This window comes from Pseudomonas bharatica, assembly GCF_048586865.1.
In the GTDB taxonomy this organism is placed as follows: domain Bacteria; phylum Pseudomonadota; class Gammaproteobacteria; order Pseudomonadales; family Pseudomonadaceae; genus Aquipseudomonas; species Aquipseudomonas bharatica.
This window is the reverse complement of sequence record NZ_JBMAWR010000001.1, coordinates 511,042-559,943: the sequence shown is the minus strand read 5'-3', so window position 1 is coordinate 559,943 and position 48,902 is coordinate 511,042. Positions and strand designations below refer to the sequence as shown.

Genomic DNA, 48,902 nt, shown 5'->3' with positions numbered 1-48,902 from the left:
GGCTCCCACAGGGTCCGTGCCGTACTCGGGGCAGTTTTGCCACCAGCAGAAGCCCGCCGTGCTTACTCCCCACGCCGCAACAAGGTATGCGGCGCTACGCCGAAGGCCTTGCGGAACGCGTGGCTGAAATGGGAGAAATCGGAGAACCCGAATTCCAGCGCGGCCTGCGAGACACTCTTCACCTGCCCACGTTCGATCGCTGCGCGGCTGGCATTGAGCCGTTCCTTCCAGATTTCGGCGACCGGGGATTTCTGGTGCCGGGCAAACGCCCGGGTCACCGTGCGCGTCGAGACGTGGTGGGCCACGGCAATCGATTCGATCGACAGTTCCGGTTCGGTCAGGTGCCGCTGGATGTAGTTCATGATCCGCCCGTAAAGGTCCAGCTCTTGGTGGGTGGTCTTGAGGTCCTGCAGCTCCAGGCTGAGCACCAGCAGGTCGATGATGGTGCTGGAGTAGCGCCGGGCGATGCTTTCGTTCTGCAGCAACGCGGCGGAACTGGCGGCCTGGCCGATCATCTGCCGCAGCGGGATCACCCCGGGGCGGGACTCGTCCAGCACCAGGGCGGTGAGGTCGGCGATGCCCGGCAAGCGCTGCGCCAGCAGCGGTCGGGGGATGCGGATCAGGTGGTTTTCGGTACCACCCAGGCTGAAGCGGAACGGTTGGGTTGCGTCGTAAAGAAACACACTGCCGGTCGTCAGGCTGGCCTTGCGCGTGTGTTGTTCGATTTCGCCATAACCGTCGAGGGTGAAACCCAGCCAGATATCTTCGGCGGGGTCGCCGCGCAGGTGCTGCTCGGAACGCATCCAGTGGTGCAGTGGCGAAGACAGGGTGGTGATGTCCAGGGGGCCAATTCCGTTGACCTTTAACGCACCCTCGAAATTGCTCTGCAACGAGGATTTGCTGTCTGCCGACAGGCAATGCCGGCAGACCACTTCCCGCCAGTAGTCGAAGCGACGGGCTGGCGAAACGGCGAGGGTGGAATAGTGATTGGTCTCAGCCATGATGGCGCTCACCTTGATGCTACTACTTGAGGAAACGAAGCACTGTTACCGAGGTTCCGACAGGCAATATCCACGCCAGCGCGCTTCGCCGGCACGGGCCGTGGCCAACCCGGCCTGCGGCTTGAGTGCAGCGGCGGGGTCCATCGCAAAAGCACCTCTTGCGCCTGCCCATTCCGGGGCAAAAACCCTTTTTCTCCCTGTGCGTTGCACCATCGCGGTTCGTGTCCGGGCAGGTGTTTCAGCGCTGTCTTTACCAACCAAACGGTTGTCCTGACCAACAAAGCGACGCTGTTGTGGCGTGCCTAACGTTCACCTCACGGCATTTCCAGCAACCTGCGCCGATGAGGTGAGCCCATGCGAGTTCAACAACAACAGCGAATGGCCGACGAGTTCAGGTGGCTGCATATGCGCGACCTGGCGCCCGAAGAATTTTTGTCGTGGCTGATCGAGTGGGGAGCGTGCGCGTTGCGTGCCCGTGGTAATGCCGAGCGTGTGTCCGAAGCCAAAATAACAAGGAGCCTGTGATGGAGTCCGCAATCGACAAACACCTCAAGTGCCCGCGCACCTTATCGCGCCGGGTGCCTGACGATTACCAGCCGCCGTTCCCGATGTGGGTCGGTCGCGCTGACGAGCAGTTGACCCAGGTGGTGATGGCCTATCTGGGTGTGCAGTACCAGGGCGATGGCCAGCGCGAGCGGGCCTTGCAGGCGCTGCGCGAGATCGTCGCCAGCTTCAGCCTGGCCGACGGCCCGCTGACCCACGACCTGACGCACCATGTCGATAGCAGCGGCTACGACAACCTGATGGTGGTGGGCTACTGGAAAGACGCCAGGGCGTATTGCCGCTGGATGCGCTCGGCCGAGGTGGATGGCTGGTGGAATTCGCCGCAACGCTTGCACGATGGCCTGGGTTACTACCGCGAGATCAGTGCGCCGCGGGCCGAGCAGTTCGAGACCTTGTATGCGTTCCAGAACGATCTGCCCGGGGTCGGGGCGGTCATGGACGGCATCAGCGGCGAGATCGAGGAGCACGGTTACTGGGGCTCGATGCGCGACCGCTTCCCGGTGTCGCAAACCGACTGGATGAACCCGGACGGCGAGCTGCGCGTGGTGTCCGGCGATCCGGCCAAGGGCGGGCGGGTGGTGGTGGTCGGCCACGACAATATCGCCTTGATTCGCTCGGGCCAGGACTGGGCGGCGGCTGAACAGGCCGAGCGCTCGCTGTACCTGGACGAGATCCTGCCGACCTTGCAGGACGGCATGGATTTCCTGCGCGATAACGGCCAGGCGCTGGGCTGCTATAGCAACCGCTTCGTGCGCAATATCGATGCGGACGGCAACCCGCTCGACAAGAGCTACAACATCGGTCACTGGCGTTCGGTGGAAAAACTCGAACGTTGGGCGGAATCCCACCCGACCCATCTGCGCATCTTCGTCACCTTCTTCCGGGTGGCGGCGGGGCTGCAGAAGTTGCGGCTCTACCACGAAGTGTCGGTGTCGGATGCGAGCAGCCAGGTGTTCGAATACATCAACTGCCACCCGCACACCGGCATGTTGCGCGACGCCCAAGCAAGCGCCAACTAACCAACGAACTCCACGTTTAGCCCTGCACCTGTCGTTGTTACGGCAGCGGGGCTCCTTTTGCTCGCGTTTTGCCAACAAGAAGGACTTGGTCCATGAAGCAACTCCGTTACCTGATGCTTGCGGCGGCCGCGCCGTGCCTGTCTGCGCAGGCAGTTGAAGTTTCGCCGGGGGATTACGAAGTGCTGCCGGTGGGTAAAACCATCGGTGTGGTCTATTACCAGCACTCCACTACCGACAGTGCCTACGCCCAGGGCCACAAGGTCAGCTCCGACTTCAACCTGACCTCCAATGTCGGCATCCTGCGTTTGCTGCATGTCTATAAATTGACCGACCGGCTGACCATCGAGCCGCAGTTCCTGCTGCCGTTCGGCCATGTTTCCAGCGGCGGTGACGCCTCGGCCCTGGGCAGCGCCAGCGGCATCGGCGACCTGATCCTGACCGCGCCGCTCAAGTACCGCCTCAACGAGGCCAACGACACCGTCGGCGCCACGGTCTACCTGGTCGCACCGACCGGCAACTACGACCGCAAGGACGCGCTGAACCTGGGCGAGAACCGCTGGAAGGTGGACCTTCAGGCCGCGTACATCAAGCACTTCGGCGAGAAGTGGGCGGTCGACCTGGTCGGTGATGCGATCTGGTATGGCGACAACGACGACTTCGGCGCCAACTCGGTACGCCGCGAACAGGATACCTCCTACGCCGCGCAGCTGATGGGGCGTTACATCATCGACCCGGGTACGTCCCTGGCAGTCGGTCTTGGCCACACCTGGGGCGGGGAAAGCCGGGTAGACGGCACCTCCCAGGACGACCGCGGCAAAACCACCAACTTCCGCCTCACCGCCACCAAGTTCTTTACCGCCCAGGACCAGTTGCAGATGCAACTGGGGCGTGACCTCGCGGTAGAAAACGGCCCGAAGGAAAACTTCCGACTGAACCTCAGGTACGTCCGGGTCTTTTAACCGCCTGCACATTCCCAGCTGAAACGGAGCATTCGAACATGACTGAACAAAACGCTTCCACCGAGCAACAACCTTCGCTGTATACCCGCCTGGGTGGCTACGACGCCATTTACCAGTTCGCCGGCGCGGTATTGCGCAAGACCATGGCTCACCCGGCGATCGGCCATATCTGGGCGCATATGTCCGAGTCGACCTTCCAGAAGGAACACATCAACTTCGTCGATTTCCTCGCGCAACATTGGGGTGGCAGCGCCAAGTACCGCGGCCGGGACATGGTCACCGCACACCGCGGCATGGGGCTGACCGAGGTGCACTGGCAAGCCACGCTGGATTGCCTGGAGGCGTGCTACGACGACTACAACCTGGCGCCGGAGCTGCGCAAGGAGGTCAACGACTTCCTGGTCAAGTTCAAGCCCGCCGTGATCGGCAGCCCGTCCTACCGCGACGTGGTGCTGGCCAACCCGACGATGGACCCGGCCAAGGGCATGAAAAGCGTCGGCGTGGTCTGGCCCGCACGCGGCGATGCGGCCGGGCAGGCCGGGGTGCCCAAGCTGGAGCAGTAAGCCTGCTACCCGGCGCAACGCAGTCCTGCTCAACACAGCGACTGTCCTGCTCAACCAAGTGGGCTCGCCGCGCTGGCGCTAGGTTAGTACCAGGCCCAACCGCGGCGAGCCGCACGAACAGCTAATTGCCGGCCCCTGGCCCGGCACCGGAAAGGAAAAAGGACACCCCATGGCCATCACCCGCCCGACGCTCGAACAACTGCAGGCGCTCGCCAGCCGCCTGCACCTGCAACTGACGCCCGAGCAAGCCAGCGAATACCTGGCGCTCATGCAAGGCAGCCTCGATGCCTACGACCTGGTCGACGAACTGCCGGACTTCACGCCGCTGGTGCGCTACGAGCGCACGGCGGGTTATCGCCCCTCCAGCGTGGAGAACCCGCTGAACGCTTGGTACTACCGCACCGAGGTGATGGGCGCCAGCAGCGGCAAACTGCTCGGCAGGACGGTCGCGCTCAAGGACAACATCTCGCTGGCGGGCGTGCCGATGATGAACGGCGCCTCGCCACTGGCCGGTTTCGTGCCGTCGTTCGACGCCACCGTGGTGACGCGTCTGCTCGACGCCGGGGTGACCATCCTCGGCAAGGCCACCTGCGAACACTATTGCCTGTCCGGCGCCAGCCACACCTCGGACCCTGCGCCCGTGCACAACCCGTTGCGCCACGGTTTCAGTACCGGCGGCTCGTCGTCGGGCAGCGCGGCGCTGGTCGCGGCGGGCGAGGTTGACCTGGCGGTGGGTGGCGACCAGGGCGGGTCGGCGCGTATTCCCGCGGCCTGGTGTGGCATCTACGGCATGAAGCCGACCTTCGGGCTGGTGCCCTATACCGGGGTGATGGCCATCGAGGCCACCTTCGACCATGTCGGCCCGATGACCCGCAGCGTGCGCGACAACGCGCTGATGCTCGAAGTGATGGCCGGTACCGACGGGCTTGACCCACGCCAGAGCGCGCCGGAGGTCGATAGCTACAGCGACTACCTTGGGCGCGGTGTCGGCGGGCTGCGTATCGGCATCCTCCAGGAAGGTTTCCAGCTCGCCAACCTGGATCCGCGGGTGGCCGAAACGGTACGCAGCGCCATCGCCCGGCTCGAGGCGTTGGGTGCCGTGGTCGAGGAGGTGTCGGTGCCCGAGCACACGCTGGCGGGCTCGTTGTGGAACCCGATCGGCTGCGAAGGCCTGACCATGCAGATGATGCACGGCAACGGCGCGGGCTTTAACTGGAAGGGCCTGTACGACGTCGGCCTGCTCGACAAGCAGGCCGGCTGGCGGACCCAGGCCGACGCCCTGTCGCCTTCGCTCAAGCTGTGCATGCTGGTTGGCCAGTTCGGCCTCGAGCACTACCACGGCCGTTACTACGCCAAGGCCCAGAACCTCGCGCGCTTTGCCCGTGCCGGCTACGACAAGGCACTGCAGCGCTACGACCTGCTGGTGATGCCGACCGTGCCCATCGTCGCCCAGCCGCTGCCGGCGCCGGATTGCTCGATCACCGAGAACGTCTCGCGGGCACTGGAGATGCTCGGCAACACCGCCGCACAGGACATTACCGGCCACCCGGCCATGTCCATCCCCTGTGGCCTGGTCGACGGCCTGCCGGTCGGGCTGATGCTGGTCGGCAAGCATTACGCCGAAGGCACGATCTACCAGGCCGCGGCAGCCTTCGAAAACGCAGTGGACTGGCGCACGCTGTAGGCGCTGCGCCTCTGCAAACAACAACCAGAACAGCAACACCACCAACAACCGTGTCGAACGAGAGGAGTAATCCCATGACGGCAACCTCAACCCCTGGCGAGCGCGCGCGGGCACTGTTTGCAGTGCTCAAGAACAAGGACCTCATCCCCGAGGGCTACATCGAACAGCTCACCGAACTCATGGAACATGGCTGGAGCCCGGAGAACGGCGCGCGCATCGTCGCCAGGGCCTGGGTCGACCCGCAGTTCCGCGAACTGCTGCTCAAGGACGGTACCGCCGCCTGCGCCCAGTTCGGTTTCACCGGCCCGCAGGGCGAATACATCGTCGCCCTGGAAGATACCCCGCAGGTCAAGAACGTGATCGTCTGCAGCCTGTGCTCTTGCACCAACTGGCCGGTGCTGGGCCTGCCGCCGGAGTGGTACAAGGGCTTCGAGTTCCGTGCGCGGCTGGTCCGGGAGGGGCGTACGGTACTGCGCGAGCTGGGCACCGAGTTGCCCGACGACGTGCTGGTGAAGGTATGGGACACCAGCGCCGAAAGCCGTTACCTGGTGCTGCCGCAACGGCCCGCGGGCTCTGAGGACATGAGCGAAGAGCAGTTGCGGCAACTGGTCACCAAGGACGTGCTCATCGGTGTCGCCGTGCCCCGGGTTGGCTGAGCCGGTCCACCCACCTCATTTACCTTCCGGAGTATTCAATATGGATGGCTTCCACGATCTCGGCGGTTTCCAGGGCTTTGGCAAAGTGCCCCATCGCATCAACAGCCTGAGCTACAAGCAGGTATTCAAGCAGGACTGGGAACACCTGGCCTACAGCCTGATGTTCATCGGCGCCGATCACATGAAGAAGTTCAGCGTCGACGAAATACGTCACGCGGTCGAACGCATCGATGTGCGCCAGCATATCGGTACCGAGTACTACGAGCGTTATGTGATCGCCACCGCCACGTTGCTGGTCGAGACCGGCGTCATCACCCAGGCCGAACTGGATGAGGCGCTGGGCTCGCACTTCAAGCTGGCCAACCCCGCCCATGCGAAAGGGCGTGCGGCAATCACCGGGCGAGCGCCTTTCGAAGTGGGCGACCGGGTCATCGTGCGCGATGAATACGTGGCCGGGCATGTGCGCATGCCGGGCTATGTGCGCGGCAAGCAAGGCGTGGTGCTGCACCGGACCACCGAACAGTGGCCGTTCCCGGATGCGATCGGGCATGGCGACCAGAGCGCTGCGCACCAACCGACCTACCATGTCGAGTTTCGCGTGCGCGACCTGTGGGGCGATGCCGCAGACGATGGGCTGGTGGTGGTAGACCTGTTCGAAAGCTACCTGGACAAGGTCGAAGGTTCGGGAGCAGCGCGCCCATGAGCAATAGCGCCCAGGCGGGCCGACTGCCGGTGACGGTCCTTTCGGGCTTCCTCGGCGCAGGCAAGACGACCTTGCTCAACCATATCCTGCGCAACCGCCAGGGCCTGAAGGTGGCGGTTATCGTCAACGACATGAGCGAGGTCAACATCGATGCCTCCGAGGTGCAGCGCGAGGTTGCGCTGCACCGTGGCGAGGATGAATTGATCGAGATGAGCAACGGCTGTATCTGCTGCACCCTGCGTGCCGACCTGCTCGAGCAGATCAGCGCGTTGGCGCGCCAGCAGCGCTTCGATTACCTGTTGATCGAGTCCACCGGGATTTCCGAGCCGATGCCGGTCGCCGAGACCTTTGCCTTTCTCGACACCAACGGCTTCAGCCTTAGCGAACTGGCGCGCCTGGATACCCTGGTGACGGTGGTCGATGCCAGCCAGTTCATGGCCTTGCTCGATTCAGCCGAAACCGTCGCCCGTGCCGATGCCACCGGTGACATCCCCAGGCGTCCGCTGGCCGACCTGCTGATCGAGCAGGTCGAGTACGCCAACGTGATCCTGGTCAACAAGTGCGACCTGGTCGATGAGGCCGGCTACCAGGCGCTGCGGGCGACTCTGGCCGGACTCAATCCGGGGGCGCAGATCCTGCCGATGGTCGCCGGCAACGTAGCGCTGTCGAGCATCCTTGGCACCGGGCTGTTCGATCTGCCCCGCCTTGCTGCAGCGCCCGGGTGGATGAAGCAGATGGACGCGCACGACACACCGGCTGCCGAGTCGGACACCTATGGTGTGGTGTCGTGGGTGTATCGCGAGCGCGCCCCGTTCCATCCGCAACGCTTGCTCGAATTTCTTGTCCGCCCCTGGCGCAATGGTCGGTTGCTGCGCAGCAAAGGCTATTTCTGGCTCGCCAGCCGCCACCGCGAAACCGCGTTGCTGGTGCACAGCGGCAAGCAATTCCAGTGGGACTACGTGGGGCATTGGTGGCGCTTCATCGAACCGTCGCAATGGCCGCAAGACCACTATCGCCTGCAGGGCATCACCGCCAAGTGGGACAGCATCGTCGGCGACTGCCGCCAGGAACTGGTGTTCATCGGCCAGGACCTGGACATCCAGGCGCTGCAACGCGAGCTCGACCACTGTCTGCTGAGCCCGGACGAAATCGCCAGCGGCCCGTCGGCCTGGCCAGCGCTGCCGGGGGCGGCCGACTTCGACAGCCAGGCCGTGTCGGTCCGGCAGGCGCAGGCATCGCCGGCTGATGCCGCCATGCAAGCGGAGGTGTCGCATGCTGTTGTTTAATCGCACCAGCCGCTGGGTTTTAGCCCCGCTGGCCGACCGCCTGGCTGAGCGCGATGCATTCGTGCAACCAACCTGCTGGCCTTGAATGCGGCGATCGAGGCTGCACGGGCAGGTGAGGCCGGGTAACGTTCTGCCGGCCTTTACGCCAACCTGTCCTGGTCCCAGAATCTCCCTCCCAGCCAATAGAAATCCCATTGCCATGCCTCCAGGCTTTCCCGCCTTGCCGTCACTCAACGCCCTGCGCATGTTCGAAGTGGTTGCGCGGCATCTGAACTTTCGCCTCGCCGCCGAGGAACTGGGCCTGACCCAGGCCGCCGTGGCCCAGCAGATCCGTGGCCTGGAGGCGAGCCTCGGGGTTCGCCTGTTCGAGCGCCTGCCCCGGGGCCTTGGCCTGACCGACGCCGGTCGTGGCTACAGCGCCAGCATCCGCAGCGCCCTGGCGATGATCGACGAGGCGACCCGCCTGCTGCGTCCGCAGTCCGAACAATTGACCATCAGCGTGACCCCGTCGTTTGCCTCCCGCTGGCTGATGCCGCGCCTGGGTGATTTCGCCGAGCGCTATCCGCAGATCGACCTGCGCCTGCTGGCCACCGATCGGCTGTCGCATTTCCACACCGAGGGCGTCGATATCGCCGTGCGCTACGGCCAGCCGCCCTTCGGTGGCGGCCTGAACACCGAGTTGCTGATGGAGCAACGGGTAGTGGCCGTGGCGAGTCCGGCGTTATTGGCGCAAAAGGGCACCCCGCAAACCTTCGAGGCGCTGCAGGGCTTTGTCGCATTGCATGACGCCCACCATTACTGGCCGCTGTTCGTCGCCGCGCTGTTCCCCGGCCATCCTTCGCCGAGCGCCAGAAACCTGCGCTTCAACCAGACGTCCCTGGCCATCGAGGCGGCCATCGGCGGGCAGGGCATCGCGCTGGCCAGCCATGCCTTCGTCAAGGAGGATATCGGCGCCGGCCGCCTGACCCAGGTGTTCACCCAGGAGCTGCGCCTGGACAAGGCGTTCTACCTGGTCTGGCCGCGCAAGACCCGGCAGTCGCCGCTGTTGCAGGTTGTCAAGGAGTGGCTGAAGGAACAGGCAGCCGATAGCTGAGCTACTGGCTTGGCATGCTCTTCCTGTCTCCCTGGTCCTTGAATCGGCTGCTAGGGTGTAGGGACTCGAAACATCAAGAGTCCGAACCCCAGGAGGCAACATGGCAGTCGAAAAAACAGCGATCATCACCGCCGCCGGCAGCGGCATGGGCGCAGCCACGGCGCGGCGGCTGGCGGCCGACGGGTACAAGGTTGGGATCCTCTCGTCGTCCGGCAAGGGCGAGGCGCTGGCCCGGGAACTGGGTGGCGTCGGGGTGACCGGCAGCAACCAGTCGGTGGAAGACCTGCAACGCCTGGTGGATGCGGTGATGGAGAAATGGGGCCGGGTCGATGTGCTGGTCAACAGCGCCGGCCATGGCCCGCGGGCGCCGATCCTCGAGATCAGCGACGAAGACTGGCACAAGGGCATGGACACCTACCTGCTCAACGTGATCCGCCCGACCCGGCTGGTAGCGCCGATCATGCAGCGCCAGCAGGGCGGGGTGGTGATCAATATTTCCACCGCCTGGGCGTTCGAACCGGTGGACCTGTTCCCGACCTCGGCGGTGTTTCGCGCCGGGCTCGCGGCCTTTACCAAGATCTTTGCCGATACCTATGCCGGCGATAACCTGCGCATGAACAACGTATTGCCCGGATGGATCGACAGCCTGCCGGCCACCGACCAGCGCCGCGACAGCGTGCCGCTCAAGCGCTATGGAACCAGCGAGGAGATCGCGGCGACCATTGCCTTCCTGGCCAGCGATGGCGCCGCTTACATCACCGGGCAGAACCTCAAGGTGGATGGTGGGGTGACCCGCAGTATCTGAGGGTGTTGCTGCTGGCCCTATCGCTGGCAGCAACCCATTTTTTCCAACTCCCACAGAGCCACCGTCTAGCGAACACACGGCCCTCCATCGTTTTTGCTAAGCTCGCCGCCTGCAATCATTAGCGCTGGAAGACCCCGTGGCACGAAAATCCAGAAGAGAACTGGCCAGCGCCGAACAAGGCGCGATCCCGGTCACCGTGATCGATGTAGCCCGGGTCGCGGGCGTGTCGCCAATCACTGTTTCGCGAGCCCTGCACCGCCCCGAACGGGTCAGCGAAGCCACCCGCGAACGGGTGCTGGAAGTGGTCCGCGAGATGGGCTACGTGCCGAATTTGCTGGCCGGTAGCCTGGCCAGCAGCAAGAGCCGCCTGGTGGCGATCCTCCTGCCAACCCTGGCCAATTCGATCTTCGCTACCTTGGTCCAGTCCGTCATGGAGCGCCTGACCGAGGCGGGCTATCACTCGCTGCTCGGCCCGACCGGCTATTCGCCTGAAAAGGAAGAGGCGTTGCTGGAGGCGATCCTTGGGCGCCGTCCGGATGCCATCGTGCTGACCGGCACCTTGCATACCGATGGCAGCCGGGCGCGCCTGGCTTCGGCGGGGATCCCGGTGGTCGAGGCTTGGGATCTTGGCGAGCACGCTCTGGATATGCAGGTCGGTTTCTCCCATGAAGAGGTAGGACAACTGGTTGCCGAGCATTTCCATGGCAAGGGCTACCAGCGTTTCTCCGTGATCACGGTGGATGATCCCCGTGGCATCCGCCGCTGCGAAGGGCTGACCCGGCGCCTGGCCCAGCTCGGCATCGAGGATGTGCCGGTCGAAGTGCTGCCGCTGCCCTCTACCTGGTCGGTCGGCAGGGAAGGGCTGCGTCGCCTGCTGCAGCGCGATCCACGCCCGCAACTGGTGTTCTGCAGCTCCGACAGCGTGGCCCTCGGCGCCCTTGCAGAGGCCGCCGCACAAGGGCTGCGCGTTCCCGAAGAGATCGCCGTGCTCGGCTTCGGCGACACCGTCGACAGCCAGCATGCGCACCCGGCGCTGTCCACCATCAGTGTCAATTCCGCCGTCATGGGCCGCACGGTCGCCGAGGCGCTGTTGCGCCGTCTGGCCGGTGGCAAGGCAGTCGAACGGCACGATACAGGGTTCCATCTCGTCGAACGCGCCAGCACCTGAACTCCCCCTTGCCCGACAGAAAGTCCTTGCGGCTACTTGAATGATAACGTTATCCACTCCATGATGATCGCCAGGTTGTACGATGACCTCCATCTTCGCTGGATCATCCGCAGGCCCGTTCAATTCCGCCTAGAACAAAAGCACAAGGAAACCTCGATGAATGCACTGAGCCAAGCCACCCAAGCCACCCAAGCCACACCGCTGATCACCGAATTGCAGGTGGTGCCGGTGGCCGGCCACGACAGCATGCTGCTCAACCTCAGCGGCGCCCATGGCCCGTACTTCACCCGCAATGTGCTGATTCTCAAGGACAATGCCGGGCGTACCGGTGTCGGCGAGGTGCCGGGCGGCGAGGCGATTCGCAAGACCCTCGAAGACGCCCGCGACCTGCTGGTCGGCCAGTCCATCGGCAACTACCAGGGTCTGCTGAACAAGGTGCGCCATGCCTTTGCCGATCGAGATTCGGGTGGGCGGGGCCTGCAGACCTTCGACCTGCGCATCACCGTGCACGCCGTTACCGCACTGGAGTCGGCCTTGCTCGACCTGCTTGGCCAGCACCTTGAAGTGCCGGTAGCGGCGTTGTTGGGGGAAGGGCAGCAGCGCGATGCCGTCGAGATGCTCGGCTACCTGTTCTATGTCGGCGACCGCCAGCGCACCGACCTGCCGTACCGCAGCGAAGACGATGCCGATGACGCCTGGTTCCGCGTGCGCAACGAAGAAGCCCTGACCCCGGAGCGGGTGGTACGCCTGGCCGAGGCCGCTTACCAGCGCTATGGCTTCAAGGACTTCAAGCTCAAGGGCGGCGTGCTGCGCGGTGGCGAGGAGATCGAAGCGGTAACGGCCCTGGCCGAGCGCTTCCCTGACGCACGCATCACCCTTGACCCGAATGGTGCCTGGTCGCTGAAGGAAGCCATCGCCCTGTGCCGCGACCAGCATCACGTGCTGGCCTATGCCGAAGACCCTTGTGGTGCCGAGAATGGCTATAGCGGTCGCGAGGTGATGGCCGAGTTCCGCCGCGCCACGGGGCTGCGCACTGCCACCAACATGATCGCCACCGACTGGCGGCAAATGGGCCATGCGATCCAGTTGCAGTCGGTGGACATTCCCCTGGCGGACCCGCATTTCTGGACCATGCAGGGTTCGGTGCGGGTGGCGCAGATGTGCAATGACTGGGGGCTGACCTGGGGCTCGCACTCCAACAACCACTTCGATATCTCGCTGGCGATGTTCACCCATGTCGCAGCGGCGGCGCCGGGCAACGTCACGGCCATCGATACCCACTGGATCTGGCAGGACGGCCAGCGCCTGACCCGCGAGCCGCTGAAGATCGAGGGTGGCCTGGTGCAGGTGCCGACGAAGCCGGGGCTGGGGATCGAGCTGGACTGGGATGCCTTGATGCAGGCCCATGAGACCTACCGCAATATGGGCCTGGGCGCCCGGGACGACGCGGTGGCGATGCAGTACCTGGTGTCGGGATGGACCTTCGATAACAAGCGGCCTTGCCTGGTGCGCTGAGTACCTTCGAGCGCTTGACACCTACCCTGTGGGAGCTGGCTTGCCAGCGATTTGGCCCGACCTGGCAACCTCTTTGCCTTTGCCGGCCTCATCGCTGGCAAGCCAGCTCCCACAGGTGCTGCACAATGCTCAGGATCTGCGCTGACCTTGTAGGAGCTGGCTTGCCAGCTCCACAGGGCAACCTTGGTGCCGCTCAGTCCGGCTCAGGATGTTCGCTGGACACCGAGTTGTTGGCATCCACATCGGGCATCGCTTCCTCGAGCGATGCCTTTTCGGCCTCGGCCTCGGATTGCACATCCGGGGCCTGGTCCTCGTCGGGTCGATTTTCGTCTGCCATGTGCACCTCTTATTCCTGATCGATCAGGCTATCGGTCCTTGCCGTGCCATTGTCCCGCTCCAGTTGTGCATCCTGGTCCGAGCCGGGATTGCCAGGGGGCGGGTTCCAGTCTTCCGGGCGTTCGTCGTTTCCTTGCCTGGGCTCGGAGGGGCTTTGCTCGAGCCCGGAGCCATGCCCGTGGTTTTCCGGCGCTTCGCCGGGGCCGGGGTAGGGCGCATCCGGGCCGTTATGGTCGATTGGCATGCGTGTTCTCCTGTTCCAGGCGCGGACATCGCGCCCCTACGGTTGGGAGGGCCAGGGACGGGTGGAAGTGTCCGTGGTTCGACGAATGACATTCACCAGGCGCAGCGAAATTTCATGTCGTGGGGAATTTATCCTGGCGTACAACAGTCTTTCCCTGCGTAATGGCAATCGGATATCGTTTCCGTGCAAAGTTTCCGTGCAAAGTTCGACACGTCGCCGCGAGGTCAGGCATGAATTCAGAACCCACCGCGTCCGATGCCGGCGACGCCCGCGAGCGCCTGCAACTGGCCCTGGACGCCGGCGCCATCACCGGCAGTTGGGTTTGGGACATCCCCAACAACAGCGTTACCGCCGACCAGCGTTTTTCCCGGGCGTTCGGCCTGCCCCTGGACAAGTGCAGGGCCGGGATGCCGATCGAGGAAGCCTTCACCTCGATCCATCCGCAGGATGTCGAGCGGGTCGCCGCCGATATCCAGCGCACCATGCAACAGGGCGGGGCGTTCCGCTGCGAGTACCGGGTTCGCCAGGAAGACGGCTGCTACCGCTGGATCGAAGCCAGCGGGCACTGTGAACTGGACAGCCAGGGCCAGGCCGTGCGCTTCCCCGGGGTGCTGATCGATATCGAGTCGCGGCGGGCGGCGGAAGCCGAGCGGGACCGGGTTTCGGCGCTGCTGCGCACCTTCGCCGCCGCGGTGCCCGGGGTCGTCTACGCCAAGGACCTGGACGGGCGGATGCTGGTGGCCAACCACGGCACCACCGAACTGATCGGCAAGCCTCCGTCGTTCTATATCGGCAAGACCGACCTGGAGTTCCTCGAAGACAAGGACCAGGCCCGGCAGGTCATGGAAACCGACCGGCGCATCATGCAGGGCGGCAAGGCCGAGCAGATCGAGGAACGTGTCGATATGGCCGACGGCACCGCCGCCATCTGGCTATCGATGAAGGCGCCATTGCGCGACGACACGGGGGCGGTGATCGGGCTGATCGGCTCTTCCATCGACGTCACGGCCAAGAAGGCTGCCGAACAGGCCCTGCTGGATCTTAACCGGACCCTGGAAACCCGGATCAGCGAAGCCGTCGCCGAAAACGAGGCGGCCCAGGCAGCCTTGCGCCAGGCGCAGAAGATGGAGGCCGTCGGCCAGCTCACCGGTGGCATCGCCCACGACTTCAATAACCTGCTGGCGGGCATCACCGGCAGCCTTGACCTGATCAAGCTGCGCCTGAGCCAGGGGCGCACCGCCGACCTGGAGCGTTATGTCGCGGTGGCCCAGGGCGCGGCACAACGGGCGGCGGCCTTGACCCATCGCTTGCTGGCCTTTTCCCGGCAGCAGACGCTGCAGCCGGTGCCTACCGATATCAACGCCCTTGTCGGCGGCATGGAGGAACTGATCCAGCGCACCGTCGGCCCGACCATCGAGGTCTCGGTGCAGCTCGAGTCGGCGCTCAAGACCTGCCTGGTCGATCCGGCCCAGGTCGAGAATGCCCTGCTGAACCTGTGCATCAATGCCCGCGATGCCCTGCGCGGAGGGGGCGACCTGCGCATCCGCACCTTCGACCAGCGCGGTGGCGAACAGGACCTGCCGCCTGGCGACTACCTGACCATCGCCGTCGAGGACAACGGTTGCGGGATGAGCCCGGAAGTCCTGGCCAAGGTCTTCGAACCCTTCTTTACCACCAAGGCGGTTGGTGCCGGCTCCGGGCTGGGGCTGCCGATGATCTATGGCTTCGCCCGGCAGTCCGGCGGTCAGGTGCGGATCGAGTCCGAGGAGGGCGGCGGAACGCGGGTGTTCCTGTCGTTGCCGGCCCGGGCGTTGCCGGTCGCCACGCCGGCCATGGCCGGGGCCGGTGAAGAGATCCCCGGTGCAGCCCGCGGAGCCACGGTACTGGTGGTGGAAGATGAGGCCTCGGTGCGTGCCTTCGTCAGCGAAACCCTCGCCGGGCAGGGCTATGCGGTGATCGAGGCAGCGGACAGCAAGGCCGGGCTGCGCCTGCTGCGTTCGGATATCTGCATCGATGCGCTGGTGACCGACATCGGCCTGCCTGGCGGCATGGACGGGCATCGCATGGTACTCGAGAGCCGCGCCGCCAGGCCCGGGCTGCCGGTGCTGTTCATGACCGGCTATGCCCGGCCGGAGGTGCTGGAGAACTCGCCACTGGAGCCGGCAGGGCTGGTACTGACCAAGCCGTTCGCGCTGGAGGCGTTGCTCAGGGGTGTGGAAGCGCTGCTCAAGCGCTGAGGGGCTTCAGCATTGATAGCTGATTGATATCGGTCGGTCGCCACCTAATATTCACATTACTGTCATAAAGTTTCGGCAAAGTGCCTCGGCCATCACACGGAGCACTTTCTAGATGAAACGCCTGATGAAGTCCGCTGCACTCGCCGTTTCGGTTTCCCTGTTCGCCACCACGGCTTTCGCCGAAAACATCCGCCTGACCGGTTCCGGTGCCAGTTTCCCTGCACCGATCTACCTGACCTGGTTCAAGGATTTCAGCAAGAACACCGCTGGCGTAACGGTTGACTACCAATCCAAGGGCAGTGGTGCCGGTGTGCAGGATTTCCTGAACAAGACCGTCGATTTCGCCGCCAGTGACTCGGCCATGAAAGACGAGGAAATCGCCAAGGTCGGCGAGGGCGTGCAACTGCTGCCGATGACCGCCGGTGAAATCGTCCTGGCCTACAACCTGCCGGGCAACCCGAAGGGCCTGAAGCTGCCACGCGATGTGTATTCCGACATCTTCCTGGGCAAGATCACCCAGTGGAACGATCCGAAGATCGTCGCCGCCAACCCGGACCTGAAGCTGCCGGCCACCCCGATCACCGTGGTCGTGCGCGCCGACTCCAGCGGTACCACCGCCGTGTTCACCAAGCACCTGTCGGCCATCAACCCTGCATTCAAGGAAGCGCTGGGCGAGGGCAACACGGTGAACTGGCCGGCGACCGACAAGTTCATCAAGTCGCCGAAGAACGACGGCATCACCGCCACCGTGCGCCAGACCCCGGGCGCCATCGGCTACATCGAGTACGGCTTCGCCAAGCTGGCCAAGGTCGATTTCGCCGCGCTGCAGAACAAGGCCGGCCAGTACGTGGTGCCTAACGCCGAAAGCGGTGCCGAAGCGCTGGCAGCAGTGAAAATGCCGGAAAACCTGGTGGCCTGGCTGCCGGATCCGGACGGTGCCAAGTCCTACCCGATCACGTCCTACACCTGGATGATCTTCCGCAAGGACAACGGTAACCCGGCCAAGGCCAAGGCCATGCGCGACATGATCGAGTACAGCCTCACCGAAGGCCAGAAAATCGCCGACTCCATGGGCTACATCCCGCTGCCGCCATCGGTTGTCGAGCAGGTACGCAAAGCGTCCGCCAACATCCAGTAAGACTGCCAGCACGCTCCCGGCGCCTGTTGCACCGGGAGCGTTTGCCCTTGTACCGGAAGCAATCGATGAACACCCCATTTGACATACCGGATAACCCCGACTCCGCCTGCCGGCCACCCTCGGCGAAGGACTTCCTGGTCGATCGCATCTTCCGCGGCCTGGCCCGCATCGGTGTGGCGCTGATCCTGGCGCTGGTGCTCGCGCTGATCTTCGAGATCGGGCGCAAGGCGCTGCCAGGTATGGAGAAGCACGGCCTGGATGTGCTGTTCGGCACGGTCTGGGACGTCAACCAAGGCAAATACGGAATTCTGCCAGCCATTTGGGGCACGCTGTACAGCGCCTTCATCGCACTGCTTATCGCCGGGTTCTTCGGCGTCAGCATGGCGATCTTCCTGACCCAGGATTTCCTCCCGGCGAAACTCGCCGCTGTATTCCGCACCATCGTCGAATTGCTCGCCGCCATCCCCAGCGTGGTCTACGGCCTGTGGGGCATCTATGTAGTAATTCCGGCGATCCGCCCGCTGACCGCCTGGCTGAACAGCGAGCTGGGCTGGATTCCGTTCTTCGGTACCTCCCTGAGCGGCCCCGGCCTGCTGCCGGCGGCGCTGGTGCTGGCGATCATGATCCTGCCGACCGTTGCCGCTGTTTCCCAGGACGCCCTGGCCAGCGTGCCGATGAAAACCAAGCAGGCCGCCTATGGCTTGGGCACCACCCACTGGGAAGCGATCCTCAAGGTCATGGTTCCTTCTGCCGCCACCGGCATCTTCGGCTCCCTAGTACTCGGCCTGGGCCGGGCACTGGGTGAAACCATGGCCCTGGCCATGCTGGTGGGCAATGCCAACACCCTCTCGGTGTCGCTGTTCGCCCCGGCCAACACCCTGGCCGCCTTGCTCGCCCTGAACTTCCCGGAGGCCGGCCCGAACGAGGTCGAGGTGCTGATGTATGCAGCACTGGTGCTGATGTTCATCACCCTGCTGGTGAACGTGCTTGGATCGCTGCTCATGCTCTACGCCCAGCGGGGGAACAAATAATGACCGACCTGTCGCAACCGGTAACCGCGCTGCCGAGCCTGCAGCGTCGCTTCGAAGGCCGCGCCCTGCGCAGCCTGGTCCTGACCAGCCTGGCGTGGATCATCGCGATCGTGGCCAGCGTGCCGCTGATTTCCGTGCTGTACATGCTGATCACCAAGGGCGGTGCGCGCCTGAGCCTGGAGGTCTTCACCGAACTGCCCCCCACCGGCTTCGAGATGGGCGGGGGCTTCGGCAACGCCATGGCCGGCACCTTCGTCATGGTCGGCATCGCCGCGGCCATCGCCGTGCCGGTCGGCATCCTGGCGGCGGTGTTCCTCGCCGAACTGGGCCCTGACAGCAAGCTGGCCAACGCCGCGCGCTTCGCCGCGAAGATGCTCACCGGCCTGCCGTCGATCCTGGCGGGCGTATTCGCCTACGCCCTGGTGGTGATGACCACCGGCACCTATTCGGCACCGGCCGGTGGCGTGGCCCTGGCCGTGCTCATGCTGCCGATCGTCGTGCTGACCGCCGAGGAAGCCATGAAGATGGTGCCCAAGATCATGAAGGACGCCGCCTACGGCATGGGCTGCACCCGCGCCCAGGTGATCATGAAGATCATCCTGCCGACCGGCCTGCCGGCGATCCTCACCGGGGTGATGCTGGCGGTGGCCCGTGCCGCTGGCGAAACCGCGCCGCTGCTGTTCACCGCGCTGTTCAGCAACTACTGGATCTACCATGAAGGCAGCCTGGCCGTGATGAACCCCACGGCCTCGCTGGCGGTGCTGATCTACAACTTCTCCGGCATGCCGTTCGACAACCAGCTCGAACTCGCATGGGCGGCCTCGCTGGTCCTGGTGATCATCGTGCTGCTGGTCAATATCGTCAGCCGTATCTTCGGCAAGCCCAAGTATTAAGAAAGGGAGCATCCGAACTTGAACGTATCCGCCGCGCAACAGGCCGCTCCCGTGGCCAGCCAGGCTCCAGTGGTCATGGACTGCAAGCTGGACAAGATCTTCTACGGCAACTTCATGGCGGTCCGCGACAGCCACGTGCCGATCGAGAAGAACAAGATCACCGGCTTCATCGGTCCTTCCGGCTGCGGCAAGAGTACCGTGCTGCGCAGCCTGAACCGCATGAACGACCTGGTGAAGGGCTTCCGCTTCGAAGGCCATGTGCACTTCCTCGGCCAGGACGTCTATGGCAAGGGCGTCGATCCGGTGGTGGTGCGCCGCTACATCGGCATGGTGTTCCAGCAGCCGAACCCGTTCTCCATGAGCATCTTCGACAACGTTGCCTTCGGCCTGCGCCTGAATCGCTACAAGGGCGACATCGGTGACCGCGTCAAGCACGCCCTGCAAGGCGCGGCGCTGTGGGATGAAGTCAAGGACAAGCTCAAGGTCAGCGGCCTGTCCCTCTCCGGCGGCCAGCAGCAGCGCCTGTGCATTGCCCGGGCCATCGCCACCGAGCCGGAAGTGCTGTTGCTCGACGAGCCCTGCTCGGCACTCGACCCGATCGCCACCCGCCGTGTCGAGGAGCTGATGGTCGAGCTGAAGAAGGACTACACCATCGCCCTGGTGACCCACAACATGCAGCAGGCGATTCGCGTGGCCGACACCACGGCGTTCTTCTCGGTGGACATTTCCCAAGGCAGCCGTACCGGTTACCTGGTGGAAATGGGCCCGACCACGCAGATCTTCCAGAACCCGCGCGAACAACTGACGGACGACTACATCAGCGGCAAGTTCAGCTGAGTCGCACCGTTCTCCACCGGCGACCTGCCATCGCAGCCCCAAGGGGCTGCGATGGCAGGTCGCTTTATCGTCTTTTCAGTCCTTGGCGGAACTGTCCATGGGTGTCACGCATCGTCTCAACCTGTCAGCCGTAGAGCAGGCCCTGCGCGAAGTGCAAGGCCATTTTGCGGAGCTCAGCCGGCACTTCGTCGAGCCGCGCGACCCCTTCACCGACGAGGTCCTGGAAAATGTGCTTGAAGGCTATGCGCTGATTGATGACTATGTTGCCCGGGGCGTCGACCTGTTCGAGTTGCGTCAGCTCAACCTGATGCTCGAGATCAATGCCACCGTGTTGTGCGGCAGCGATCCTGTACGCCGTCGGGAGTTTGCCCAGCACCTCGCGGCCACCGAGGAGCACTTCTTCAACAACGTCGAAGGCGGCATCAAGGACCTCTACAACTGGTACTGTGCCTACCGCAGCGACTCGGTGTGGAAACGGGCGGCCGGGGTGTACGTACGGATCCTCAGCAAGCCTCAGCTGTTCATCGAGGGCAACAACCGCACCGGCTCGCTGATCGTCAGCTACCTGTTGATGCGCGCCGGGCTGCCGCCGTTCGTGTTGTCGCTGGATAACGCCGAGGGCTACTTCAACCCGTCGTCGGTCATCCGTAACTCTGCCAAGCACGGCGTCAAGGCGTTGTACGAGCTGCCCAAGATCAAGAAGAAGTACGCGGCTTTCCTGGAGTCCAGGGCGCCGGCCCCGGGGAAATTCTTTCTGAGTGCACCGCGCATGCCGATTTATCAGGAGAACCAATGATGGCCAGGTACCGAATGCTCGAACGAACGCAGGCCAGTGGCAAAAGGGCATGGCAGGCCATCGGCCACGCCCTGGACCGCCCGCGCATCCGCGTCTCGTTCGACATCGACGATACGCTGGCCTGCCTGCCGCATCACAGTCCTGCCGAAGACAGCCGACTGCCCGATTTCATCCACCGCTGGCTGGGCGAACCCTTGCGCAGCGGCACCCGCTCGCTGATCCGCGACCTGCGTCGCCAAGGTTGCAGCATCTGGATCTACACCTCTTCCGGGCGTACTCCTTCCTATATCCGTCGCTGGCTGATGCTGTATGGCATCCGCGTCGATGGCGTGGTCAACAGCGACCGGCATCACCATGTGGTGACTGCACGCGGCTTCGAGAAGATGCCGTCGAAATTCCCGCCGGCCTTCGATATCGACCTGCATGTGGACGACTCCGAAGGCGTGCGGATCGAGGGCGACGATCACGGCTTCCGTGTGGTGGTGGTCTGCCCGAAGGACAAGGCCTGGACGCAGAAGGTGCTGCAGGCGGCGGTCGAGGTGCAGGCGAAGCTTGTACCACCGCGGGTGGCAAGGCCGGTGGTGGCTGCCCGTCGTGCAGAGGCCGTGACGTCCTGACGGGGCAGCCTCCGGCCTTGTCTTCAGATCGACAATGCCAGCAACGCCGCCGCCAACGCCGGCGGCATCACCAGCAGCCCCAGGCGCAGGAAGCGCCACGCGCTGACATGTTCGCCCTCGCGGCGGATCGCCACCAGCCATAGCAAGGTTGCCAACGAGCCGGTGATCGACAGGTTCGGGCCCAGGTCCACGCCGATCAGCAGGGCAGCGGTGGTCTGCTGCGGCAGCGCGACCAGCGAGCCCATGGAGCCAGCGATCAGTCCGGTCGGCAGGTTGTTCATCAGGTTGCTGGCGATGGCCACGCCCACGCCGCCCAGCCAGCTGGCCCGGGTTGGCGATTCCGCCGCCAGGCTGGCCAGGCCCTGGGCAAGGCGCGCGATCAGGCCGGTCTGGGCGACGGCTTCGACCAGTACGAACAAACCCGCCACCAGCGGCAACACGCCCCACGCCACATGGCGCAGTACCGGCATCGGGCTGCGCCGTTGGCGCAGGTGGATCAGCACGGTGGTCGCCACGCCGGCGCAGAAGGTCGGCAGGCCCAGCGCCCGGTCCAGTGCCGAGGCGCCCAGCAGCAGGGCGGCGGTGAAGGCGATGCCCAGGGCACACAGGCGGGCACCGGCAGACAGCGGCTGGGACTCCACGCTCAGGGCCAGCGGTTGACGGATCTGCCGGCGCTGGGTCAGGCGCAACACAAGGTAGGTCAGGACGATCGCGGCCAGCGACGGCAGGCTGAATTGCCTCAGCCAGTCCAGCAGCGGCGGCATCTGGCTGCCGAAGACCACCAGGTTGGCCGGGTTGGAAATGGGCAGCACGAAACTGGCGGCATTGGCGATGAAGGCACAGATGAACAGGTAGGGTAGGGGTTCGGCCCGGGCGGCCTTGCACGCGGCATAGACCGCCGGGGTCAGCACCACTGCGGTAGCGTCATTGGACAGGAACACGGTGACCAGCGTGCCCACCAGGAACACCAGGTCGAACAGCCGTTGTCCCGAACCCTTGGCGTGTTGCACGGCATAGCGCGCCAGCCAGTCGAACAGGCCCTCCTGGCGGGCCAGTTCGGCCAGCACCATCATGCCGATCAGGAACAGGTAAACGTCGCCGCCTTCGGCGACGGCCGCCAGGGCACGCTGCGGTGTGATCAGGCCCAGGCCGGCCAGCAGCAGTGCGCCGCCCATGGCCCAGACATATTCCGGGATCCGCCATGGACGCAGGATGACGCCGCAGGTGGCGAGGGCGGCTATCGCCCAGATGATCGAAGCATTTTCACTAAAGGACATGGGGCGTTCAGGTTCCGGCAGGAGAAGGCAGGGACGATGGCGAGGTGCGCGGGTGGGTTTCGGGCAGTGCCAGCAATACCAGCATGAAGGCGGCCCCGGCAATCGCGGCCAGGGTCAGGAAGGCTGCATCGTAGCCGGCGGCCTGCACCACCAGCCCGGCGATGCCGGGGCTCAGCGCGGCGCCCAGTCCGAACACGGCGGTCAGAGCACCGAGGCTGACGTTGAAGCGCCCGGTGCCTTCGGTCAGGTCCTTGACCACGATCGGGAACAGCGCACCGAAGATACCGGCGCCTATGCCGTCGAGCAGTTGCACGCCCACCAGCCAGAACGGGTTATCGGACACCACGTACAACGCGCCGCGCAGCGGCAGGATGAGAAAGCCGGCCAGCATGAACGGCTTGCGTCCCCAGTGCTCGGCCTTGGCCCCGACCAGCAGCGCCATCGGCACCATGACCAGTTGCGCCGCGACGATGCACGCAGAGGTAAGCGGCGTGGCAAGGTTCAGGTCGATCTGCGACAGCTTCTGGCTCACCAGCGGCAGCATCGCCGCATTGGCCAGGTGGAACAGCGCGCAGCACACCGCGAACAGCAGCAAGGTGCGGTTGTGCAGCAGCAGCTTGAAGCCGGCAGGCTGGTCGACAGCGCCGGGGCCATGGACCAGTCCGCGCGCCAGTTGGTGATCGATGGCCGCCGCCGGTACACGTGCCGTGGCCAGCACGCTGGCCACGGTCATGACCGCCATCAGGTAGAACACCACCACCGGGCCGAACAGGTAGGCCAGGCCGCCTGCCAGCATGGCCGAGCAGGCATTGCCGGCATGGTTGAAGGTTTCGTTGCGGCCGACCCGGGCGGTGAAGGCCTTGGGCCCGCTGATGCCCAGCGAGATCGCGGCAATCGCCGGGGCGAACACCGAGCCGGCCAGGGCGCTGACCGTCTGGGTCAGGGCCACGGCGCCGAACGTCGAGAGCAGTGGTAGCAGCAGGCAACTCCCGGTCACCAGCACGGCGGCGATCACCACTACCGCGCGCTTGGCCGGGGTGCGGTCGATCAGCGCCCCGGCCGGGGTCTGCGCCAGCAGCGCGGCAATGCCGGCCAGGCTCATCACCAGGCCGATGCTCGCCGGTTGCCAGTGGTGCACCGCCAGCAGGTAGATGGCCAGGTACGGCCCCAGGCCGTCGCGCACGTCGGCGAGGAAGAAGTTCAGCCAGTCCAGGGCACGCTGGTGTGACGCGGGGGGCCTTGAGTGTTGCAAGGATGAAGTCTCGAAAAAGCCATGGGGAGCGCGATCGGCCGTTGCCGACCGCGCCGGTTTCAGCCGATATGCAGGCGGTTGCGGCCCGCTTCCTTGGCGACGTACAGCGCCTGGTCGGCACGTGCGATCAGCGCCTGGCCGTTGTCCAGGTCATTGCCGTTGATACAGGCGACGCCGATGCTCACGGTCACCTGAGCAAAGGGACTGTCGTGGTGGGCGATAGGTTCCTGGCCCAGGGCGTCGAGCATGGCCCGGGCCACACTGGCGGCACCGGCAGCATCGGTATCGGGCAGGATTGCCGCCAGTTCCTCGCCACCATAGCGTGCCAGCAGGTCGGGCGGGCGGCGCACGCAGGCCGCCAGCCGCCTGGCCACCTCCTGCAGGCAGCCGTCGCCGGCCAGGTGGCCGTGGCTGTCGTTGTAGCGCTTGAAGTGATCGATATCCACCATCAGCAGGGCCAGCGGGTTGCCACTGCGCCTGGCCCTGCCGATTTCCCGGGCCAGGGCTTCGTCGAAGCAACGCCGATTGGCCAGCCCGGTCAGCGCATCGTGCATCGCCAGGCGCGCGAGTTGTTGGTTGCTTTCCAGCAGTTGCTGCTGGGCCACCAGCAATTCGGCTTCCGCCTGGCTGCGACGGCACATGGTGCCTATCAGCATCCAGCCGATACCACCGGTCAGGAGCAGCAGCCCGCAGACCACCAGCGCCGACCACTGCGCCTCCAGCCTCCAGGCCGCCAGTGCCTCGCTCTTGCCCAGCGCCACGGTGGTGACCAGGGGCAGGGTGTCGCTCTTGCGAAACGCATACAGGCGCTCGACACCATCCAGGCTGGAGGTGAACGATGCGGTGCCCACCGACTTGTCGACCAGGTACTTGACGTAGATCGGTGAACTGGAAAAGTTGCGGCCCATGTCCTGCTCGCGGAACGGGTAGCGCACCAGCAGCGCACCGTCGGTATAGGACAGCCCGATGGCACCGTCATGGCCGAGATCGATCTGGCCGAACAGGCGCAGGAAATTCTCCACGCCCAGGGTCACGGCAACCACGCCTGCGAATTGTCCTTGCGCGTCGTCGAAGCGGCGGCTGATGGTGATCACCCATTCCTGGTTCGAGCGACTGCGGATGGGCAGGCCGATGAAGGGCTCGCGGGAAGGGTCGTCGCGGTGATGGATGAAGTACGCCCGGTCACTGCTGTTGGCACCGACCGGGATGGGCCGGTTGGACGACATCAGCCAGCGCCCGTCCTTGTCGTACACGGTGATGCCGCTCATTTGCGGCATCAGTGGCTGCTGGCGGCTGACCAGTTGGCTGAGCCGCTCGATCTGCCGCGGCCCGCTGCCTTCGGTTTCCAGGCGCTCCACCAGCCCGAGCAGGATCATCGAGCTTTGCCGCACGATGCCTTCGGAGTAGGTGGAGAGGGCCTGGGAGAGGTTAAGGCCGTGGATGTTGATTTCTTCGAGGGCGCGTTCACGGGAAGCCATCACTTTCCACAGTGCCAACGAAGCGAGCGAGCAACCGATGATCGACAGCAGCAGAACAACGAGGTGAATATCACGTTTCACGGTGGTACCTGGTGGAAATCCGAATTCCGACGCTTGCGATCAATCGCTGAAGGCCATAGCACATCGCCATTCCTGGCGTTGTGCAATGATATAGGGAGTCACCTTGAAGTACAGTAAATACGCTGCTTTCACTCGGGTATCGCGATGTTCGGCAGGCTGACGATCAACTGGCCTGGTGGGGCAGGGGTTTCAGGCCGCTGTCTTCGATAGCGGCGTCGGCCTCGGGTGACGCCAGGTAGTCGAGCAGCGCCTGGGCCTCGGCATGATGCTGGGTCTTGCTGACGATGGCGCCCGAGTAAAGGGTCATCTTCTGGGCTTGCTCCGGGATCAGGCCAACGATGTCTATACCCTCGACCGGCTTGAGCTCGCTCAGCTGTTGAAAACCGACCTGGGCCTGGCCGCGGGCAACCACCGCGCCAACCGGTTCGGCAGGAATCATGTGGGCCTTGGCCTGGAACCCGGCGCCCAGTTGCATGCGCGGGAACAGCGTGCGCGACAGGTACACACCGCTCGCGCTGTCGGAATAGGCCACCGAACTGCTTTGCAGCAGCACCGAGCGCAGGCCTTGCATGGTGCTGATATCCGGCTTCGGCGCGCCTTTGCGCACGGCCATGGCAATGAAGGATTTGCCCAGATCGACGCGGCTGGCCTGTTCCGCCTGGCCGTGGGCGATCAGGTCGTCGAGTGCCGAGCCGACCATCAGCACCACGTCGGCCGACTCGCCCCGGGCCAATCGATTGGGCACCGCCTGTGGAGTCTCGCCCATCGAAGGTGCGGCCAGGACGTTGAGCCTGACGCCGAATTTCTTCTCGTAGGCCGGTGCCGCCTCCCGAATGGCTCCCATGATCCCGCCGGAACTGAGCACGGTCAGGGTGTGTTCATCGGCCTGCGCGGCGTCGGCCGCCGAGCAGGCGAGCGTGGTCATCAACAGGGCGGTGCAGGACAGCATTCGAAGCATTGGAACAGTCTCCACGAACTCAAGGCCGGCCACTGTAAGGGAGCACGCGGTGTGGCGGGATTAAGCGCGGGTTAAGAATGTTTCATATTGCGGATCAAGGCCGGCCGCCTGCTCCTTCACCGCGCCGGTTTGGCGCCAGCTCCCACAGAGCAAAACATAACTCTTTGATTTGCACGGACCTTGTGGGAGCGGGTTTACCCGCGATTGCTGTGGTGAAGTCACTGTAGCAATCGCGGGTGAACCCGCTCCCACAGTGCCGCGTGAACCATACGTCAGCGGGCTTATGCCGGCGAGTTGGCGGAAATGCTGGCAAGCGACCTCTGACCCAGCCAATAACGGTATGGCTGGCATCCGAATCTGGTATTTCATCCCGCATTGCACGGCTGATTAGCATCGTCGATGTCTTCCTGTCGACGAGAACAATAACGTGAATCTTGGAACGATCATTACCCGAAGCAGCCGCTACTGGCCTGAGCAGGTTGCCGTGGCGGACAGCCGCACGCGCCTGACCTACGCCCAGCTGGAGCGCCGCGCCAACCGCCTGGCTTCGGCACTGGGCACGCTGGGCGTAGCGGCCGGCGAGCATGTGGCGATCCTCGCCGCCAACCGTGTGGAGCTGGTGGAAGCGGAAGTGGCGCTGTACAAGGCGGCGATGGTCAAGGTGCCGATCAATGCGCGGCTGTCGCTGGATGAAGTGGTGCGGGTACTGGAGGATTCCTGCAGCGTTGCGCTGATCACCGATGCCGGCTTTGCCCAGGCATTGGCAACACGGCGCGCCGAGTTGCCGCTGCTGCGCCAGGTGATCGTGCTGGAGGGCGAGGCGGGCGAAGCGGGAGAGGAGAGCAACGTGGGTTATGCCGCGTTGCTCGAACGCGGCAGCGAAGCACCCCTTGGCCTGGACCCGGCCGACGATGCGCTGGCGGTGCTGCACTACACCTCCGGCAGTTCGGGTGTGCTCAAGGCCGCCATGCTGTCCTTCGGCAACCGCAAGGCGCTGGTGCGCAAGAGCATCGCCAGCCCCACGCGGCGCTCCGGGCCGGGCGACGTCATGGCCCATGTCGGGCCCATCACCCATGCCAGCGGCATGCAGATCATGCCGCTGCTGGCGGTCGGGGCCTGCAACCTGTTGCTCGACCGCTATGACGACCGCCTTCTGCTCGAGACCATCGAGCGCGAGCGGGTGACCCGGCTGTTCCTGGTGCCGGCGATGATCAACCGCCTGGTGAACTACCCCAACGTCGAGCGTTTCGACCTGTCCAGCCTGAAGCTGGTCATGTATGGCGCCGCGCCCATGGCACCGGCGCTGGTGAAGAAAGCCATCGAACTGTTCGGGCCGATCCTCGCGCAAGGTTACGGCGCTGGTGAAACCTGCTCGCTGGTCACGGTGCTGACCGAACAGGACCACCTGGTGGAAGACGGCGACTACCGGCGCCTGGCCTCTTGCGGTCGGTGCTATTTCGAGACCGACCTGCGGGTGGTCAACGAGGCGTTCGAGGACGTCGCACCCGGCGAGGTCGGCGAGATCGTGGTCAAGGGCCCCGATGTCATGCAGGGCTACTGGCGTGCGCCGGCGCTCACTGCCGAGGTCATGCGCGACGGTTACTACCTCACCGGCGACCTGGCGACGGTCGATGCCCAGGGTTATGTGTTCATCGTCGATCGCAAGAAGGAAATGATCATTTCCGGTGGCTTCAACGTGTACCCCAGCGAAGTGGAACAGGTGATCTACGGCTTCCCCGAGGTGTTCGAGGTGGCGGTGGTCGGCGTGCCCGATGCGCAGTGGGGCGAAGCGGTGCGTGCGGTGGTGGTGCTCAAGCCCGGCGCGCAACTGGACGCTGCCGAACTGATCGAGCGCTGCGGCCGGGCGCTGGCCGGTTTCAAGAAACCGCGTGGCGTCGACTTTGTCAGCGAACTGCCGAAAAACCCCAACGGCAAGGTGGTGCGCCGCCTGGTCCGGGACACCTACTGGCAACACAGCGAACGTCGTATCTGACCAGGGAGCATCACCATGTATCAACCAAGTGCAAAGGCTGCGCAGATCATCGAAGCAATCAAGGGTTTCGTCCGCGACCAGGTTCTTCCGCTGGAGCAGGAAGCCCGGCTGGACTGGGCGCGTCCGCATCCGCAGGCAGTGCTGCGGCAGGTATGGAAACGCTCCAGCGAGCAAGGCCTGTACACCGTCATGCTTCCCGGAAGCATGGGTGGGGCCGGCCTGAACGTGGCCGACCTGTGCGCGGTTAAGGAAGCCACCGTGCTCACCGGCTCCATGCTCGCGCCCCATGTGCTGGGCGAGCTCTCGGGGCCGCCGCGGGTCGGTCATCTGTTCAAGGTTGCCAGCCCCTACCAGGTCGAGACGTTCCTGAAACCGGTATGCCGCGCCGAAAAAGCCGTGTGCTTCGCCCTGACCGAAGCCGAGGCCGGCTCGGATGCGACGGCCATTCGCACCCAGGCACGCCGCGACGGTGATCACTACGTACTCAGCGGCAGCAAGCGCTACATCTCCGGTGCCACCTACGCCGATCTCGCCGTGCTGCTGGCGGTGACCGGCCCGGGGCAGGGCGCCCAGGGCATTTCGGCGTTCTTCGTCGACCTCACCGCCCCGGGTGTGCGCATCGAGAGTGACTATTCGGTGATGTCCGGGGGCGGCGCCCATGGAGACATCGTGCTCGACCAGGTGCGGGTGCCGGCGGCCAACCTGATCGGCGATGAAGGGCAGGGCTTCAAGCTGGCCATGGGGCGCATCACCCTCAACCGCCTGCTGCATTGCCCGACCCTGCTGGGGCTGGCCGGCCTGGCCCTGAACCTGTCCATCGAGCATGCCCGCAGCCGCAAGCAGTTCGGCCAGCCGATCGCCATGTTCCAGGCGGTCAACCACATGATCGCCGACATGGCCACCGAGCTGCACGCCGCGCGCAGCATGGTCTACGCCACCGCCCAGGTGAACGACGCCGGCGGCGATATCCGCACCCAGGCGCCGATGTGCAAGCTGTTCGTCTCCGAGGCCGCCTTCCGCATCGCCGACAAGGCAGTGCAGGTGCACGGCGGGGCCGGGTTGATGCAGGGCCATCCGGTGGAGTGGATTTTCCGCGCCACGCGGATGATGCGTATCCTCACCGGCACCAGCGAAATACAGCGCAACACCATCGCCAAAGGCGTCTTGATGCCTGCCTGACCGACGGGTCGCCCTCGATGGCGACCCCTTGGCAACACCCTGACAACAATAACAAGAGTACTCGCCATGACTGCGGATTCTTCATTGCCCAACCCCCGTACTGCCTGGCTGGTAGCGGTGCTGCTGGCCCTGCTGATGCTGGTCAACTTTCTCGACAAGGTGGTGATCGGCCTGGTGGCGGTGCCCATGAGCGCCGAACTGGGGCTGACGGCCACCGAGTTCGGCCTGATCGGCGGTGCCTTGCACTGGTTCTTCGCGATCTCCGCCGTGGTCGGCGGCTTCATGGCCAACCGCCGTCCGACCCGCACCCTGTTGCTGGGCATGGGACTGTTCTGGGCGCTGATCCAGTTGCCGATGCTGTTCGCCACCTCGCTGTGGGCCATCGTCGCCTGCCGGGTGCTGCTGGGCATCGGCGAGGGGCCGGCATCACCGGTCGCCACCCATGCCTTGTACAAGTGGTTCCCTAATGACCGGCGCAACCTTCCGGTGGCCCTGCTGCATGCCGGCAGCGCCATGGGACTGCTGGTGGCCGGCGCGATGATCCCCTGGGTCAGCCTGCACTATGGCTGGCGCACCAATTTCATCATCCTGGCGCTGATCGGCCTGGCCTGGTGCCTGCTGTGGTGGCGGCTGGGCCAGGAGGGCACCCTGGAACGCCTGCGTGCCAGCCAGCTCAAGAGCGATGAGCCCGCCATTCCCTATCGCCGGCTGCTGGGCGACCCCAGCGTGCTGGGCAACTACCTGTGTCACTTCGCCGCCAACTGGTCGCTGGCCCTGACCCTGACCTGGGTGCCCAGTTACCTGCAGACAGGCCTGGGCATCGATCCACTGCAGACCGGGCGCATCTTCGTCATGTTCGTGGTCGTGACCACGCCGCTGAGCTTGCTGCTGGCCTGGTTGTCCCAGCGCCTGATGCGCCGCGGCCTGCCTTCGCGGGTTGCACGGGGCGTGTTCGTTTCAGTGTGCCTGATCCTCGGCGGGCTGTTGTCGGCGTCGCTGATCCTGCCCGGGCTGAGCACCGCGGTGCGGGTCGCCGCGCTGACCTTCAGCGGCGGCCTCGCGCTGGTCATGTATTCGGTGGGGCCGGCGATGCTCGCCGAGTTCACCCCGGCGGCCCAGCGCGGTGGCATCCTCGCCATGGGCAATGGCATCGCCTCGCTGGCCGGCCTGGCAGCACCGGTGGTCACCGGCGTGTTGGTACAGGGCGCCGGTGCCGAGCACCCGGCGGGCTATGCCCAGGGGTTCCTGGTCTGCGGCGCGGTGCTGGTGGTGGCCGGCCTGGTCGGCCTGGCCACGCTCAACCCGCAGCGCACCTTGCAGCGCCTGCGCGAGTCGGCTGGCGCAGGCCGGCCGGCGCGGGCTCAGACGGCCAACTGAACACCCAGCACGGACTCGAGCGGTTCGGCCTCCTTGCCGATCAGTTCGCCGCGCCAGCGCCCGCTGTTGACCAGGTCGACCAGCACGCTGCGCACCAGGTCGCGCAGGCAACCGGCGGCGAACGACAGGGGCTTGTGCTGCGAGTGCGCCAGGGCGATGGTGCGGCTGATGCGCGGCTCGACGATGCGTCGTGCCGCCGTGGGTTCGAGCAGTTCGCTTAGCGGCGGCCAGTTGCTGATGGTCGCCGCCAGGCCGGCGCGCACCAGGCTGGCGATGCCGGGCGCCGATTGCTGTTCATAGGCGGCGGCCAGGGGCACACCGGCCTCCATGGCGGCCTGCTCGACGCGCCGACGCAGATGCAGCGCCCTCGGTGGCAGCACCAGCCGGGTGGCGGCGGCTTCGGCCAGGGTGATGGTGTCCGGCGCGCCGGGCGCCGAGGCACCGACCCAATACAGTGACTCGATGAAGATCGGGTCGGCCTCGACGTTCTCGAGTTCTTCGGCATTGGGCACCACGCCGAAATCCACCTTGCCCAGCTCGATGGCCTGGCCGCCTTCGCGGCTGAGGCCATCCCACACCGTCAGGGTCACGCCGGGGAAGCGTTGCTCGGCACGCCTGACGATTTCCGGCAGCAGCAGGTCGGCCGCGGTGGCTGGAATGGAGATGGCCACATGGCCCTTGGGATCGCCGCGGCTGGATTTCAGCTCGTCCTTCACCGAGTCGAGTTTCTGCACCACCTGGCGCGCGACTTCGTAAAGCTGGCGCCCGGCGTCGGTCAGGGCGATGCCATCGTGCTGGCGGTCGAGCAGTTGCATTTCCAGTTCGCTTTCCAGCAGGCCGATCTGCCTGCTCAGCGCAGGCTGGGCGATATAGGCGCGGCGCGAGGCCGACGAGAAGCTGCCTGCTTCGACGATGGCGATCAGGTAACGGAGCTGTTTCAGGGTCATCGGAGCGGTTCCAAGGCTATGCCGAACTGATATGGCACGTATCCGAACACGTTATTTGTGGGGTTCGAAGCGCGGCTCCTAGTATCACCCCGAAAGGGCGGGCCAAGGCAACCCTGACCGGGACAACACAACGACAAGAGGCAATCCCGATGAAACCTGTCACGCTGCTGCGCAGCTTTCTGTTGGTCTGCGCCAGCTTGCTGGCCCTGCACCTTGGTGCGACGCCGCTGCCGCCCGGCCTGACCCCGGTAGGGGCCGAACGGGCAGCCAGCGACGACGGCCGCATTCCGGCCTGGAGCGGTGGCCTGGAGGCTGCGCAGGTGCCGCTGGCGGCCAACGGTACGCCGCTGGATCCCTACCCCGATGAACAGCCGCTGTACGTGATCAGCGCCGGCAACTACCGGCATTACCGGGAACAGCTCACGGCGGGGCAGGTGGCCTTGATCCAGCGCTATCCCGAGTCGTTTCGCCTGCCGGTGTATCCGTCGCACCGCAGTGTGGCGGTGCCGTCCCAGGTCGCCGAGTGGGCCCGGCACAATGCTGCCAGTGCCCACCTGGTCAATGATGGCAACGGTGTGCAGGGCTTCATCGGAGCGGTGGCATTCCCCACGCTAGGCAACGGCCTGCAAGTGCTGTGGAACCACCTCACGCGGCCACGCAACGGCAGCTATGTCCTGGCCTCGGACAGCATCACCCCAAGGGGCGACGGGCGCTTTTCCACGATCAGCCTGCAACAGGCGTTCGCCCGACCCGACGCCCTGGATGATGGCCAGGCCGATGCTGTGCTGTATTACCTGAGTTACCGCCTGACCGCGCCGTCGCGCCAGGCGGGCGACGCCGTGGTGCTGCATGAAACCCTCGACCAGGTGGCGCAGCCAAGGCTGTCGTGGCTGTACAGCAGCAGCCAGCGGCGGGTGCGGCGGATCCCGGCACTGGTCTACGACGACATCACCCCGGGTACTGCCAGCCTGCGCACCGCCGACAGTCGCGACATGTTCAATGGCGCCCCCGACCTGTACCAGTGGACCCTGGTGGGCAAGAAAGAACTGCACGTGCCCTACAACAGCTACCGCCTGGCCTCGCCGCTGCTCGGCTACGCCGCGCTGATCGGCACGGGGCACGTCAATCCGCAGCCCACCCGCTATGAGTTGCATCGGGTGTGGGAGGTGGTGGGGACCCTCAAGCCTGGAGCGAAGCACATCTATGCCAGCCGCCGCTATTACCTCGACGAGGACAGCTGGGCCATCGTCGAGGCGGATTTCTTCGATCACCAGGGGCGCCTGTGGCGCACGGCGCAGGCCCACAGCTACTACCACGTCACAGGGCAAACACTGGTCAATGCCATGGAAGCGATCTACGACCTGCGCAGCGGTCGCTACCAGCTGTCGGGCCTTACCAACGAGCAGTCCAGGCCCTACGCCTTCGATGTGCGCACCAGCGCTTCCCATTTTTCGCCCGGCGCATTGCGCAGCCAGGGGCTGCGCTGACACAGGACTACCGATGGCTTCCGAACACCGTGACAGCGCCTGGGCGCGCTGGTTGCTGGGGCAGGGCAAGGCGCCCGATCCGCGCTTCACCCTGGCCAATGAACGCACCTTTCTTGCCTGGATCCGTACTGCCCTGGCCTTGCTCGGGGGCGCTATCGCTATCGAGACCTTCGCCGCCCATGCCTGGCCCACGGCCGGGCGCGTGGCAATGGAGCTGGTGTTGCTGCTGGCGAGCCTGATGGTCAGCCTGGGCGCCGGTTGGCGCTGGCTGATGGTGGAGCGCGCGTTGCGCCGCCAGGCCCCGCTGCCCCTGCCGCGCCTGGTCCCGTTGCTGAGCATCGCATGCGCGCTCGCCGGGGTGGCGGTGGTCGCGGTGTCGTGGGGCCGTTGGCATGCCTGAAGATTCCGCCGACACCGGGTTGCAGGCCGAGCGCACGGTGCTGGCCTGGCGGCGCACGCAGGTATCCTTGTGGCTGGTGGCCTGCCTGGCCTGGCGCGGCGAGCTGCTGCTGGTCGCCGGCATGGCGGCGTTGCTGGCGCTGCTCGGCCGGGCGCGGGAGCGCCAGGTGTACCGCCGAGGCCTGGGCATGCTGCGCCGCGAGCAAGGGCTTCCCGCGGTCTACAGCGTGCCGCTCTGCGCCCTGGGCATGGCGCTGCTGGTGCTGGGGGCAGGGTTGCGCCGCTTACTGTAGAGCGGCGCGGTTGCGGGGTCAGGGGGTGACGATATTGAAGCGCCCGTCCGCTTCGTCCAGCCCCGCCATGAACTGCATGAACTTCATGCGCTCGCCAGTGATCTCGATCCCGCCGCCGCTCGCTTCCTTGAGAAAACCGGTCTGCTTCAGTGCGATGCGGTCCAGGGTGGCCTTGCTCATGTGCACCTCGACATCCGCCCGGGCGTGCCGGCTATGGTCGCGGTGGGTGAGCACGCCGTTGCGCAGGGTCAGGGCATGGTCTTCGTTCAGATCGGTGAAGCGCCAGTTGATGGTCAGGTCCTGCGCGGCGGCCTTGGCCGCGTCCACCCGCACGCCAAGGTAATCGAAGAACAGCGACGGCGTCAGCGCGCGCACCAGGTCGTCGGCGCTGCCGCCCCGGCTGGTGGCTGGCGCCAGGCCGTTGCGCAGTTCCTGTGCGCCGGTCAGGTACGCGTTGCGCCAGGTGGCGTTCTCGCTTTGATAGCCCATTTGCTCCAGTGCATCGGCCTGCAGTTCGCGGGCCGCGGTATTGTCCGGTTGCGCGAACACCAGGTGGCGGGTCAGCTCGGCGACCCAGCGATAGTCTCCTTTCTCAAAGGCTTCCCGGCCCAGGGCCAGCACCCGTTCGGCGCCGCCCAGGGCCTTGACGTAACGTTCCCCGGCCGCGCTCGGCGGCAACGGGTCGAGGGTCGCTGGGTTGCCATCGTAGAAGCCCATGTAGCGTTGATACACCGCCCGCACGTTGTGGCTGAGCGAGCCGTAGTAATCACGGCTATACCATTTGCCGGCCAGCCGCGGCGGCAGGCTGGTCAGTTCGGCGGCGATCTCGGTGGGGCCCAGGCCGCGGTTGATCAGGCGCAGGGTCTGGCTGTCGATGAACGCGTACATGTCGCGCTGGTCGGCCAGGTAGTCGCGGATGGCGGCACCGCCCCAGGTCGGCCAGTGATGCTGGGCGAATACCACATCGGCCTGGTCGCCATAGCGCAGCAGCGATTGGTCCAGGTAGTGCGCCCAGACCTTAGCATCGCGCACCTGGGCACCGCGCAGGGTCAGGATGTTGTGTTGCACATGGGAGGCGTTTTCGGCCATGCACAGGGCCTTGAAACCGGGGAACCACAGGTTCATCTCGGCAGGCGCCTCGGTGCCTGGGGTCAGCTGGAACTCGATATCGACACCGTCGATGGTCAGGTTCTCGATGGGTTGCTCGATCAGCCGCGTGGGGGCGATCAGGCTGACGGTGGCGTTGGCCGGCACGCCTTTACCCAGGCCGGCATCCACCTGGCCGCGGGGGCCGCGGGGCAGCGGCGCACCATACATGTACTGGGCCCGGCGCTTCATGGCTGGCCCGGCCAGCACGTTCTCGCTGACCGCATGCTCGAAGAAGCCCTGGGGGGCGATCACTTGCACCTTGCCGGCCTTGACGTCGGCCTCGTCGATCACCCCGCGCACCCCGCCGAAATGATCCACGTGCGGGTGCGTATAGATCACCGCCACCACCGGCCGCTGCGGGCGATGACGGAAGTACATGGCCAGCCCGGCCCGGGCGGTTTCCACCGAGAGCAGCGGGTCCATGACGATCAGGCCATGCTTGCCTTCGATCAGGGTCATGTTGGCCAGGTCCAGGCCGCGCACCTGGTAGATGCCGTCGGTGACCTTGAACAGCCCGGCGATGGTATTGAGCTGGGCGATACGCCACAGGCTCGGGTTGACCGTGGCCGGGGCCTCGCCCGCGAGGAAGGCATAACGCTGCAGGTCCCACACGGGTTTGCCGTCGGCATTGAGCACCGCCTGGTCCACCGCTTCGACCAGGCCGCGATGGGCATTGTCGAAGTCGCTGCGGTCGGCGAAGGGCAGGCGCTGCAACCATTGCTGGTTGCTTTGGCGAGTGAGGTCGGTGGCGTCCTTGGCCGGCACATCGGCCAGCACCGCGAAGGGCAAGGCCAAGGCCAGCAGGCAGGGCAGTGAGCGTAGGCGCATGGGGGTGATCCTTGTTGTTCTGGGGGCGAACACTCTAAGGACAGAGTTCCTCGCCGAACCAATACCACTCTTGCATGGCGGCCCATGCCGCAATGCGATGGCTCAGGCGGGCCTGGCCCCGATCTCCATGATGCGTTCCACCAGCCAGGCCAGGGCCGGATCGTGCTGGCGATGGGCAAGGTGCACCAGCTCCAGCTGGAAGGGCTCCAGGGCGAACGGCAGGTCGAACAGTTGCAGCGGCAGCAGCCGGGCGAAATGCATGGCCAGGGCAGTGGGCAGCACCACGCACAGGTCGGAGCTGGCCGCCAGGTGCGCTGCCTGCAGGTAGTTGGGCGTGGTGTAGACGATGCGCCGGGCCAGGCCCTGTTCCGCCAGCCATTGATCGACCATGCCACGGGTCTGGCCGCCGTGCACCCATAGGTGGCGCAGGCCGAGGAAGGTTTGCAAATCGAGCGCACCCTCGACGTCCGGGTGGCCCTGGCGCAGCGCCACGCGCAAGGTCTCGCTGCGCCAGTGGCGCCGTTCATAGCGCGCCGGCAATTCATCGAAGCGCCCCAGCACCAGGTCGAGTTCGCCACGGTCGAGCGCTTCGGCGGGAAGGCTGGGCATCAGGTGCTGCACGTCCACGCGCAGATGCGGCGCCTGGGTCTGCAGGGTCACCAGCAAGCGCGGCATGCACAGTTGTTCGGCAAAGTCGGTGAGGGCGATGCGCAATTGCCGGTGGCTGAGCTGCGGATCGAAGCTCTCCGCGCCACCGAGGGTTTGCTCTATCTGCTGCAGCGCTGCGCGGATCGGGCCTTCCAGGGCCAGGGCGCGCGGCGTGGGGCGCATGCTCCGGCCCACCCGTACCAGCAGCGGATCGCCGAGCAGGTCGCGCAGGCGTGCCAGGGCGTTGCTCACGGTCGGCTGGGTCAGGGCCAGGCGCTCGGCAGCACGGGACACGTTCTGTTCGCGCAACAGCATGTCCAGCACGCGCAGCAGGTTGAGATCGAAGTTGGAAATATTCATGTGAAAAATACATGGAATGGAAAATTAGAATTTCAAAAATAGTAGGCGCCTGACTAGGGTGGGGGCAATGCCCTTTACAACAACAATCAGGAGCCTTATCCGTGAGTACTCCCTTCAACGTACGGCAGGCGGCGGTGATCGGCGCCGGCACCATGGGCCGCGGCATCGTTATCAGCCTGGCCCGCGCAGGCCTTCCGGTGCTGTGGCTGGATAACGACCCCAGCGCCACCGAAGCCGGCCTGGCGATGCTCGCGCAGACCTGGGCGCAGCAGGTGGCCAAGGGCCGCATCGACCAGGCCGAGGCCGATGCTTGTCTGGCGCGGGTACGCGCGGCTGGCGCCTATGCCGATCTGGCCGACGTCGACCTGGTGATCGAAGCGGTGTACGAGAACCTGGCGCTCAAGCAGGACATCTTCCGCACCCTGGATCGCACGCTCAACGCCCAGGCCATTCTTGCCAGCAACACCTCGGCCCTGGACATCGACGCCATCGCTGCCGTCACCGGTCGGCCCGAGCAGGTGCTGGGGCTGCACTTCTTCAGCCCCGCCCATGTGATGAAGCTGCTGGAAGTGGTGCGCGGTGCACGCACCTCGCCCGCCGTCATCGACGCCGCCCGGGCCCTCGGGCAGCGCATCGGCAAGGAAGTGGTAGTGGCCGGCAACTGTCCGGGGTTCATCGGCAACCGCATGCTGGCCACCTATGTCGCCGAAGCGCGCAAGCTGTTGCTCGAAGGCGCCACGCCCCGCCAGGTGGACGAGGCGCTCCAGGCATTCGGCATGGCCATGGGGCCGTTCCGCATGTACGACGTCGTCGGCATCGACCTGGAATGGCGTGCCCGCCAACTGGCCGGCACAGGCATGGAGGCGCCCCTGGTGCAGGTCGACAACGCCCTGTGCGCGCAGGGGCGCTTCGGGCAGAAAAGCGGCCAGGGCTACTACCGTTACGCACCCGGCAGCCGCGAAGCCGAGCATGACCCCGAGGTCGATGCCCTGGTGCTCAAGGTGGCCCAGGGCCTCGGCGTGCACCGGCGTGCGATCGACGACGAGGAAATCCGCGAGCGCTGCCTGCTGGCGCTGGTCAACGAAGGGGCGAAGATACTCGAGGCATCGGTGGCCGATTGCAGTGCCGACATCGATCGGGTCTACCTGCATGGCTATGGTTTCCCGGCGGCGCTCGGCGGGCCGATGCAGTGGGCTGACCAACAAGGCTTGAGCCTGCTGCTGGCGCGGCTGGAACGCTTGCAGGGTCTGTTCGGCGAGCACTGGCGCCCGGCCGGATTGCTGATGCGCCTGGTGGCCGAGGGCAAACAGCTGGCCGATGTCCGCGAGGGTCGCGCATGAACTACCGTGCCCCTCTGCGTGACATGCAGTTCGTCCTGCATGAAGTGTTCGACGCCAGCACCCACTGTGCCCGCCTGGGCAATGAGCTGGACCGTGAAACCCTCGATGGCATCCTCGAACAAGGCGCGCGCTTTGCCGGCGAGGTCGTCGCGCCGCTCAACCGCCAGGGCGATGAGCAAGGCTGCCGGCTGGAGCACGGCACGGTGCGCACCCCCGACGGTTTCCGCGATGCCTATCGACACTATGTAACGCAGGGCTGGGCCGGCATGACCGGGCCGCTGGAATACGGCGGTCAGGGCCTGCCGCAAATGGTCGCGGCCTGCTTCCATGAAATGCTGATGGGCGCCTCGTTGTCGTTCCGGATCTATTCCGGCCTGACCGAGGGCGCGGTGCTGGCCCTGCACCGGCACGGCAGCGCCGCGCTCAAGCGCGATTACCTGGGGCGCCTGGTCAGCGGCGAGTGGGCCGGCACCATGTGCCTGACCGAGCCGCAGGCCGGTACCGACCTCGCGCTGCTGCGCACCCGCGCCGAACCCCAGGGCGATGGCAGCTACCGCATCAGCGGCAGCAAGATCTTCATCAGCGGAGGCGACCAGGACCTGACCGACAACATCGTCCATCTGGTACTGGCCCGCCTGCCGGATGCGCCGGCCGGCGTGCGTGGCATCAGCCTGTTCCTGGTGCCCAAGTTCGAAAGCACCGAGGGTGGCGGCCTCGGTGCGCGCAACGCCGTCGAATGCGGCGCGCTCGAACACAAGATGGGCATCAAGGGGGCGGCGACCTGCGTGCTGAACTTCGATGGGGCCCGTGGCTGGCTGGTGGGCGAGGCCAACCAGGGCCTGGCCTGCATGTTCACCATGATGAACGACGCGCGCTTCCAGGTGGGGCTGCAGGGGCTGGGCATCGCCGAGGCAGCGTTCCAGGGCGGGCTTGCCTACGCCCGCGAGCGCCTGCAGTGCCGCAGCCTGGCCGGGCCGGCAGCGCCCGATCGCAATGCCGACCCGATCATCGTCCACCCTGATGTGCGGCGCATGCTGTTGACCCAGAAGACCCTCAGCGAGGGCTGCCGCATGCTGGCGGCCTTTGCGGCGCAGGCGCTGGACCTGGAACACGGCGCCGCGCAGCCTGAAGTGCAGGCGGCTGCCGGGCGCCGGGCGGCCTTGCTGATCCCCATCGTCAAGGCTTTCCTCACCGATGTCGGCCAGGAGGTCGCCAGCCTCGGCGTGCAACTGTATGGCGGGCACGGCTACATCCGCGAATGGGGCATGGAGCAGTTGATGCGCGACAGCCGGATCACCCAGTTGTACGAAGGCACCAACGGCATCCAGGCGCTCGACCTGGTGCGGCGCAAGGTACTCGGCGACGGTGGCGAACAATTGAGGTTGTTGATCGATGAGTTGCTCGAATGGGCTCATGGCTGCCGCACCGAGTCGCTTGCCGGCATGGCCCGGGCCGTCACCGAGCGCCTTGAGGAGTGGCGCAACCTGAGCGCGGAGGTGCTCGACGCCTGCCGCTGCGACCCGCAGGAAATCGGCGCGGTGTCGGTGGATTTTCTCGCCTGCTCGGGCTACGTGCTGCTCGCCTCGCTGTGGCTGCGGGCCGCCGAAACGGCCGCCACGGCACTGGCGGCAGGCAGTGAAGAGCGCGCCTTCTACCAGGCCAAGCTGCACGCCGCCGACTTCTACTGGCGGCGCCTGCTGCCGCGCGCCGCTGCCCACGGCGAGGCCTTGCGCGGCGGCGCCCGGAGCCTGATGAGCCTGGATGAGGCGCACTTCGCCTTCTGACCCTTACGGCGGTTCACCTACAAGAACAAGAGGAACCCGAACATGCAGCCTTTCAGCTTCAGCACCACCGCCCATCTGCTGTGCGAGCCCGGCGCCGCCGGGCGCCTGGCGCAGCTGTGCCAGCAGCGCGACGTGCGCCGCGTACTGATCGTGACCGACCCGGGAATCGTCAGCCTGGGCATGCTCGATGATCTGTTGCCGGGGTTCACCCAGGCGCGCCTGAGCGTGGCGATCTTCAGCGAGGTCAACGCCGACCCCGGCCATGCCTGCGTGCTGGCCGCCGTGGCCCGTGCCCGGCATATCGGCGCGGAACTGATCGTCGGTTTCGGCGGTGGCAGTTCCATGGATGTGGCCAAGCTGGTGGCGCTGCTGGCCCATCCCGACTGCGACCAGACCCTGGACGGGGTGTACGGGATCAATCAGGCCAAGGGCCAGCGCCTGCCACTGATCCAGGTACCGACCACTGCCGGGACCGGTTCGGAGGTGACGCCCATCGCCGTGATCACCACCGGCGAGGCAGCCAAGATGGCGGTGATTTCACCGCTGTTGCTGCCCGACCTGGCCCTGCTCGACGCCGAGCGTACGCTGGGCCTGCCCCCGGCCAGCACCGCTGCGACGGGGATCGACGCCATGGTCCATGCCATCGAAGCCACCACCAGCCAGTTCAAACGCAATCCGCTGTCCAGCCTGCTGGCCCGTGAAGCCCTGGCGCTGTTGGCGGGCAACATCCATCAGGCGGTGCACAACGGTGGCAACCTGGAGGCGCGCCAGGCCATGTTGCTGGGCGCCTGCCTGGCCGGCCAGGCGTTCGCCAATGCCCCGGTGGCGGCGGTGCATGCGTTGGCGTATCCGTTGGGCGCGCGTTATCACGTGCCCCATGGCCTGGCCAACGCACTGATGCTGCCCCATGTGCTGCGCTTCAACCGCCGCGAGGCATTCGCCGATTACGCTGCGCTGGCCCCGGCATTGCTGGGCGAGCGCTTGGTGCCCGGCGACCCGCACGAGCTGTGCAACCAGTTCATCGACGAGCTGGAACAACTGGTACCCCGCTGCGGGCTGCCCAGCCGGCTGCGTGATGTCGGCGTGCCGCGACACAGCCTGGCGCTGCTGGCCGAGGATGCGCTGCAACAGCAACGCTTGCTGGTCAACAACCCGCGCAAGGTGGCCCTCGCCGATGCCCTGGCGCTCTACCAGGCGGCGTTCTGAACATGGCCAGGGAACGCCCGCTGCGCGGCGCCTACCGTTTTTTCCAGCCGATCACCACGCGCTGGCACGACAACGACCTGTATGGGCATGTGAACAACGTCGTTTATTACGGCTTTTTCGACACGGCCGTGAACACCTGGCTGATCGAGCAGGCTGGCCTGGATATCCATCGCGACCCGGTGGTGGCCTACGTGGCCGGGTCTGCCTGCGACTATTTCGCCGCCGTGGCCTTTCCGCAGCGCATTGAGGTCGGCATTGCCGTCGAGCGCCTGGGCCATAGCTCGGTGCAGTACGCCCTGGCCGTGTTCGCCGAGGGCGCGGTGCAAGCCTGCGCGGCCGGCCGGTTCACCCATGTTTTCGTCGATCGGCGCGACAACCGCCCGGTCGCCATTCCCGACCGGCTGCGCAGCGCCTACGAGCGCCTGTTGCCGGCCTGACTGTCCAAGGAGAAGCGTTCCATGCAAGACGCCGTCATCGTATCCACCGCGCGTACGCCAATTGCCAAGGCCTGGCGCGGCGCCTTCAACGACCTCACCACGCCGAGCATGAGTGCCATTGCCATCCGCGCTGCGGTCGAGCGCGCGGGCATCGAACCTGCGGAAATCGAGGACCTGGTGCTGGGCACCGCCATGCAAAGCGGTACCGCCGCGATCAACCCGGCGCGCCTGTCCGCCCTGGCGGCCGGCCTGCCGCTGTCGGTGGCAGGACAGACCATCGACCGGCAGTGCGCCTCGGGCTTGATGGCCATCGCCATCGGCGCCCAGCAGATCCGCGGGGAGGGCATGCAGGTGGTGGTCGGCGCTGGCCAGGAGCAGATCAGCCTGGTGCAACAGGCGCACATGCAGGCCGCCAACGCTGCCCAGGACGCCACGGTCCGGCGCCTGTGCGAGCACGCCTATATGCCCATGCTGCAAACCGCCGAGCATGTTGCCAGGCGTTACGGCATCGATCGCCAGGCACAGGACCGTTACGCCTTGTTGTCGCAGCAACGCACGGCCGCCGCGCAGGCCGCCGGGCTGTTCGCCGACGAGATCGTACCGGTCACGGCGCAGCGCAAGGTCGTCGACAAGGCCAGCGGCCTTGAAAGTCGCGAAAGCGTGCATCTGGCCCGGGACGAGGGCAACCGACCGCAGACCCGCCTGGAAGATCTCGAGGCACTGCAACCGGTGATAGAAGGCGGATGCGTGACCGCCGGCAACGCCAGCCAGTTATCCGACGGTGCCAGTGCCTGCGTGCTGATGAGTGGCGCCCGGGCGGCCCGCGCAGGGTGCCAGCCGCTGGGACTCTACCGGGGCATGGCGGTCGTCGGCCTGGCGCCGGAGGAAATGGGCATCGGCCCGGTGCTGGCGATACCGCGCCTGCTGGCGCGGCATGGGCTGCAGGTCGAGGACATCGGCCTGTGGGAGATCAACGAAGCCTTCGCCTGCCAGGTGCTGTATTGCGCACAACACCTGGGTATCGATCCGGCCCGCCTCAACGTCAATGGCGGGGCCATCGCGATCGGGCACCCCTACGGCATGAGCGGAGCACGCATGGTCGGGCATGCCTTGCTCGAAGGCCGCCGGCGCAAGGTGCGCTATGTGGTAGTGAGCATGTGCGTCGGCGGCGGCATGGGCGCTGCCGCGTTGTTCGAGGTGCTTTGAGCGCAGCTTTGAGCCTATGCCGAGCCATAACGAATCGGCATGGCATTGATCCGAAGACGCTATTTGTGAGCGCCGTTGCACCTCCCTGATACTCCTCCTCACCGACACCGCCGGCCTGGGCGGCCGGCGCGTCCGCGCTGAACCCATCATTTTCCTCTCTAATAAAACAATAAGAGGTCAAGTGTGAGCGCAATCCTTGTTTTCTGCCGGCGCCGTGCGCCGCTGGCGGCCCTGTGCTGCCTGCTTGCTACCCCGGCCACCGGGGCGCAATTCGAATTCGCTACCCTGCAGGGGCACTTCGATTCGGCGCTCTCCATGGGCGCCGCCGTCAGCACCGCCAACCCCGACAAACAGCAGTTGCAGGCTGCCAATGGCAATGACGGGCGGCGCAACTACCGCGCCGGCGACGTGTTCTCCGTCATTTTCAAAGGCACCCATGACCTGGAACTGAGCCGGGACAACCTCGGTGTATTCCTGCGCGGCACCTATTGGTACGACACCGCGCAACGTGACCACAGCCAGCGGGCAGTGGACATCGACGACCGCAATCGCCAGGTCTCGGCGAAAACCGCGGGCGCGGAACTGCTCGATGCCTTCGCCTATGGCCTCTACGACATCCATGGTGAGCCCGGCTCGCTGCGCCTGGGCAGGCAGGTGGTCAACTGGGGGGAGAGCCTGTTCATCCAGGGCGGGCTGAACGTGATCAACCCGTTCAACCAGGCTGCACTGCGCCGCCCCGGTGCCGAGGTGAAAGACGCCCTGGTCCCCGTCAACCTGGTGTACGTTACCCAGAACCTTAACCAGGCGCTATCGCTGGACGCCTTCTACCAGCTTGACTGGGACCAGTCCCGGCTGGACAACTGCGCCACCTTCTTCTCCGGCAACGACTTCATGCCCGAGGGTTGTCAGGGCCTGGATGTCGGCGGGCAGATGGTGACCAATCCGCTGGTTTCGCAGGCGCTGGCAGCCTTCGGCGTGACGCTGACGGAGGAGGGCGTGCGCGTGCCCCGCGGCAGCGACGAGAATGCTCGCGACGGCGGCCAATGGGGACTGTCGCTGCACTGGTACGTCGAGCACCTGGACACCGAACTTGGCCTGTTCGCCGCCAACTACCACAGCCGTACCCCCTACCTGGGCACGGTCAGCAGCCGTTACTACGCCAACGGCGGTTTTGCCGGCGAGCTCTGCGCCAATGTCGGTGTGGCGTTGGCCAACTGCGGCGCGTTCCTGGCCTCGGGTAGCGGGCAGACCCTGGTCGGCGCACTGCGCATGGGCACCGCGCAATACCGGGCGCAATACCCCGAGGATATCCGCCTGTACGGCCTGACCTTTGCCACCACCCTGCGCAGTGGCGTCGCCGTGCAAGGGGAACTCAGCTACCGGCCGAATGTGCCGGTCCAGCTCAATGGCAACGACGTGTTGCAATCCTTGCTCAATGCCCCCGGGCGCAGCCCGCTGAACGCCGACGGCCTGCGCCCGCCGACCGACACTACGGCGTTCGACGGTTACCGGCGCAAGGAGGTGACCCAGGCCCAGGTTTCGGCGGTGCAGGCGCTCGGCCAGGTCATGGGTGCCAACCAACTGGTGCTGATGGGCGAAGTGGGGGCCACCTGGGTCGGCGGGCTGGAGGGGCGTTTCGGGCCGCGCTACGGCCGCTCCGGCGCCTACGGCAATGGCGAACTGGCCGACAACGACCAGTGCCTGGCGATCTCGAAAAGCCCTGGCGATTGCAACGGCGAAGGCTTTGTCACGCCGTTTTCCTGGGGCTATCGGCTGCGCGCTACCTGGAGCTACCCGGGCCTGGTGCCGGGCCTGGATATCCGCCCCAGCCTCGCCTGGGCCCACGACGTGAAAGGCTACGCCCCTGCCGACGGCTCGGCGTTCAACGAAGGTTCGCGCTCGATCGGCCTGGGTATCGACGTCTCGTTGGCCGGTCAGTACTGGGCGAGCCTTGTCTATACCGATTACCTCGACGGCGATTATGGCGTCCGCGGTGACCGTGATTATGTCGCGTTCAGCGTGGGGGCCAATTTCTAGTGCAACTCAGCAGCGCAGGTTCAAGGGTGGGCGCGATCCTTGTGGGAGCTGGCTTGCCAGCGATGGGCATGGGGATCTGCACATCTTCTCTGAATCGCAGTGGCTGCGAGGTGCCCGTCAGAGAACCGCGTTATGGCCACCAGGCGCATGCCGGGAGATCTTCAGCGTTCTCCAGATCGAGCGCCGCCCGCGCGGCGCTCGATCTCAAGGGCGGTGAAGATCTTCCGGCGTGCGCCTAGTGGCCACCAGATGCCCCGCGCTCCAGCCACCGCCCAATGCACGAAAGACGGCGATGGCGGCCCGTGTCGACGCCGCTTGCGCCTGAGCCCGCGCGTCAGACGCTCGCAGCAGCGTCTGGTCGGCATTGAGCACTTCGATCAGGCTGGCAGTACCGTTCTGGTAGGCGATGAATGCTGACCGCCTGGCGCTGTCCAGCGAGGTTTCACCAGCGGCCAGCGTTGCTGCCTGGGCTTCCCGGTTGACCAGTGCCGAGAACGCGTTCTCCACGTCTTCACCGGCTCGCAGCACCGATTGTGCATAGGCTGCGAGCGCTTGCGCCTGCTGTCCCTTGGCCTGGTCGATCTCGGCATTTATCCGGCCGAAGTCGAACAGCCTCCAGCGCAGTCCCAGAAGCCCCGCCGACTGGCTGGCGCCGCCGCCGAACAGATGGCCGCCGGAGGTGGTGGCGCTGCCGATCAGCGCACCCAGGGAAAACCTGGGGTAGTACTCGCTGACTGCAACGCCGATCCGCGCATTGGCGGCCTTGAGCCGCCGTTCGGCCGCGATGAGGTCGGGGCGCCGGCGCAGCAGATCGGCCGGCGAGCCGATGTCCGAAACCTGTGGCGCGCGTGGAATCGCCCCGGCCGCAGACAGCGCCTCGCGATGCGTACCCGCCGGCGTGCCGAGTATCACATCGAGCGCATTCATGGCAGCATCCAGCCTGGACTGCAGCACCGGTACGCTTGCCCGAACCTGCGACAGCTCGCCCTCGGTCTGATGGATCTGGTACTCGGCGGCGAGGCCTCTGCTGTGCAGCAGGCGAACCTTGGTCAGCAAGTCCTCCTGGGTCTTGACCTGCCGCTCGGCGATGTCGAGGCGGGCCTGCAAGCCGCGAATGGTGGTGTAGATGTCCGCAGTTTGTGCGGCGATGGCCAGTCGGGTGGCGCTCACGCCAGCCTCGGACGCCTGGTACTCGGCCCGGGCTGCCTCCCGGTCACGGCGCAGGCCGCCGAACACATCCAGCTCCCAGCTCGCTTCGAGGTTGGCCTCATAGCTATTACCATAGCGGTCGTAGCCCGGTGTTGAATCGAGCACCCTGCCCAGTGGGGTTTCCACCGACTGGTAGGCGCGTGCGGCTTGCCCCTGGACAGTGCCGGAGGGCAGCAGCGCGGCGTTGGCTGCGCCGAGGTCGGCACGAGCCTGGGAAAGGAGGGCCTGAGCCTGTGCTATATCAAGGCTTTGCTCCAATGCCTGGGCGACCAGGCTGCTTAGCAAGGGGTCGCCAAAACCGTCCCACCATCGAGCAAAATCGGCGTGTCCAGTCGCTGAGCGTTGCTCGACGGCGGACTGGCCGAGGTACCTGCCGGGCAGGGGAGGGTCCGCTGGCTGATAGTCCGGACCGACCGCGCAACCTGCAACCACGCTGGTGCTTACCACGAGAGCAAGAATACGGAAGGGAGGCATGGCGTTACTCTCAAGCGAGATATAAGGTGTGACCATATTATAGATTGGTCACTTGCTGTCAATCGGCTCACCGAGGAGCTAAGCTGCAAGAATGAATGAAAACATGAGTACACCCTCCACGCGTGGCCCCCAGGACCATGATGTCCGCGACCAGGTCATCGAGGCGGCCACCCGGCATTTCGGGCATTACGGTTACGAGAAGACCACCGTCTCCGACCTGGCCAAGGCGATCGGCTTTTCCAAGGCCTACATCTACAAGTTCTTCGACTCCAAGCAGGCCATTGGCGAGGTGATCTGCTCGAACCGGCTGGCCATGATCATGGAAATCGTCAACGCCGCGATCGACCAGGCACCGACGGCTTCCGAGAAGCTGAGGCGTCTATTCCGCTCTATTTCCGAGGCCGGCAGCGATCTGTTCTTCCATGACCGCAAGCTCTATGACATCGCGGCGGTTGCTTCCCGTGATCAATGGCCGTCGGTGCAGGCACACGAGCTGCGTATCCGCGCGATCATCCAGCAGATCCTGGTCGATGGCCGCGAGGCGGGTGAATTCGAGCGCAAGACACCGCTGGACGAGGCTGCCAACGCGATCTTCCTGATCCTGCGCCCCTACGTGAACGCCGCTCAATTGCAGTACAACCTCGACACCGTTTCGGAGGCTGCGGCGCATTTGCCGGCATTGATATTGCGCAGTCTGGCGCCATAGGTTTCGTTAGTGACTATTGACAATATTGGTCACTAGAAAAAGAATGGGGTTCTTGCATAGTCCATGAGCCCGGAACCCCATGCGCCTCAAGCCAGCTGCTTTCGCCGTTTGCGTACTGCCTTTCGTCCTGGTGGCGTGCGGCGACCCCTCCGTCAGCAAAGACGCCCGTACGAAGCCGCCCGTGGTCAGGACGGCGGCGGTCGAGCGAGCAGTCGATGCTCCCCGTTCGTTCACCGGTGTGGTTGTCGCACGGACCCAGAGCGATCTGGGTTTTCGCGTTTCGGGCAAGGTGCTCGAGCGCCTGGTCGACACCGGGGAGACGGTCAGGCGCGGCCAGCCGCTGATGCGCCTCGATCCTGTCGACCTGCAACTGCAGGCGCGCGCGCAGCAGGAGGCCGTGGCGGCCGCCCGGGCGAGAGCCAGCCAGACGGCCGATGACGAGGCCCGTTATCGCGGTCTGGTTGCGGAAGGTGCCGTATCGGCATCGACCTACGATCGGATCAAGGCCGCCGCCGATGCGGCGAAGGCCCAGCTCAGCGCGGCGCAAGCCCAGGCGGATGTGGCGCGTAATGCCACCGGCTACGCGGTACTGTTGGCCGATGCCGACGGCGTGGTGATGGACACCCTGGCCGAGCCCGGCCAGGTGGTCAGTGCCGGGCAACCGGTGGTGCAACTGGCACGCGCCGGGCAGCGCGAAGCCGTCGTGCACCTTCCCGAAACCTTGCGCCCGGTGCCGGGCTCCACTGCCCAGGCGATCCTGTATGGCAACAGCGGCCCCGCGGTTACCGCCAGGCTGCGTTTGCTCTCCGAGGCCGCTGACGGCACCACCCGCACGTTCGAAGCCAGGTATGTGCTCGACGGTGCGCTGGCGAACGCGCCGCTCGGTTCGACCATTACCCTGAACATCGCCAAGGAAAAAACCGCAGGCCAGGTACTGCAAGTGCCCATCGCCGCGCTTTACGACCCGGGTAGCGGCACCGGCGTCTGGGTGATCGCCGGAGAGCCGGCGAAGGTCTCCTGGCGGCCTGTACGGGTGTTGGGTATCAGTGATGATGCGGCGCGTGTCGCCGGCAACCTTGACGCAGGCGAACAGGTGGTGGCGCTAGGCGCGCACCTGCTGCGAGAAGGCGAAGAAGTGCTGCTGGCGCAGATGGCTGGGGCATCGGTCGCCGGAGTCCAGCCATGAGCCAGCAGCGTTTCAACCTGTCGGCCCTGGCCGTGCGCGAGGGCTCCATCACGCTGTTCCTGATCCTGTTGATCGCAGCGGCCGGGACGCTGGCGTTCTTCAAGCTCGGCCGGGCGGAAGACCCGCCTTTTACCGTCAAGCAGATGACCATCATCACCGCCTGGCCAGGCGCTACCGCCCGGGAGATGCAGGATCAGGTCGCCGAACCGCTGGAAAAGCGCATGCAGGAGCTGCGTTGGTATGACCGCAGTGAAACCTTCACCCGCGCGGGGCTGGCGATCACCCTGGTGTCGCTGCTCGACAGAACGCCGCCGTCGGCAGTCCAGGAGGAGTTCTACCAGGCGCGCAAGAAGCTCGGCGATGAAGCCAGGGCGCTGCCGGTGGGTGTGATCGGGCCGATGATCAACGATGAGTTCTCGGATGTGACCTTCGCGCTTTATGCGCTAAAGGCCAAGGGCGAACCGCA

Annotated in this window: 44 protein-coding genes and 1 pseudogene (1 of these 45 running past the window's edge); 34 read left to right on the top strand and 11 right to left on the bottom strand. The window is 65.5% G+C overall.

What is annotated here, in order from left to right; genetic code table 11:
- Positions 1–62 precede the first annotated feature (62 nt).
- Complete coding sequence (locus ACKLLE_RS02455) at positions 63–1,001, bottom strand: helix-turn-helix domain-containing protein (protein WP_420056668.1); 939 nt, start codon at positions 999–1,001, stop codon at positions 63–65.
- Positions 1,002–1,355: 354 nt separating this feature from the next.
- Between ACKLLE_RS02455 and ACKLLE_RS02450 the strand changes: the two genes are divergently transcribed.
- The 12 genes from ACKLLE_RS02450 to gudD all read left to right on the top strand — a co-directional run bounded on the left by ACKLLE_RS02450 (position 1,356) and on the right by gudD (position 13,016).
- On the top strand, positions 1,356–1,526 hold the full coding sequence (locus tag ACKLLE_RS02450; protein ID WP_420056667.1) for a hypothetical protein: 171 nt from the start codon (positions 1,356–1,358) through the stop codon (positions 1,524–1,526).
- Entirely contained in the window at positions 1,526–2,584 is a 1,059-nt protein-coding gene (gene oxdA, locus ACKLLE_RS02445; protein ID WP_420056666.1) for an aliphatic aldoxime dehydratase, read from the top strand. Before ACKLLE_RS02450 ends, oxdA begins: the two co-directional genes overlap by 1 nt.
- 92 nt (positions 2,585–2,676) lie before the next feature.
- Positions 2,677–3,543, top strand: a complete 867-nt coding sequence (locus tag ACKLLE_RS02440) for a transporter (RefSeq protein ID WP_420056665.1) — start codon at positions 2,677–2,679, stop codon at positions 3,541–3,543.
- Between the two features lie 38 nt (positions 3,544–3,581).
- On the top strand, positions 3,582–4,106 hold the full coding sequence (locus tag ACKLLE_RS02435; RefSeq protein ID WP_420056664.1) for a group I truncated hemoglobin: 525 nt from the start codon (positions 3,582–3,584) through the stop codon (positions 4,104–4,106).
- A 169-nt stretch (positions 4,107–4,275) separates the two neighbouring features.
- Complete coding sequence (locus tag ACKLLE_RS02430) at positions 4,276–5,790, top strand: amidase (protein WP_420056663.1); 1,515 nt, start codon at positions 4,276–4,278, stop codon at positions 5,788–5,790.
- 74 nt (positions 5,791–5,864) lie between these two features.
- The gene (gene nthA / locus ACKLLE_RS02425) at positions 5,865–6,446 is read left to right on the top strand and encodes a nitrile hydratase subunit alpha (RefSeq protein ID WP_009685495.1); all 582 of its coding nucleotides are present in this window, start codon (positions 5,865–5,867) and stop codon (positions 6,444–6,446) included.
- A gap of 40 nt (positions 6,447–6,486) precedes the next feature.
- Positions 6,487–7,149, top strand: a complete 663-nt coding sequence (gene nthB, locus ACKLLE_RS02420; RefSeq protein WP_420056662.1) for a nitrile hydratase subunit beta — start codon at positions 6,487–6,489, stop codon at positions 7,147–7,149.
- Entirely contained in the window at positions 7,146–8,435 is a 1,290-nt protein-coding gene (locus tag ACKLLE_RS02415; protein ID WP_420056661.1) for a GTP-binding protein, read from the top strand. The genes nthB and ACKLLE_RS02415 overlap by 4 nt, the downstream gene beginning before the upstream one ends.
- Positions 8,436–8,634: 199 nt before the next feature.
- On the top strand, positions 8,635–9,528 hold the full coding sequence (locus ACKLLE_RS02410) for a LysR substrate-binding domain-containing protein (RefSeq protein WP_420056660.1): 894 nt from the start codon (positions 8,635–8,637) through the stop codon (positions 9,526–9,528).
- Positions 9,529–9,628: 100 nt separating this feature from the next.
- A complete protein-coding gene (locus ACKLLE_RS02405) occupies positions 9,629–10,333 on the top strand; it encodes an SDR family oxidoreductase (RefSeq protein WP_420056659.1) in 705 nt (234 codons plus the stop codon).
- Between the two features lie 136 nt (positions 10,334–10,469).
- The gene (locus ACKLLE_RS02400) at positions 10,470–11,501 is read left to right on the top strand and encodes a LacI family DNA-binding transcriptional regulator (protein ID WP_420056658.1); all 1,032 of its coding nucleotides are present in this window, start codon (positions 10,470–10,472) and stop codon (positions 11,499–11,501) included.
- Between the two features lie 156 nt (positions 11,502–11,657).
- Complete coding sequence (gudD, locus tag ACKLLE_RS02395) at positions 11,658–13,016, top strand: glucarate dehydratase (protein WP_064304335.1); 1,359 nt, start codon at positions 11,658–11,660, stop codon at positions 13,014–13,016.
- Between the two features lie 193 nt (positions 13,017–13,209).
- Here gudD and ACKLLE_RS02390 read toward each other — a convergent pair whose 3' ends face one another.
- Together ACKLLE_RS02390 and ACKLLE_RS02385 are read right to left on the bottom strand one after the other, a co-directional pair.
- Positions 13,210–13,353 carry a hypothetical protein gene (locus ACKLLE_RS02390; protein ID WP_420056657.1) on the bottom strand — a complete coding sequence of 48 codons (144 nt, stop codon included), beginning with the start codon at positions 13,351–13,353 and terminating at the stop codon, positions 13,210–13,212.
- Positions 13,354–13,362: 9 nt separating this feature from the next.
- The gene (locus tag ACKLLE_RS02385) at positions 13,363–13,596 is read right to left on the bottom strand and encodes a hypothetical protein (RefSeq protein ID WP_420056656.1); all 234 of its coding nucleotides are present in this window, start codon (positions 13,594–13,596) and stop codon (positions 13,363–13,365) included.
- Positions 13,597–13,826: 230 nt separating this feature from the next.
- On the opposite strand from ACKLLE_RS02385, the gene ACKLLE_RS02380 reads away from it, so the two are divergent.
- The 7 genes from ACKLLE_RS02380 to ACKLLE_RS02350 all read left to right on the top strand — a co-directional run bounded on the left by ACKLLE_RS02380 (position 13,827) and on the right by ACKLLE_RS02350 (position 21,145).
- A complete protein-coding gene (locus ACKLLE_RS02380; RefSeq protein WP_420056655.1) occupies positions 13,827–15,833 on the top strand; it encodes a hybrid sensor histidine kinase/response regulator in 2,007 nt (668 codons plus the stop codon).
- Between the two features lie 112 nt (positions 15,834–15,945).
- Positions 15,946–16,971, top strand: coding sequence for a phosphate ABC transporter substrate-binding protein PstS (pstS, locus tag ACKLLE_RS02375; RefSeq protein ID WP_009400296.1), 1,026 nt, complete (start codon positions 15,946–15,948; stop codon positions 16,969–16,971).
- Positions 16,972–17,036: 65 nt separating this feature from the next.
- Positions 17,037–18,002, top strand: a complete 966-nt coding sequence (gene pstC, locus ACKLLE_RS02370) for a phosphate ABC transporter permease subunit PstC (protein WP_009400295.1) — start codon at positions 17,037–17,039, stop codon at positions 18,000–18,002.
- A complete protein-coding gene (pstA, locus tag ACKLLE_RS02365) occupies positions 18,002–18,895 on the top strand; it encodes a phosphate ABC transporter permease PstA (RefSeq protein ID WP_009400294.1) in 894 nt (297 codons plus the stop codon). The genes pstC and pstA overlap by 1 nt, the downstream gene beginning before the upstream one ends.
- Positions 18,896–18,970: 75 nt before the next feature.
- Positions 18,971–19,732 carry a phosphate ABC transporter ATP-binding protein PstB gene (gene pstB, locus ACKLLE_RS02360; RefSeq protein WP_051032704.1) on the top strand — a complete coding sequence of 254 codons (762 nt, stop codon included), beginning with the start codon at positions 18,971–18,973 and terminating at the stop codon, positions 19,730–19,732.
- A gap of 97 nt (positions 19,733–19,829) precedes the next feature.
- Complete coding sequence (locus ACKLLE_RS02355; RefSeq protein WP_009400292.1) at positions 19,830–20,528, top strand: hypothetical protein; 699 nt, start codon at positions 19,830–19,832, stop codon at positions 20,526–20,528.
- Complete coding sequence (locus ACKLLE_RS02350) at positions 20,528–21,145, top strand: hypothetical protein (RefSeq protein ID WP_420056654.1); 618 nt, start codon at positions 20,528–20,530, stop codon at positions 21,143–21,145. The genes ACKLLE_RS02355 and ACKLLE_RS02350 overlap by 1 nt, the downstream gene beginning before the upstream one ends.
- A gap of 23 nt (positions 21,146–21,168) precedes the next feature.
- On the opposite strand, the gene ACKLLE_RS02345 is transcribed toward ACKLLE_RS02350, so the two are convergent.
- The 4 genes from ACKLLE_RS02345 to ACKLLE_RS02330 all read right to left on the bottom strand — a co-directional run bounded on the left by ACKLLE_RS02345 (position 21,169) and on the right by ACKLLE_RS02330 (position 26,191).
- A complete protein-coding gene (locus tag ACKLLE_RS02345) occupies positions 21,169–22,422 on the bottom strand; it encodes an arsenic transporter (RefSeq protein WP_420056653.1) in 1,254 nt (417 codons plus the stop codon).
- 7 nt (positions 22,423–22,429) lie between these two features.
- A complete protein-coding gene (locus ACKLLE_RS02340; protein ID WP_420056652.1) occupies positions 22,430–23,674 on the bottom strand; it encodes an MFS transporter in 1,245 nt (414 codons plus the stop codon).
- A gap of 59 nt (positions 23,675–23,733) precedes the next feature.
- Complete coding sequence (locus ACKLLE_RS02335) at positions 23,734–25,233, bottom strand: sensor domain-containing diguanylate cyclase (RefSeq protein WP_420056651.1); 1,500 nt, start codon at positions 25,231–25,233, stop codon at positions 23,734–23,736.
- Positions 25,234–25,396: 163 nt separating this feature from the next.
- A complete protein-coding gene (locus tag ACKLLE_RS02330) occupies positions 25,397–26,191 on the bottom strand; it encodes a substrate-binding domain-containing protein (protein ID WP_420056650.1) in 795 nt (264 codons plus the stop codon).
- A 427-nt stretch (positions 26,192–26,618) separates the two neighbouring features.
- Between ACKLLE_RS02330 and ACKLLE_RS02325 the strand changes: the two genes are divergently transcribed.
- The 3 genes from ACKLLE_RS02325 (at position 26,619) to ACKLLE_RS02315 (ending at position 30,740) form a co-directional block, all read left to right on the top strand.
- Positions 26,619–28,184, top strand: coding sequence for an AMP-binding protein (locus ACKLLE_RS02325; RefSeq protein ID WP_420056649.1), 1,566 nt, complete (start codon positions 26,619–26,621; stop codon positions 28,182–28,184).
- Positions 28,185–28,199: 15 nt separating this feature from the next.
- Entirely contained in the window at positions 28,200–29,363 is a 1,164-nt protein-coding gene (locus tag ACKLLE_RS02320; RefSeq protein WP_420056647.1) for an acyl-CoA dehydrogenase family protein, read from the top strand.
- Between the two features lie 66 nt (positions 29,364–29,429).
- Complete coding sequence (locus tag ACKLLE_RS02315; RefSeq protein WP_064304345.1) at positions 29,430–30,740, top strand: MFS transporter; 1,311 nt, start codon at positions 29,430–29,432, stop codon at positions 30,738–30,740.
- Here the strand turns inward: ACKLLE_RS02315 and ACKLLE_RS02310 are convergent.
- The gene (locus ACKLLE_RS02310; protein ID WP_009402838.1) at positions 30,725–31,687 is read right to left on the bottom strand and encodes a LysR family transcriptional regulator; all 963 of its coding nucleotides are present in this window, start codon (positions 31,685–31,687) and stop codon (positions 30,725–30,727) included. The two genes, ACKLLE_RS02315 and ACKLLE_RS02310, sit on opposite strands and share 16 nt — an antisense overlap.
- Before the next feature lie 149 nt (positions 31,688–31,836).
- Here ACKLLE_RS02310 and ACKLLE_RS02305 point away from each other — a divergent pair, with 149 nt between their 5' ends.
- From ACKLLE_RS02305 to ACKLLE_RS02295, 3 genes are read left to right on the top strand one after another with little or no spacing between them, the layout of a single operon-like run.
- Positions 31,837–33,174 carry a DUF1329 domain-containing protein gene (locus tag ACKLLE_RS02305; RefSeq protein ID WP_420056646.1) on the top strand — a complete coding sequence of 446 codons (1,338 nt, stop codon included), beginning with the start codon at positions 31,837–31,839 and terminating at the stop codon, positions 33,172–33,174.
- 13 nt (positions 33,175–33,187) lie between these two features.
- Complete coding sequence (locus ACKLLE_RS02300) at positions 33,188–33,574, top strand: YidH family protein (RefSeq protein ID WP_009402840.1); 387 nt, start codon at positions 33,188–33,190, stop codon at positions 33,572–33,574.
- Positions 33,567–33,866 (top strand): hypothetical protein, encoded by a 300-nt coding sequence (locus ACKLLE_RS02295; RefSeq protein ID WP_420056645.1) that lies wholly within the window; start codon positions 33,567–33,569, stop codon positions 33,864–33,866. Before ACKLLE_RS02300 ends, ACKLLE_RS02295 begins: the two co-directional genes overlap by 8 nt.
- Before the next feature lie 18 nt (positions 33,867–33,884).
- Here ACKLLE_RS02295 and ACKLLE_RS02290 read toward each other — a convergent pair whose 3' ends face one another.
- Together ACKLLE_RS02290 and ACKLLE_RS02285 are read right to left on the bottom strand one after the other, a co-directional pair.
- Entirely contained in the window at positions 33,885–35,843 is a 1,959-nt protein-coding gene (locus ACKLLE_RS02290) for an alkyl/aryl-sulfatase (RefSeq protein ID WP_420056644.1), read from the bottom strand.
- 102 nt (positions 35,844–35,945) lie between these two features.
- Positions 35,946–36,851, bottom strand: coding sequence for a LysR family transcriptional regulator (locus tag ACKLLE_RS02285; RefSeq protein WP_420056643.1), 906 nt, complete (start codon positions 36,849–36,851; stop codon positions 35,946–35,948).
- A gap of 101 nt (positions 36,852–36,952) precedes the next feature.
- On the opposite strand from ACKLLE_RS02285, the gene ACKLLE_RS02280 reads away from it, so the two are divergent.
- From ACKLLE_RS02280 to ACKLLE_RS02255, 6 genes are all read left to right on the top strand, one after another.
- On the top strand, positions 36,953–38,191 hold the full coding sequence (locus ACKLLE_RS02280; protein WP_420056642.1) for a 3-hydroxyacyl-CoA dehydrogenase: 1,239 nt from the start codon (positions 36,953–36,955) through the stop codon (positions 38,189–38,191).
- Positions 38,188–39,975: an acyl-CoA dehydrogenase C-terminal domain-containing protein gene (locus ACKLLE_RS02275; RefSeq protein WP_420056641.1), complete on the top strand. Its 1,788-nt coding sequence runs from the start codon at positions 38,188–38,190 to the stop codon at positions 39,973–39,975. Before ACKLLE_RS02280 ends, ACKLLE_RS02275 begins: the two co-directional genes overlap by 4 nt.
- A gap of 42 nt (positions 39,976–40,017) precedes the next feature.
- Positions 40,018–41,181 (top strand): iron-containing alcohol dehydrogenase, encoded by a 1,164-nt coding sequence (locus ACKLLE_RS02270; protein WP_064304354.1) that lies wholly within the window; start codon positions 40,018–40,020, stop codon positions 41,179–41,181.
- A 2-nt stretch (positions 41,182–41,183) separates the two neighbouring features.
- Entirely contained in the window at positions 41,184–41,618 is a 435-nt protein-coding gene (locus ACKLLE_RS02265; RefSeq protein ID WP_420056640.1) for an acyl-CoA thioesterase, read from the top strand.
- Between the two features lie 21 nt (positions 41,619–41,639).
- A complete protein-coding gene (locus ACKLLE_RS02260) occupies positions 41,640–42,824 on the top strand; it encodes an acetyl-CoA C-acyltransferase (RefSeq protein WP_420056639.1) in 1,185 nt (394 codons plus the stop codon).
- 183 nt (positions 42,825–43,007) lie between these two features.
- Positions 43,008–44,861 carry a DUF1302 domain-containing protein gene (locus ACKLLE_RS02255; RefSeq protein ID WP_420056638.1) on the top strand — a complete coding sequence of 618 codons (1,854 nt, stop codon included), beginning with the start codon at positions 43,008–43,010 and terminating at the stop codon, positions 44,859–44,861.
- 204 nt (positions 44,862–45,065) lie between these two features.
- Here ACKLLE_RS02255 and ACKLLE_RS02250 read toward each other — a convergent pair whose 3' ends face one another.
- Complete coding sequence (locus ACKLLE_RS02250; RefSeq protein WP_420056637.1) at positions 45,066–46,544, bottom strand: efflux transporter outer membrane subunit; 1,479 nt, start codon at positions 46,542–46,544, stop codon at positions 45,066–45,068.
- Between the two features lie 91 nt (positions 46,545–46,635).
- Between ACKLLE_RS02250 and ACKLLE_RS02245 the strand changes: the two genes are divergently transcribed.
- From ACKLLE_RS02245 to ACKLLE_RS02235, 3 genes and pseudogenes are all read left to right on the top strand, one after another.
- Positions 46,636–47,250: a TetR/AcrR family transcriptional regulator gene (locus ACKLLE_RS02245; RefSeq protein ID WP_064301453.1), complete on the top strand. Its 615-nt coding sequence runs from the start codon at positions 46,636–46,638 to the stop codon at positions 47,248–47,250.
- A gap of 79 nt (positions 47,251–47,329) precedes the next feature.
- Complete coding sequence (locus ACKLLE_RS02240) at positions 47,330–48,436, top strand: efflux RND transporter periplasmic adaptor subunit (protein WP_420056636.1); 1,107 nt, start codon at positions 47,330–47,332, stop codon at positions 48,434–48,436.
- Positions 48,433–48,902, top strand: a pseudogene (locus ACKLLE_RS02235) (efflux RND transporter permease subunit) (it continues 2,653 nt past the right edge of the window). The gene ACKLLE_RS02240 and the pseudogene ACKLLE_RS02235 overlap by 4 nt, the downstream one beginning before the upstream one ends.

Coding starts and splice junctions, on each gene's coding strand:
- ACKLLE_RS02455 (WP_420056668.1), bottom strand. CDS start 1,001: ATGGCTGAGACCAATCACTATTCCACCCTCGCCGTTTCGCCAGCCCGT.
- ACKLLE_RS02450 (WP_420056667.1), top strand. CDS start 1,356: ATGCGAGTTCAACAACAACAGCGAATGGCCGACGAGTTCAGGTGGCTG.
- oxdA (WP_420056666.1), top strand. CDS start 1,526: ATGGAGTCCGCAATCGACAAACACCTCAAGTGCCCGCGCACCTTATCG.
- ACKLLE_RS02440 (WP_420056665.1), top strand. CDS start 2,677: ATGAAGCAACTCCGTTACCTGATGCTTGCGGCGGCCGCGCCGTGCCTG.
- ACKLLE_RS02435 (WP_420056664.1), top strand. CDS start 3,582: ATGACTGAACAAAACGCTTCCACCGAGCAACAACCTTCGCTGTATACC.
- ACKLLE_RS02430 (WP_420056663.1), top strand. CDS start 4,276: ATGGCCATCACCCGCCCGACGCTCGAACAACTGCAGGCGCTCGCCAGC.
- nthA (WP_009685495.1), top strand. CDS start 5,865: ATGACGGCAACCTCAACCCCTGGCGAGCGCGCGCGGGCACTGTTTGCA.
- nthB (WP_420056662.1), top strand. CDS start 6,487: ATGGATGGCTTCCACGATCTCGGCGGTTTCCAGGGCTTTGGCAAAGTG.
- ACKLLE_RS02415 (WP_420056661.1), top strand. CDS start 7,146: ATGAGCAATAGCGCCCAGGCGGGCCGACTGCCGGTGACGGTCCTTTCG.
- ACKLLE_RS02410 (WP_420056660.1), top strand. CDS start 8,635: ATGCCTCCAGGCTTTCCCGCCTTGCCGTCACTCAACGCCCTGCGCATG.
- ACKLLE_RS02405 (WP_420056659.1), top strand. CDS start 9,629: ATGGCAGTCGAAAAAACAGCGATCATCACCGCCGCCGGCAGCGGCATG.
- gudD (WP_064304335.1), top strand. CDS start 11,658: ATGAATGCACTGAGCCAAGCCACCCAAGCCACCCAAGCCACACCGCTG.
- ACKLLE_RS02390 (WP_420056657.1), bottom strand. CDS start 13,353: ATGGCAGACGAAAATCGACCCGACGAGGACCAGGCCCCGGATGTGCAA.
- ACKLLE_RS02385 (WP_420056656.1), bottom strand. CDS start 13,596: ATGCCAATCGACCATAACGGCCCGGATGCGCCCTACCCCGGCCCCGGC.
- ACKLLE_RS02380 (WP_420056655.1), top strand. CDS start 13,827: ATGAATTCAGAACCCACCGCGTCCGATGCCGGCGACGCCCGCGAGCGC.
- pstS (WP_009400296.1), top strand. CDS start 15,946: ATGAAACGCCTGATGAAGTCCGCTGCACTCGCCGTTTCGGTTTCCCTG.
- pstC (WP_009400295.1), top strand. CDS start 17,037: ATGAACACCCCATTTGACATACCGGATAACCCCGACTCCGCCTGCCGG.
- pstA (WP_009400294.1), top strand. CDS start 18,002: ATGACCGACCTGTCGCAACCGGTAACCGCGCTGCCGAGCCTGCAGCGT.
- pstB (WP_051032704.1), top strand. CDS start 18,971: ATGGACTGCAAGCTGGACAAGATCTTCTACGGCAACTTCATGGCGGTC.
- ACKLLE_RS02355 (WP_009400292.1), top strand. CDS start 19,830: ATGGGTGTCACGCATCGTCTCAACCTGTCAGCCGTAGAGCAGGCCCTG.
- ACKLLE_RS02350 (WP_420056654.1), top strand. CDS start 20,528: ATGGCCAGGTACCGAATGCTCGAACGAACGCAGGCCAGTGGCAAAAGG.
- ACKLLE_RS02345 (WP_420056653.1), bottom strand. CDS start 22,422: ATGTCCTTTAGTGAAAATGCTTCGATCATCTGGGCGATAGCCGCCCTC.
- ACKLLE_RS02330 (WP_420056650.1), bottom strand. CDS start 26,191: ATGCTTCGAATGCTGTCCTGCACCGCCCTGTTGATGACCACGCTCGCC.
- ACKLLE_RS02320 (WP_420056647.1), top strand. CDS start 28,200: ATGTATCAACCAAGTGCAAAGGCTGCGCAGATCATCGAAGCAATCAAG.
- ACKLLE_RS02315 (WP_064304345.1), top strand. CDS start 29,430: ATGACTGCGGATTCTTCATTGCCCAACCCCCGTACTGCCTGGCTGGTA.
- ACKLLE_RS02310 (WP_009402838.1), bottom strand. CDS start 31,687: ATGACCCTGAAACAGCTCCGTTACCTGATCGCCATCGTCGAAGCAGGC.
- ACKLLE_RS02305 (WP_420056646.1), top strand. CDS start 31,837: ATGAAACCTGTCACGCTGCTGCGCAGCTTTCTGTTGGTCTGCGCCAGC.
- ACKLLE_RS02300 (WP_009402840.1), top strand. CDS start 33,188: ATGGCTTCCGAACACCGTGACAGCGCCTGGGCGCGCTGGTTGCTGGGG.
- ACKLLE_RS02295 (WP_420056645.1), top strand. CDS start 33,567: ATGCCTGAAGATTCCGCCGACACCGGGTTGCAGGCCGAGCGCACGGTG.
- ACKLLE_RS02290 (WP_420056644.1), bottom strand. CDS start 35,843: ATGCGCCTACGCTCACTGCCCTGCCTGCTGGCCTTGGCCTTGCCCTTC.
- ACKLLE_RS02285 (WP_420056643.1), bottom strand. CDS start 36,851: ATGAATATTTCCAACTTCGATCTCAACCTGCTGCGCGTGCTGGACATG.
- ACKLLE_RS02275 (WP_420056641.1), top strand. CDS start 38,188: ATGAACTACCGTGCCCCTCTGCGTGACATGCAGTTCGTCCTGCATGAA.
- ACKLLE_RS02270 (WP_064304354.1), top strand. CDS start 40,018: ATGCAGCCTTTCAGCTTCAGCACCACCGCCCATCTGCTGTGCGAGCCC.
- ACKLLE_RS02265 (WP_420056640.1), top strand. CDS start 41,184: ATGGCCAGGGAACGCCCGCTGCGCGGCGCCTACCGTTTTTTCCAGCCG.
- ACKLLE_RS02260 (WP_420056639.1), top strand. CDS start 41,640: ATGCAAGACGCCGTCATCGTATCCACCGCGCGTACGCCAATTGCCAAG.
- ACKLLE_RS02250 (WP_420056637.1), bottom strand. CDS start 46,544: ATGCCTCCCTTCCGTATTCTTGCTCTCGTGGTAAGCACCAGCGTGGTT.
- ACKLLE_RS02245 (WP_064301453.1), top strand. CDS start 46,636: ATGAATGAAAACATGAGTACACCCTCCACGCGTGGCCCCCAGGACCAT.
- ACKLLE_RS02240 (WP_420056636.1), top strand. CDS start 47,330: ATGCGCCTCAAGCCAGCTGCTTTCGCCGTTTGCGTACTGCCTTTCGTC.